The 57,671-nt window shown below is 62.5% G+C and carries 48 protein-coding genes, 9 pseudogenes and 1 riboswitch; of the genes and pseudogenes, 34 read left to right on the top strand and 23 right to left on the bottom strand.

Features of this window, described 5'->3' with window-relative positions; genetic code table 11:
• Positions 1-232: 232 nt before the first annotated feature.
• The 4 genes from nagA to RCH22_RS20480 all read right to left on the bottom strand — a co-directional run bounded on the left by nagA (position 233) and on the right by RCH22_RS20480 (position 4,366).
• Positions 233-1,444 carry an N-acetylglucosamine-6-phosphate deacetylase gene (nagA, locus tag RCH22_RS20465; RefSeq protein WP_327015591.1) on the bottom strand — a complete coding sequence of 404 codons (1,212 nt, stop codon included), beginning with the start codon at positions 1,442-1,444 and terminating at the stop codon, positions 233-235.
• Positions 1,445-1,450: 6 nt separating this feature from the next.
• On the bottom strand, positions 1,451-2,236 hold the full coding sequence (locus RCH22_RS20470; RefSeq protein ID WP_327015592.1) for a glucosamine-6-phosphate deaminase: 786 nt from the start codon (positions 2,234-2,236) through the stop codon (positions 1,451-1,453).
• Between the two features lie 100 nt (positions 2,237-2,336).
• On the bottom strand, positions 2,337-3,581 hold the full coding sequence (locus tag RCH22_RS20475; RefSeq protein WP_327015593.1) for a PTS transporter subunit EIIC: 1,245 nt from the start codon (positions 3,579-3,581) through the stop codon (positions 2,337-2,339).
• A 35-nt stretch (positions 3,582-3,616) separates the two neighbouring features.
• A complete protein-coding gene (locus RCH22_RS20480) occupies positions 3,617-4,366 on the bottom strand; it encodes a GntR family transcriptional regulator (RefSeq protein ID WP_327015594.1) in 750 nt (249 codons plus the stop codon).
• A gap of 106 nt (positions 4,367-4,472) precedes the next feature.
• Here RCH22_RS20480 and RCH22_RS20485 point away from each other — a divergent pair, with 106 nt between their 5' ends.
• From RCH22_RS20485 to RCH22_RS20500, 4 genes are all read left to right on the top strand, one after another.
• Positions 4,473-4,778, top strand: coding sequence for a PTS glucose/sucrose transporter subunit IIB (locus tag RCH22_RS20485; protein WP_327015595.1), 306 nt, complete (start codon positions 4,473-4,475; stop codon positions 4,776-4,778).
• The gene (locus RCH22_RS20490) at positions 4,775-5,290 is read left to right on the top strand and encodes a PTS glucose transporter subunit IIA (protein ID WP_327015596.1); all 516 of its coding nucleotides are present in this window, start codon (positions 4,775-4,777) and stop codon (positions 5,288-5,290) included. Before RCH22_RS20485 ends, RCH22_RS20490 begins: the two co-directional genes overlap by 4 nt.
• Positions 5,291-6,833: 1,543 nt before the next feature.
• A complete protein-coding gene (locus RCH22_RS20495) occupies positions 6,834-7,298 on the top strand; it encodes a cupin domain-containing protein (protein ID WP_327015597.1) in 465 nt (154 codons plus the stop codon).
• 37 nt (positions 7,299-7,335) lie between these two features.
• On the top strand, positions 7,336-7,662 hold the full coding sequence (locus RCH22_RS20500) for a hypothetical protein (RefSeq protein WP_327015598.1): 327 nt from the start codon (positions 7,336-7,338) through the stop codon (positions 7,660-7,662).
• 67 nt (positions 7,663-7,729) lie between these two features.
• Here RCH22_RS20500 and RCH22_RS20505 read toward each other — a convergent pair whose 3' ends face one another.
• From RCH22_RS20505 to RCH22_RS20520, 4 genes are all read right to left on the bottom strand, one after another.
• Positions 7,730-8,062, bottom strand: coding sequence for an SdpI family protein (locus tag RCH22_RS20505; protein ID WP_134450117.1), 333 nt, complete (start codon positions 8,060-8,062; stop codon positions 7,730-7,732).
• A gap of 565 nt (positions 8,063-8,627) precedes the next feature.
• Entirely contained in the window at positions 8,628-9,044 is a 417-nt protein-coding gene (locus RCH22_RS20510; RefSeq protein WP_134564439.1) for a hypothetical protein, read from the bottom strand.
• 71 nt (positions 9,045-9,115) lie between these two features.
• Positions 9,116-9,967 carry a hypothetical protein gene (locus RCH22_RS20515; protein ID WP_327015599.1) on the bottom strand — a complete coding sequence of 284 codons (852 nt, stop codon included), beginning with the start codon at positions 9,965-9,967 and terminating at the stop codon, positions 9,116-9,118.
• 8 nt (positions 9,968-9,975) lie between these two features.
• A complete protein-coding gene (locus tag RCH22_RS20520) occupies positions 9,976-11,583 on the bottom strand; it encodes a hypothetical protein (protein ID WP_327015600.1) in 1,608 nt (535 codons plus the stop codon).
• A 471-nt stretch (positions 11,584-12,054) separates the two neighbouring features.
• On the opposite strand from RCH22_RS20520, the gene RCH22_RS20525 reads away from it, so the two are divergent.
• The 4 genes and pseudogenes from RCH22_RS20525 to RCH22_RS20540 all read left to right on the top strand — a co-directional run bounded on the left by RCH22_RS20525 (position 12,055) and on the right by RCH22_RS20540 (position 16,248).
• On the top strand, positions 12,055-13,299 hold the full coding sequence (locus RCH22_RS20525; RefSeq protein WP_327015601.1) for an IS256 family transposase: 1,245 nt from the start codon (positions 12,055-12,057) through the stop codon (positions 13,297-13,299).
• 284 nt (positions 13,300-13,583) lie between these two features.
• Complete coding sequence (locus tag RCH22_RS20530; protein WP_327015602.1) at positions 13,584-14,774, top strand: IS30 family transposase; 1,191 nt, start codon at positions 13,584-13,586, stop codon at positions 14,772-14,774.
• 27 nt (positions 14,775-14,801) lie between these two features.
• Positions 14,802-15,370: pseudogene (locus tag RCH22_RS20535) on the top strand (recombinase family protein).
• Between the two features lie 638 nt (positions 15,371-16,008).
• Entirely contained in the window at positions 16,009-16,248 is a 240-nt protein-coding gene (locus tag RCH22_RS20540) for a hypothetical protein (protein ID WP_323516293.1), read from the top strand.
• Between the two features lie 274 nt (positions 16,249-16,522).
• Here RCH22_RS20540 and RCH22_RS20545 read toward each other — a convergent pair whose 3' ends face one another.
• Complete coding sequence (locus tag RCH22_RS20545) at positions 16,523-17,890, bottom strand: Nramp family divalent metal transporter (protein WP_323516290.1); 1,368 nt, start codon at positions 17,888-17,890, stop codon at positions 16,523-16,525.
• A gap of 270 nt (positions 17,891-18,160) precedes the next feature.
• On the opposite strand from RCH22_RS20545, the gene RCH22_RS20550 reads away from it, so the two are divergent.
• On the top strand, positions 18,161-18,901 hold the full coding sequence (locus RCH22_RS20550) for a VIT family protein (RefSeq protein ID WP_323516287.1): 741 nt from the start codon (positions 18,161-18,163) through the stop codon (positions 18,899-18,901).
• A 596-nt stretch (positions 18,902-19,497) separates the two neighbouring features.
• Here the strand turns inward: RCH22_RS20550 and RCH22_RS20555 are convergent.
• Positions 19,498-20,025 (bottom strand): GGDEF domain-containing protein, encoded by a 528-nt coding sequence (locus RCH22_RS20555; protein WP_327015603.1) that lies wholly within the window; start codon positions 20,023-20,025, stop codon positions 19,498-19,500.
• Positions 20,026-20,458: 433 nt separating this feature from the next.
• Between RCH22_RS20555 and RCH22_RS20560 the strand changes: the two genes are divergently transcribed.
• From RCH22_RS20560 to RCH22_RS20585, 6 genes are all read left to right on the top strand, one after another.
• Complete coding sequence (locus tag RCH22_RS20560; RefSeq protein WP_327015604.1) at positions 20,459-21,037, top strand: cysteine hydrolase family protein; 579 nt, start codon at positions 20,459-20,461, stop codon at positions 21,035-21,037.
• Between the two features lie 111 nt (positions 21,038-21,148).
• Positions 21,149-22,123: a 1-phosphofructokinase family hexose kinase gene (locus tag RCH22_RS20565; RefSeq protein ID WP_327015605.1), complete on the top strand. Its 975-nt coding sequence runs from the start codon at positions 21,149-21,151 to the stop codon at positions 22,121-22,123.
• Between the two features lie 795 nt (positions 22,124-22,918).
• Positions 22,919-23,416: a DNA starvation/stationary phase protection protein gene (locus tag RCH22_RS20570; RefSeq protein ID WP_327015606.1), complete on the top strand. Its 498-nt coding sequence runs from the start codon at positions 22,919-22,921 to the stop codon at positions 23,414-23,416.
• Between the two features lie 428 nt (positions 23,417-23,844).
• Positions 23,845-24,159 (top strand): DUF4190 domain-containing protein, encoded by a 315-nt coding sequence (locus tag RCH22_RS20575; protein WP_327015607.1) that lies wholly within the window; start codon positions 23,845-23,847, stop codon positions 24,157-24,159.
• A gap of 238 nt (positions 24,160-24,397) precedes the next feature.
• Complete coding sequence (locus tag RCH22_RS20580) at positions 24,398-24,709, top strand: hypothetical protein (RefSeq protein ID WP_327015608.1); 312 nt, start codon at positions 24,398-24,400, stop codon at positions 24,707-24,709.
• Positions 24,710-25,022: 313 nt separating this feature from the next.
• Entirely contained in the window at positions 25,023-27,122 is a 2,100-nt protein-coding gene (locus tag RCH22_RS20585; protein WP_327015609.1) for a transglycosylase domain-containing protein, read from the top strand.
• Between the two features lie 184 nt (positions 27,123-27,306).
• On the opposite strand, the gene RCH22_RS20590 is transcribed toward RCH22_RS20585, so the two are convergent.
• Together RCH22_RS20590 and RCH22_RS20595 are read right to left on the bottom strand one after the other, a co-directional pair.
• Positions 27,307-28,296 (bottom strand): sensor domain-containing diguanylate cyclase, encoded by a 990-nt coding sequence (locus RCH22_RS20590; RefSeq protein WP_327015610.1) that lies wholly within the window; start codon positions 28,294-28,296, stop codon positions 27,307-27,309.
• Positions 28,297-28,777: 481 nt separating this feature from the next.
• A complete protein-coding gene (locus RCH22_RS20595) occupies positions 28,778-29,128 on the bottom strand; it encodes a hypothetical protein (RefSeq protein WP_327015611.1) in 351 nt (116 codons plus the stop codon).
• A 700-nt stretch (positions 29,129-29,828) separates the two neighbouring features.
• A riboswitch (cyclic di-GMP riboswitch) is annotated at positions 29,829-29,902 on the top strand.
• A 389-nt stretch (positions 29,903-30,291) separates the two neighbouring features.
• Here RCH22_RS20595 and RCH22_RS20600 point away from each other — a divergent pair.
• Positions 30,292-30,579 carry a hypothetical protein gene (locus tag RCH22_RS20600; RefSeq protein WP_327015612.1) on the top strand — a complete coding sequence of 96 codons (288 nt, stop codon included), beginning with the start codon at positions 30,292-30,294 and terminating at the stop codon, positions 30,577-30,579.
• Between the two features lie 391 nt (positions 30,580-30,970).
• Here RCH22_RS20600 and RCH22_RS20605 read toward each other — a convergent pair whose 3' ends face one another.
• Entirely contained in the window at positions 30,971-31,135 is a 165-nt protein-coding gene (locus RCH22_RS20605; protein ID WP_327015613.1) for a hypothetical protein, read from the bottom strand.
• 254 nt (positions 31,136-31,389) lie between these two features.
• Between RCH22_RS20605 and RCH22_RS20610 the strand changes: the two genes are divergently transcribed.
• Positions 31,390-31,560: a CsbD family protein gene (locus RCH22_RS20610; protein WP_327015614.1), complete on the top strand. Its 171-nt coding sequence runs from the start codon at positions 31,390-31,392 to the stop codon at positions 31,558-31,560.
• A gap of 142 nt (positions 31,561-31,702) precedes the next feature.
• Here RCH22_RS20610 and RCH22_RS20615 read toward each other — a convergent pair whose 3' ends face one another.
• Positions 31,703-32,053, bottom strand: a complete 351-nt coding sequence (locus tag RCH22_RS20615; protein ID WP_327015615.1) for a hypothetical protein — start codon at positions 32,051-32,053, stop codon at positions 31,703-31,705.
• A gap of 479 nt (positions 32,054-32,532) precedes the next feature.
• Here RCH22_RS20615 and RCH22_RS20620 point away from each other — a divergent pair, with 479 nt between their 5' ends.
• The 3 genes and pseudogenes from RCH22_RS20620 to RCH22_RS20630 all read left to right on the top strand — a co-directional run.
• Positions 32,533-32,775, top strand: coding sequence for a hypothetical protein (locus RCH22_RS20620; protein ID WP_327015616.1), 243 nt, complete (start codon positions 32,533-32,535; stop codon positions 32,773-32,775).
• 105 nt (positions 32,776-32,880) lie between these two features.
• Positions 32,881-33,012, top strand: a pseudogene (locus RCH22_RS20625) (IS982 family transposase); the annotation flags it as partial.
• A gap of 39 nt (positions 33,013-33,051) precedes the next feature.
• Positions 33,052-33,282, top strand: a pseudogene (locus tag RCH22_RS20630) (IS21 family transposase); the annotation flags it as partial.
• Between the two features lie 372 nt (positions 33,283-33,654).
• On the opposite strand, the gene RCH22_RS20635 reads toward RCH22_RS20630, so the two are convergent.
• Positions 33,655-35,712 (bottom strand): glucose PTS transporter subunit IIA, encoded by a 2,058-nt coding sequence (locus tag RCH22_RS20635; protein WP_327015617.1) that lies wholly within the window; start codon positions 35,710-35,712, stop codon positions 33,655-33,657.
• Between the two features lie 453 nt (positions 35,713-36,165).
• Between RCH22_RS20635 and RCH22_RS20640 the strand changes: the two genes are divergently transcribed.
• Positions 36,166-37,310 (top strand): IS3 family transposase gene (locus RCH22_RS20640; protein WP_327015618.1). Its coding sequence is split into 2 segments (ribosomal slippage): positions 36,166-36,445 and positions 36,445-37,310, totalling 1,146 coding nucleotides; the frame shifts between segments, so codons are not numbered across the junction.
• 725 nt (positions 37,311-38,035) lie between these two features.
• The gene (locus RCH22_RS20645; protein WP_327015619.1) at positions 38,036-38,614 is read left to right on the top strand and encodes a DUF6431 domain-containing protein; all 579 of its coding nucleotides are present in this window, start codon (positions 38,036-38,038) and stop codon (positions 38,612-38,614) included.
• Between the two features lie 923 nt (positions 38,615-39,537).
• On the opposite strand, the gene RCH22_RS20650 is transcribed toward RCH22_RS20645, so the two are convergent.
• The 5 genes and pseudogenes from RCH22_RS20650 to RCH22_RS20670 form a co-directional block, all read right to left on the bottom strand.
• Entirely contained in the window at positions 39,538-40,761 is a 1,224-nt protein-coding gene (locus RCH22_RS20650; protein ID WP_322137520.1) for an IS110 family transposase, read from the bottom strand.
• Between the two features lie 258 nt (positions 40,762-41,019).
• A pseudogene (locus tag RCH22_RS20655) lies at positions 41,020-41,277 on the bottom strand (IS3 family transposase); the annotation flags it as partial.
• A 40-nt stretch (positions 41,278-41,317) separates the two neighbouring features.
• Positions 41,318-42,234, bottom strand: a pseudogene (locus RCH22_RS20660) (IS5 family transposase).
• A 128-nt stretch (positions 42,235-42,362) separates the two neighbouring features.
• A pseudogene (locus RCH22_RS20665) lies at positions 42,363-42,671 on the bottom strand (YkvA family protein); the annotation flags it as partial.
• A gap of 190 nt (positions 42,672-42,861) precedes the next feature.
• Positions 42,862-43,146, bottom strand: a complete 285-nt coding sequence (locus RCH22_RS20670) for a MarR family transcriptional regulator (RefSeq protein ID WP_327015620.1) — start codon at positions 43,144-43,146, stop codon at positions 42,862-42,864.
• 205 nt (positions 43,147-43,351) lie between these two features.
• Between RCH22_RS20670 and RCH22_RS20675 the strand changes: the two genes are divergently transcribed.
• The 6 genes and pseudogenes from RCH22_RS20675 (at position 43,352) to RCH22_RS20700 (ending at position 48,829) form a co-directional block, all read left to right on the top strand.
• Positions 43,352-44,797 (top strand): proton-conducting transporter membrane subunit, encoded by a 1,446-nt coding sequence (locus tag RCH22_RS20675; RefSeq protein WP_327015621.1) that lies wholly within the window; start codon positions 43,352-43,354, stop codon positions 44,795-44,797.
• Entirely contained in the window at positions 44,794-47,220 is a 2,427-nt protein-coding gene (locus RCH22_RS20680) for a DUF2309 domain-containing protein (RefSeq protein WP_327015622.1), read from the top strand. The genes RCH22_RS20675 and RCH22_RS20680 overlap by 4 nt, the downstream gene beginning before the upstream one ends.
• 2 nt (positions 47,221-47,222) lie before the next feature.
• Complete coding sequence (locus RCH22_RS20685; RefSeq protein WP_198413719.1) at positions 47,223-47,540, top strand: transcriptional regulator; 318 nt, start codon at positions 47,223-47,225, stop codon at positions 47,538-47,540.
• Positions 47,537-47,881 (top strand): hypothetical protein, encoded by a 345-nt coding sequence (locus RCH22_RS20690; RefSeq protein ID WP_327015623.1) that lies wholly within the window; start codon positions 47,537-47,539, stop codon positions 47,879-47,881. Before RCH22_RS20685 ends, RCH22_RS20690 begins: the two co-directional genes overlap by 4 nt.
• Positions 47,882-47,959: 78 nt before the next feature.
• Positions 47,960-48,379 (top strand): annotated as a pseudogene (locus tag RCH22_RS21275) (DUF6671 family protein).
• A 258-nt stretch (positions 48,380-48,637) separates the two neighbouring features.
• Positions 48,638-48,829 carry a hypothetical protein gene (locus RCH22_RS20700; protein ID WP_327015625.1) on the top strand — a complete coding sequence of 64 codons (192 nt, stop codon included), beginning with the start codon at positions 48,638-48,640 and terminating at the stop codon, positions 48,827-48,829.
• 414 nt (positions 48,830-49,243) lie between these two features.
• On the opposite strand, the gene RCH22_RS20705 is transcribed toward RCH22_RS20700, so the two are convergent.
• Positions 49,244-50,059: a bacteriorhodopsin-like gene (locus RCH22_RS20705; protein WP_327015626.1), complete on the bottom strand. Its 816-nt coding sequence runs from the start codon at positions 50,057-50,059 to the stop codon at positions 49,244-49,246.
• A gap of 157 nt (positions 50,060-50,216) precedes the next feature.
• On the opposite strand from RCH22_RS20705, the gene RCH22_RS20710 reads away from it, so the two are divergent.
• Positions 50,217-50,675 carry a MarR family transcriptional regulator gene (locus tag RCH22_RS20710; protein ID WP_327015627.1) on the top strand — a complete coding sequence of 153 codons (459 nt, stop codon included), beginning with the start codon at positions 50,217-50,219 and terminating at the stop codon, positions 50,673-50,675.
• Positions 50,676-50,916: 241 nt separating this feature from the next.
• Here the strand turns inward: RCH22_RS20710 and RCH22_RS20715 are convergent.
• A pseudogene (locus tag RCH22_RS20715) lies at positions 50,917-51,414 on the bottom strand (transposase); the annotation flags it as partial.
• Between the two features lie 551 nt (positions 51,415-51,965).
• Here RCH22_RS20715 and RCH22_RS20720 point away from each other — a divergent pair.
• The 5 genes from RCH22_RS20720 to RCH22_RS20740 all read left to right on the top strand — a co-directional run bounded on the left by RCH22_RS20720 (position 51,966) and on the right by RCH22_RS20740 (position 55,816).
• On the top strand, positions 51,966-52,436 hold the full coding sequence (locus tag RCH22_RS20720) for a MarR family transcriptional regulator (RefSeq protein ID WP_322140283.1): 471 nt from the start codon (positions 51,966-51,968) through the stop codon (positions 52,434-52,436).
• A gap of 105 nt (positions 52,437-52,541) precedes the next feature.
• Entirely contained in the window at positions 52,542-54,074 is a 1,533-nt protein-coding gene (locus RCH22_RS20725) for a UbiD family decarboxylase (RefSeq protein ID WP_323508363.1), read from the top strand.
• Positions 54,075-54,656, top strand: coding sequence for a UbiX family flavin prenyltransferase (locus RCH22_RS20730; RefSeq protein ID WP_323508364.1), 582 nt, complete (start codon positions 54,075-54,077; stop codon positions 54,654-54,656).
• Entirely contained in the window at positions 54,653-55,363 is a 711-nt protein-coding gene (locus RCH22_RS20735) for a DUF554 domain-containing protein (protein ID WP_323508365.1), read from the top strand. Before RCH22_RS20730 ends, RCH22_RS20735 begins: the two co-directional genes overlap by 4 nt.
• Before the next feature lie 3 nt (positions 55,364-55,366).
• Positions 55,367-55,816, top strand: coding sequence for a pyridoxamine 5'-phosphate oxidase family protein (locus RCH22_RS20740; protein WP_322140286.1), 450 nt, complete (start codon positions 55,367-55,369; stop codon positions 55,814-55,816).
• 183 nt (positions 55,817-55,999) lie between these two features.
• On the opposite strand, the pseudogene RCH22_RS20745 reads toward RCH22_RS20740, so the two are convergent.
• Positions 56,000-57,185, bottom strand: a pseudogene (locus RCH22_RS20745) (IS256 family transposase); the annotation flags it as partial.
• Between the last annotated feature and the right edge of the window lie 486 nt (positions 57,186-57,671).

The following is a 57,671-nucleotide window of genomic DNA, read 5'->3' on the forward strand; positions in this document are numbered from 1 at the left end:
AAGTGATGCATTGTTCGCACCGTGATGTGACGAGTTGGAGAAACAAAGTGCCCCGAACGAAATGCAATTCTCCAACATGCTGTTGGAAGGTCGCTGTCTCGCCGATGGCGGCATCGAGTTGCACCTATTGATTGGCTGAGCCGGGCGATACTCGTCGCTGACCGTGGAGGCGATGCCGAATGTCAGGTTTTTGACCGTATCTAACAAATGAGGTGCCCAACGGCTTCCTGGCTCAGGCCTTACACCAGATTCCGGCCTGCATGGTGGCAGTGACGAAGAGACCGGCGTCTAGCACGATGAGGTCCGCACGGTTACCGGCCTGGAGACGACCGCGGTCGGCGAGGCCGATCATGTCGGCTGGATTCTGCGTGGCCGCGCGGACGGCGACGTGGAGGGCGACCCCAGCCGTGTGAACCGCGTAGCGCACGGCTTCGCTCAAGGTGAGCACACTCCCCGCGATAGTACCGTCAATCAGGCGGGCCTCACCGTCCGAGACGACCACATCGAGGCCACCAAGCTTATAGTCGCCTTCATCGGCACCGGCCGCGGCCATAGCGTCGGTCACGAACACGGGCCGGGACGGGCTTTCGGTAATGAAGCGCACGACCGCGGGGTGCAGGTGCACACCGTCCGCGATCAGTTCGGCGAAGACGGCCGGGTTTTCGAGCAGGGCGAGCGCCGGCCCGGGTTCCCGGTGGTGCAACGGTCGCATGGCGTTGAAGAGGTGGGTGCCGGCCGTGGCCCCGGCCGCTATAGCCTGCAGGGTAGTGGCGTAGTCGGCATCCGTGTGACCGATCGCGGCAACGGCGCCGAGGCCCACGATCTGTCTCACCGCAGCCAGGCCACCCTCGAGCTCGGGAGCGATGGTGACCATACGCACAGTACCGCGCCCGGCGCGCAGGATGCGCCCAATGCTCTCGGGGTCGGGAGTGCGGAGCAGGGCCTCGGTGTGGGCTCCACGGTGCGCCAGGGATAGCCAGGGACCTTCTAAGTGGATGCCTGCCAACAGGCCCTGCTCTACGAGCGCCGCGAGAGCTGCCACGGTGTGCTCGAATTCATCGAGCGGAGCCGTGACCAGGCTCGCCATCAGCGTGGTCGTGCCGTGAGCCCGGTGGGTCGCAGCAATCGCTGCCGCCGCGACCGCGGAGCCGGGATCGTTGAAGCTGTACCCGCCGCCGCCGTGGTTATGTGCGTCAACGAATCCCGGGGCCAGGGTACTGCCGGGAAAGCTAAAATCCGGCTTCCTGGGAGGTTCGCCCCCGCCCACCGCCACGATCCGCCCCAGGCCGATTTCCACCCAGCCTGGCGAGTACACGGCGTCGGGCGCGATCACCGTCCCCCCGACGAGAAGCATCGGGGGCGCCGTATCCGGGCCGGGCGTGCTCGGGGCGCTCCCTCGCTCGGACAGTGCCTGGTCGGTTGCGTCCGAAATGAGCGGGGTCATGACGGCTTAGATTCCCTGCCAAGCGTGCTTGTTCGCCCAGGCGTACCGGTAATAGGCGAGGTTCGCAAGTTTCGAGGCGGCGGCGGCGTCAACGACGACCGTGACGTGTGGATGCAACTGGATGACGGAGCCGGGCTTGCTCGAGGTGACGGGTCCCTCGACAGCCGCGGCGATCGCATCCGCCTTCTCCTCGCCGAAGGCCAGCAGAATGAGGTGCCGGGCACGTCGGATCGTGCCAAGGCCCTGCGTCATGCAGTGGATCGGCACGTCGTCGATGGAGTCAAAGAACCGGGCGTTGTCGACTCGGGTCTTCTCGGTCAGGGTCTTGATCCGGGTAAGCGACGCGAACGACGAGCCTGGCTCATTGAACCCGACATGCCCTGTGCGGCCGATGCCGAGAATCTGAACGTCGACCCCGCCCGCGGCGACGATGCTCGCCTCATAGTCTGTGCCCGCGGTTTCAATCGTGGCGAGGTCACCGTTGGGAACCCGAATGTTCGCTGGATCGAGCCCGAGGGGTACGACGACGTCCCGGGTGATCACGGCCCGGTAGCTCTCCGGGTGGCCTGCGGGCAGGCCGACATACTCGTCGAGGGCAAAGCCGCGCACCCGGGAGACGTCGAGCGGGTCGGCGTCGAGGGACCGCGCGAGCGCGGTATACACCGAGAGCGGCGTCGAGCCCGTCGCTAGTCCGAGGACCGCGTCGGGCTTTCGCATGATTAGGGATCGAATGGATGCCGCTACGAGCGTTCCCGCCGCGGCCTCACTGTCAATGAAAACTACTTCAGCCAATTTCCTGCTCCAGATTCTGGATTTGTCGTGCACGTGATGTTGAGGTATTTCATGCCGGGGGTCGTGAGCGGGATGGCCCACGACCCCGGCAGTTGGTGCGTTAGACCGACGTCGACGAGGCCGAATCCGGAACCGAGGCATCCGGAATCTCGTCGTCTCCGCGACCGGGGGTCTTCAGGTTCCACTTGCGGATCACGAAGCGGAACAGGAAGTAGTAGATCGCCGCGTAACCGAGCCCGATCGGGATGAGCCAGAGTGGCTTTTGGGCCAAACCGAAGTTGAGGACGTAGTCCATGGTTCCCGCGCTGAAGCTGAAGCCGTCGTGGATGCCGAGGGCGTTCACGAGGGCGAGCGAGGATCCGGTCAGCACCGCGTGGATGAGGTAGAGCGGGAACGCGACGAACATGAAGGAGAACTCGAGGGGCTCCGTGACGCCGGTGAGCATGGCGGTGAGCGCACCGGAGAGCATGATGCCGCCGACGATCTTCTTCTGGGACGGCTTGGCTTCCTGCCAGATGGCGAGGGCTCCGGCCGGCAGCGCGAACATCATGATCGGGAAGAATCCGGTCATGAAGGAGCCGGCCGTGGGGTCGCCGGCGAAGAATCGGGCGATGTCACCGTGCGCGCCGTTGAAGTCGCCGATCACGAACCACATCACCGAGTTGAGGATGTGGTGCAGGCCGACGGGGATGAGTAGCCGGTTGGTGGTGCCGTAGAGGAAGCCACCCCAGATGTTGTTCGAGCTCACGAACTCGCCGAATCCGGTGAGGCCGTTGGCGAATGCCGGGTAGACGAAGCTCAACAAAACACCGAGCGCGAGGGCAACGACTGCGGTGATGATCGGGACGAACCGGCGCCCACCAAAGAAGGCGAGATAGCTAGGCAACGAAATTCGGTGGTATTTCTGCCACAGAAGCGCAGCAACGATGCCCATCAGTACCCCGCCGAGCACGCTGTAGTTGACGAGGACCTGCTTGGCGCCTTCGGCGGGCAGCCCGAGCACGAGCGGAGACATCGCCTCACCGACAGCTTTGAAGACCAGGTAGCCGACGACAGCGGCGAGGGCGGTCGAGCCATCCGACTTCTTAGCGAAGCCGATCGCGACACCGATCGCGAACAGCAGCGGGAGGGCGTCGAAGAGGGCACCGCCGGCCGAGGCGATAACAGACCCCCCGACCTTAAAGCCAGGAATGGCCCCGAGCAGATCGGGTTGGCCCAGCCGGAGGAGCAGGCCCGCGGCGGGTAGTGCGGCGATCGGCAACATCAGACTGCGGCCTACGCGTTGGAGCTGGCCGAGTCCTGGGAACTTGCGTCCCGTCCCGGCAGCTGCTGTGGTGCTGGACATAGATTGTCTCCTGGTGGTGGGTTTCGGTGGGTGGCTCAGGGCTGATGTTGCAGGTTGAGTGTCATGTGGATCTGGTAGCGGTCGCCTCGATACCACGACGTGATGTGTTCCACAGCTGCCGAACTCGCGGACGAGGTACGGCGGAAGACGATCAGGGGCGCGCCAACGGCGATCCCCAGGATTTCGGCGATGCCCGGGTCTGCGGTCTCAGCCCAGACCGCCTGCTCAGCATTGTCGATGCGCAGCCCGTACTCGGTGGCGAGCGTCGCGTAGAGCGACCGGGTTAGGTCCTGACGGTCGAGGTCGGGAAGCAGTGCGGTGGGGTAGTAGCCGCGTTCAAGGGCCATCGGAATGCCGCCGGCGAGCCGGAGGCGTTCGATCTGCTGGACCTGGGCGCCGGAGCCGAGGCCAAGCGCCGCCCGCACGTCGAGAGGTGCCTCGATCTGCGCGGACGAGCGTACGATTGTTGCGGGGACAAGGCCGCGTCGGCGCATGTCTTCCGTGAAGGAGGCCAGGTGCAGGTCGCTCTGCACACGCTTACCGCCGACGAAGGTTCCCTTCCCCTGCACGCGGTAGAGCAGGCCTTCCTCGACGAGCTGCCGGATCGCCTCCCGGACCGTCGAACGGCTGACCCCATACCTGGTCATGAGCTTCCGCTCGGGGGGAATCGCGGCGTGCGGGGCGAGAGTGTTCTCGACCATCTCCTGCAGAATCGAGCGCAACTGGGCCTGCTTGGAGACGGGACCCTCAGTAAGGACGGGCCTCTCGGCTTGGTTCGTCGTCATTGCGCTGCCTTCTGATCGTGGGTGATCCCCATCATAAGACCACTTCCACTTTGTGGTCCCTGCTGGTACGATCCAATAGTTCGATGATGAAGCCGCGGCACACTGTTTGTCAATACCCACTGCCGTCCAGGTCCTCGGAGAACGAAGGAAATCCGGACCAACATCAGCAGGAGAAAAAATGAGCAGCAAAGCAGAGCAAATTCTGGCCGGTCTCGGCGGCGCCAAAAATTTGGTCGAAATCGAGGCGTGCATCACCCGCCTGCGCACCGAAGTTGCCGATCCCTCGATCGTGGACGAGGTGGCCCTCAAGGCCGCCGGCGCGCACGGAGTCTTCCGATCCGGCACAATCGTGCAGGTCGTCGTCGGCCCCGAGGCGGACAACCTCGCCGAAGACATCGAAGACCTGCTGTGAGGCACAGTTCCGCTGCCGACGTCGGGTCCTCACCTGCTCTCGCGCACTCACCCCTCGTGGTGCTCGCACCCGTGCCGGGCCGTGCAGTCGGCCTTGAGCACGTACCCGACCCAACCTTCGCCCAGGCGATCGTGGGCCCCGGCGCCGCGATCGACCCGTCTCACGGCATTATCGATGCAATCGCCCCGATCAGCGGAAAGTTACTCAAGGTATTCCCGCACGCGTATGTGATCCTCTCCCCGGAGGGAGTCGGCATACTCGTGCACCTCGGCATCGACACCGTGGAGCTCCATGGCGAGGGATTCACCCTGCGCGCGAAGCAGGGTGACCAGGTTTCGGCCGGCGACGTCATTGTTACCTACGACGTGCCCGCCATCCAGGCGAGCGGACGCAGCCCAATCGTGCCAGTGATCGTCCTCGAGCAGAAGGCCGGGAATATCACCCTGACCGAGGCGGTCGCCAGCGGCGCCCTGCTCGCAGCGGGCGACGCATTCCTCACTGTCGCCCGCTGACGGGCGCGGCATCTCCAGCAATACTCAATTGCAGCGCCCCGGGCTGAGTGCTATCACGCACTCACCCGGCCGTGGATACTGGAGCCACTTAAGCCATGCGGCAGATGACGACCAGCGAATGGGACGGCGCATCACCCCGCACGTGCCGATGATCGGCAAAAAGGAATAGCGTCACAGAAGACATTTATCGACAAGAAGCGAAGCTCTTCGGCCTCTCCGCAACCACCGTGCGGCACCGGGTGTGGCTAGCCGTGATGAGCGTCGCAAATGCCAAGTAGCCCTCAAGGCCGTAGGCTTCAACATCCTCGGCTGTGGGCCGATTAACTCTGAGCTCCCTGCCGGAACGGTCGCGAAGACGAACTCCTCACGTTACGCAAGCGCCGGCCGAGGCTTGTCAAGCCCCGGGTTTAATGGCGGATCGATTAGTCCCGTTCTCGTGTGAATATTCGTCTCTGAGGGGTCCAAGTGTGGTGCGGGTCAGGGCCGCTGCTCAAACCACGGATCGTGTCGTTCAGAGCCAGTGTTGGCGTGGATGAGAGCCACCTGAAAAGCTCCTTCTACCATGTGAGGGCCACGTGCTGGAAGGAGTACCGGTAATGGTACGGAAGATCAAGGCGAAACTCGTCTTGCAGTTACGCAACCAGGGTCTGTCGGGCAGGGCAATGCGTCCGCGCAGGGCATTGCCCGCAACAGCGTCCAGGCGGTGGTTGGCCTAGTACCAAGGCGAGGGCTGGCGGAGACGCGACATGGAGTCATCGTGGCATGATTCAGCCTCGAGCGCAGCGAATGCCTCGTGCATTAAGTATTCGCCCGAGCAGATCTGTTGTGAATGGCAATGATTACTGCCGGCGGTACGAACACAAAACTGAATAGGAGAATGGCGACTGACCCCCAGCTGACAAAGAAGAAGGCCGCCCCGATTCCGAGGAGGAGCACAGCAGGCAGCATAAGGAGCACGCTGGCCAGCGGGCGTCGGTAACCTTGGCGGTTTCTCCAGAGCGGTATTTGCCGCTCGCCTGCGGCCCGAGCCGCGAGGATCCCCGACCACGTCGATACCGCAAGACCCGCGCCGACAAATAGGACGCCGAGAACGATGGTCAATCTAGCCTCCGATCGATGCCCAGCCATCTGCGCTCATGTTCCCGAGACTTTACGCGGATCAGTTGGGTCATGGGGTAGCTGTCCATTAGCAGACAGCGCATCCGGTTGAGGGACATCATCGAAGGTCGCGTAAACCGCGGCCGCCAACGACTGCAAATGGAATCGCTGCGGCAAAAGAAACCACTCCGACCAAGCGGAAGACTAGCTCTCCTGCGAACAAACCGAGAGCTAATCCCGAAAGCCACAGGACGACCGCGATCGCAAGAAAGAGTCCGGATCGTCGGCGTTTGCTCAGACAGTGGACGTTAGCGCTTCACGGCGTCCTGCCCAGAGACTGCCCGCAAGCCGGACGGACAGAGCGACAAATCCGCGAGCATGGTCTCAGGAGGATCGAACCGCGGGGAGCCTTATGATCCGATCCGGGCAAAGCTACGATGAAACCATGACCATCGAAGACACCGGTCCCCGTCCTCAAGCATTCGATCTGGAGACCGAGACCCTCAAGAACCCGAACTACCGCACCGTGGCTTGGAGTGGCACCTACCTGCAGGTCACCCTCATGTCGATCCCGGTCAACGGGGTCATCGGACTAGAAAAGCACCCTGACACCGACCAGTTCATTCGACTCGACCGCGGCCGTGGCCGCGCCCAGATGGGACCAAGCAAGAACGAACTGACCTTCGACCAAGAGGTAACCGACGGGTGGTGCGTCATCGTTCCGGCCGGCAGCTGGCACAACGTGACGAACATCGGCGACGAGCCCATGCAGGTCTATACCGTCTACGCACCGCAACACCACAAGCCGGGCAAAGTTCACCAGACCAAGGCGATCGCCGACGCCGACACCGACGATGCACCCGCCGACTGGTCCGTTCAACCAGAACTCGTCGCTGACCAACACGCCTGAACGGAGCCGCCCGACCAGGACCCCCGCCATCGTCGCGTTGACGGCAGCTACGCCCGCCAGCACCTCCACCGAGCAGCGTAAGTGCGATTACTGCCGGCGGCGTGCGCATTGGGGGGCAAGGATCGCGCACGGCCGCACCGGCGAACTCTCTCACACCGCCGATGCGATCGCCCACCATGCCGGGTTCGACGGTGACGGCGAACTCGCGATCGTCACGGGTGCCGAACTCGCGATGATGACCGATACCACAGCCCTCGGACACGCCCCGCTCGGCCTCACCGTATTCAACCGGGTGGCCCGGACGACAACGTCCGAATCTGTAACCTGGGTGAAGGATAGCGGCCGCGCCGATGCTGTTCGATAGGGGAACCCCTTGCGCACGGGCGGACCTCGTCCAGTAGCTTGATCTGTTGGGCTGCCCAAAGCTAGATTCAGCTCGTTGCGGCTCCCGCCCCGCGCCAGGCGGCCACGACGGACCACCCGAGGAATAGAAACAAGAACACGATGGGAGCAGTCGTGGCCTCCGGTATGAACTGGGCTGTCCCTGCAGCGATCGCGACCAGAACGAAGCCAATCCATGACGGCACCCGAGCGGCCCTATGGCCTGCTACCCACGCAGCATCACTGGCCATCGTGGGCGGAATCCTGAGCCCAACGAAACCATTGCGGCGAATCTTTCCCGACGCGGCAAGCTGCGTCACAACGACAACGAGGAGCATTGCGGCAGCAATGATGTAGGCGGCGAAATTCGTTTCGTAAGTCATGCTTCAGGGTATCGACACCGCACAACATCAGCCGGTGTCGCGTAGCTGGGAATCGACTTCGCACGCAAATACCGGCTGCTTGACGGCGATGAGTCCCAGTCCGTTTTCGACAGGCCCGCGAAAGGACCGCTTAAGTCGGCCCAGCAAGTCTCGCCTCACGATGCCGCTCGAGCGCGACACTGGCGTCCGGGCCCCGGCCCGGGCCTCCGAGAGGTCGCGCCGTCAGAGGTGCACATGGCCGCAAGCCGAACCTCCTACGGGACGGGATTTTGAGTGCTTGCCAGCGGGGTCAGGGCCACTCTGGCTAGAATGTGGTGGACGCATACGTGTTCCGGGGGATGCGCCTATCGGGGTGCCTCGTCAGGTTCGATTTCCTGAATCCTCCACCAAGAGCCACTCTTCGCTGCGAAACAGAACGGCTGTATCACCGCCCTGGCAGCGGAACCCCTTGCGGACGCTTCCGCGGCGGTGTGATTCGAATCTCGTCCTTCCCACCGCGGCGGTACTTCTTCTCTACCCCGACGCGGGATCTCAACTTGCTTTTTCAGACCGCGAATCGAACGGACTACCGCAGCGAGTTCAGTTGAGTTTCGTACTTCGTTGTTTCGCCCTCAGTCCATACGACGACGACATAGGTGAGGTAGGGCTTCGTCTTGTCCCATTGCATAAAGTAAGAGGGCAGTCCCGAAGCGGTCTCGGAGCGATGATCGTCCCTGGGCTGTGTCCAGCCATTCGCTGCCAGTGCGTGCGAGTAGAAGGCGATGACCTCGCGTTGCGTGTGCGTTGTTGTCCCGGATATTCCGGTGACGGCTACGTCGCCTCCATCGAGCCCGAATTGAACCCGTCCGGGAACATTATTGGTGCGGACATCGGTGCTGCCCGGGTAGGTCAACGCGGCTTCGGGTTGTTTGGCCAGACTGTCGATGGATTGCCCGGGCACGCAGCCAGTCAGCAGCAGCAAACACATGCTGGCTGCGGTCACCACACTCAGAAACCGAGACGTTCTTCGCACCGTTCTCCCTGCCTGCCGCGTCGCGTTGGTCAATTGGGATACTAGGGCACGGTCGGGTCAGGCGCGTTGCTGTCAGAGTTCGCGGGCGCGTTGTCTGGTTGCATCGTCATGTAACGCCACTGGCCCCCGGTGTAGATGAGGCGGAGGTGGGCTGTGACTTCACCGGGAACACCGTTCTTGACGTAGTCGAAGGTTATCGGGGTGAGCGCGAAGTCCGCCCCGGCACTAGTTGTGACGTACGTCGTGGCACCCGTGGGAGTCAAACCCGTGACGCTACCGCCGCCGGTAGCACCGATGGTGGCGACGAACTGTTCCCGGGTGAGCCCATTTCGAAGACTCGGGTCTCCCAGATCGTAGAGCGCACCCAGGTCTGTTGCTTTGAGCGCTGTAATGACCGCGGTCAGGGTGGGGCCGGCGTTGTGCGGGGCGGGCGCAGCTTCCAGGGTGAAGTGCTTGCCATTGATCCACACTTCCACGTTCGCGGTGCGCGCCGTCGGGTCGTCATGACCGATGACTTTGATCGTTGCCGTGCCCGATGCCCCGCTCGGGACGGGTTGGGCGATGTCGCTGCTCAGCACAGCCGAGGCATACTGGGTGCCGACACCATCGAAGCGGAACTGCTCGTCATGGGCGCTGTGTGGGTCCAGGGTCGCCGGCTTCGCGGGGACGACGAGTCCCACGCCCGGTGCGCTGAAGTAGAACTGGCCCACTCCAGCAGCCGCGGAGTCCAGATCGATGCGCAGGTATGCGCCGCTGGCTTGGTCGCGGAAGCCAACGCTGGGATCGCTGAAGTTCACGGCCGCTTCCGCGTGCCCAGGAAGGTAGGCGACGACCAGTGCTGCCAGGCCGATGACGGCGAGGCCAGCCAAGCCGAAACGAGTGCGTTTTCTCATGATGGTCCTCACGGTTTGCAGTTGTAGGGGGTGCCGTTGGCACGGCCGTTGAGGAGAAGCACCAACTCGTCATCCGCACTGATCAAAGCATTGGTCTGGCAGTCCTTGACAAGGGTCTGGCCCATGGCAAATCTGACGTTCAGGTGCTGCTCGGGGGCATCGAACATGGCCTGACCCAGGGCGATGGATTCACTGGGCGGAAACACGGGATCCCAGGTGTAGCGATGCAGTTGAGCGAATTCCCAGTTCTGTGGTCCTCGAGGTCCATTGAGAAATTTCTGGCCGCCCTCAGCTGACGTGTCGGTTGGTTCGTCTGTGCCGCGGAGCACGACATCGTCGCCCAGTGAGGTGTTGTCGCCGTAATTGAAGCAACCGAAGAGACCAAATACCGGGCATATAGGGACGACGATTCGAAGGTCACCGTAAGTGTTGAAGAAGGGAATAGGAGGTAGATGAGAGGAGTGAGAATTGACCCATCGAAACCATGCGCTGCCGTCCTGCAATTCCTGGCTGGCCGGACGGTTCAGTGGCAGGTGAATCAAATCGCTGAGGGCCACGATGCCCGAGCTCAAAGGCGGGACTGGGAAGAAACCGCAGAACGAGCAAGCAGTGACCTGCCCGATGTTCGCCAGGTAGGACCCCTGCTGAACACCATGGATGAAGGACACGCTATCGATCATCGTCTCTGCGACGCGGTCGTTGACGGTTTGAGAGTAGGCCAGCATTCCGCGGATGATACTGCCACCCATGCTGTATCCGACGAGAATCACGGGCTGGTTGCCACCGTCATGATATTCCTGCTGGATTTGTTCATCCAGTTTGATCGCATTGATCCCAATGTCACTGGAACCATCACAATTGGGGTTCCCCGTTGCATCGCTGATGGATATTGGCATGCCCTGCGCATTCGCCGCCTTCGTGACCACGTCAGTGGGCAGCCCTTCACGACAATCGGGTATCCCACGGGCCGGAGCTGCTGGCGCAAGGTCCTCGTAGTAAACAAAGCCGACGTACTTAGTGTTTGTAACGCGGTCGAAGATCGACTTGAAATCCGTCGTTTTTTTCCCTGTGGACTCTTCGTTGATGCCGTGCACGTAGATCAGGGTGTGTTGTGCGGTGTTCCCTTTCAGTGGGCCTGTGCGTGCGGTCAGTTGTGCGTACTGCAGGGGGCCTTCAAGCGAGAAGTAGGCGGTGGCTCCTGGCTGAAGAGCGGGGGTGAAATCAGCCTCGGCCGAGTCGGGCAGGGTCGGACTGGTCACCAGCGAAGTACCGGGACCTTCATAACCAGTGGGTCCGTAGCTGCAGCCGCCATACGCGCAGAGTCCGTCGCCATCGAATCCCGCCAGGCCAGAGCCTGGTCCCGTGACCGTTACAGCGGCCACTGGCACGGTTGAGTTGTTCACGATGCCCACCAACGTGTCGTCCGCGCCATCGTATGTCCCCACAGAGGTATCTGCGGCGACCGAGACCGAACCATCCTGGTTCACCTGCAACTCAATCCCGCAACTCGATGCATAGTTCACGGCTGGGCACTCAGTGAACGGTGGGCCCCCGGCCGCATGCGCGGCCGCCATAGGCACCATCATCGCGGCAACGATCAGAGCCGTCGCGGACATGTATGCAGGCAAAGACCAACGCATATTTCCCCCAGAAAGACGATGGTGCGGACGTGATCTTCAGACAGTGCTACCGCAGGCGAGAGCGACCATTCCGATGGAATTCCGGCCCCCGGCTACTTTTTAGCAGGGAGGTTGGAATGCAAACCAGCCCCCAAACGGGCTGCTGATGCAGATCAACACTTCTCACCGATCTCCGGAAGAAGGAGGCATTTCCCGGTCGTTGTCCAAGATCCGTCCCAAATGGGTCCGCCCGCAAGCGGGACCGCCTACGGACACTCCCCCGCGACGACTGGGCTCCGCATCGCTCTTGGGCGGGAGGCGCCCGTAAGACCCGCCCGTTGAGGATTCGGTTACGTCCCTGTGAGTGGTGTGGTTTCCCGCTCTTGAGCGTTGCTTCGTCAACGTGAAGAGCCACCGTGGGATGGTCAGTGAGTACCGACTAAAGCAACTCACAAAGGACACCACACGATGGCTCTAGACCAGTCTGCCCTGCTCGACCTGTTGGGAGAACTCAAACTCACCGATGTCACCGACCGAATCCGCGTCGCGACCGAAACGCTTTACCAAGAACTCATCAACGCGGAGGCGTCCGCGTTCATCGGTGCCGCCCCGTTCGAGCGCTCTGGCGATCGCACCACCCACCGCAACGGCACCCGATCCAGGACACTGTCGACCACCGCTGGCGATCTCGACCTGAAGATCCCCAAGCTCCGCGCCGGGTCGTTCTTCCCTGCCCTGCTGGAGCGCCGCCGCCGGGTCGACCAGGCGTTGTTCGCGGTCGTGATGGAGGCCTACGTCCACGGCGTCTCAACCCGAAAAGTCGACGACCTGGTCAAAGCGCTCGGCGCGGACACCGGGATCTCCAAGTCGGAAGTGTCGCGAATCTGCGCGGGCCTGGACGCTGAGGTGGCCGAGTTCCGCGACCGCACCCTGGCCGCGCAGGACTTCCCCTACGTGTTCCTCGACGCGACCTACTGCAAGGCCCGCGTCGGCCACCGGATCGTGTCCCAGGCCATCGTCGTCGCGGTCGGCGTTGCCGCCGACGGACGCCGTGAAGTCCTGGGCTTCGACGTGGGCGACAGCGAGAACGAGGGCTTCTGGACGGCGTTCCTGCGGTCGCTCAAGTCCCGCGGCCTCGACGGGGTCAAGCTGGTCATGTCTGACGCTCACACGGGCCTGAAGAAGGCCATCGGGACCGTGTTCCAGGGCGCCGGCTGGCAGAGATGCCGGGTGCATTTCATGCGCAACGTGCTCGCGGTGATCCCGAAAGGATCGCAGGACATGGTCGCCTCGATCATCCGCACTATCTTCGCCCAGCCCGACCGCGAGCACATCGAGAAGCAATTCCTCGAGGTCACCACGATGCTCGCCCGGTCGCACCCGAAGGTCGCCGCGATGCTCGTCGACGCGCAACCCGATCTGCTTGCCTTCTCCGCTTTCCCGCGGCGGCACTGGCGCCAGATCTGGTCCACGAACCCGCTCGAACGGGTGAACAAGGAGATCAAACGCCGCACCGACGTCGTCGGCGTCTTCCCCAACGCCGCAGCCCTGCTGCGCCTAGCCGGGTCTGTCCTGATCGAGCAGCACGACGAGTGGGAAGCCGGCGAACGCCGCTACTTCTCCGAGTCATCGATGCTCGAGCTGGCCACCATGAACAACCCCATCGAGGGCATCGACGAGGCGGTGATCCTCCCAGAACTCGCCGCCGCCTAAGCTAGAACAACTGACCCGCACGGTGTTGAGAAACTCCACCACTCAGCGGGACGTGACCGAGGATTCGCGCTCAGGTGCCTCGAACGCGACAACGTTTCGACCGTTCCGGCCGTCTCGTATCCCTAGGGATATAAGACGTCTCACGACTCCCGTTTCTCGCCTTTGCAGATCGCCGGAATCTCGCGGCGCGGCGATTCTCGTAGCTACGTCGCATAACCTACTGGTTGGATGACGGCGAGTTCAGGTGGTGAGAGCAACACCCTGAGTTCCGTGGGGTGTTGTCGATGGCTCGACCGTTGTCGCCTTTGAGCGTTCGTTTAACGTTTTGGGAGGGGGTGGACGCGGGGCTATCGGTCGCCGTCGCGGCGCAGGCTGCGGGAGTGTCGCGGCCTACTGGGTATCGGTGGTTAAGCGAGCATCAGAAGGTGCTGCCATCACCGGTTCAGGATTTCAGTGTTGCCCGTGTCGGGCTTTTATCGTTGCGAGAGCGAGAAGAGATCGGGTTCCAGCTCGCCCGGGGTCACGGGGTGCGCCGCATCGCAGCGGCACTGGGCCGGGCGCCGTCAACGATCAGCCGGGAAGTGACCAGAAACCAGGTCGCCGGCCGCTACGTGCCTTCGCTTGCGCAGGAGCAGACCTGGGCACGGGCTCGGCGGCCAAGAGCCCGGAGGCTGGACGGGTTAGCGTTACGGAAACAAGTCGCCACGATGCTCACCGATCGGTTCAGCCCGGAACAGGTCGCGGGCCGACTGAAAGTCAAGCATCCGGAGAATCCGGAGATGCAGGTGTCACACGAGACGATCTACCAGGCCCTGTACGTGCAGGGCCGCGGATCGTTGCGCTTGGAAGTTGTCACCGCGTTGCGGTCAGGGCGTGCCACACGGCGCCCGCAGCGCCCGGAGGGTCCGCGGCCGCAGAGGTTCCAAGAGATGGTGATGATCTCCGACCGCCCGCCGGAGATCGAGGACCGCGCAGTTCCCGGGCATTGGGAGGGCGACCTGATCATCGGCTCGACCTCGTCGAAGTCCGCAATCGGAACCCTCGTCGAACGGACTACGGGATACGTGATGCTGCTGCATTTGCCCGGGGATCACACCGCTCGCACCGTGGCCGACGCGATGATCGTGGCAATGAACACCCTCCCCGAACAGCTGCGCCGTTCGACCACCTGGGATCAGGGAGCGGAGATGTCTCGACACCAAGAAATCACCATGGCGACCGGGATGCCGATCTACTTTTGCGATCCGCACTCGCCCTGGCAGCGTGGCAGCAACGAGAACACCAACGGGCTCTTGCGCGAGTACTTTCCGAAAGGCACAGACCTGTCCTTCCACGGGCCCGGGATCCTCGAGAACGTTGCCGCGGAACTCAACCGCCGGCCCCGCAAACGCCACGGCTACCGAACGCCCGCAGAAGTCCTCGCCACGCTAATCTCGAACCCAACCAATCAAACCGGTGTTGCAGACACCACTTGAATCCGCCGACGGTACTCACCGTTAGTTCTGAGACACCCCAGGAGCAGACTAACGAAGCTGATCGGCTACGCGCGCGTATCGACGCGCCAGCAATCCACCGACCGGCAACAGGCCGACATTCTGGATGCAGGTGTCCGGCGCGACGACCCCTACGTCGACCACGGCATCTCGGGCGCTCGAGCATCACGGCCACACTTCGACCTCGCGCTCGACAAGCTCCAAGACGGCAACACTCTTGTCATCACGACTCTGGACCGCCCGGGACGATCGACGCAGAACATGCTCGCCTTCGCCGAAGAGCGCCCCGGCCGCGGCGCCGGCCTCCGCGTACTGAACTTGGGCGGCGGCAACGTCGACACATCGACACCGATGGGGTCCATGCTGTTCACGATCATGGCGGTCGCTCGCGGATCATCACCGACAGCCAGGTCCGCAACGCCCGCCGACTCATAGAAGGTGGAGAGCCACCAGCTCAGGTCGCGCTCGACCTCGGAATGTCCCGAGCTACCTTCTACGGCCGAGTGCGCGCCTTGGGACTACTGCCAGATCAATCTGATGGCCAGATTCTGACACGCGACGCCGCCAAATTTAGCTGATCGCAGGGCGACAATGAATTACACCCAGCGGGACGTGCCACCTGGTGTAAGGCGAAACCGTAGGACGGGCCACATCCAGGCACGGTTCAGTCAGAGTAGTCTGCAAAGCTCGCCAACGCCCTATCGAAGCTGCAATAAGTACGCCATTCCGGAAAACGTCCGGGACGGATCACACTGAATGCTTCACCACACTGGCAAACGAAGCCCCAGAATGCCGCAGGGCTCTGCTCTTCGAACGAACGCCCACTGACCCGCCATTCGGTGGCCGAGACCTGTACAACTTTCAGATCCTCGAATCCGCCGGATTCCACACTGTGTTGCATAATGCGTCCTCCACGCTGAGTCCACTAATACGCTCTAAGTATCCGCCCAGCCGCCGCGAAACGCGAGCTATCGTCATGGCTCCCGAACCAATCCGAGCCCACGGGCCTCTGCATATTCCTCCGCCGCGAGACAATGACATCAGCGTCGTCCGATCTCACGTCCCCTGAACTGTCTTCCGGGATGGTGCCGGTCAAATCAGCCGAAGTACGGGCGCCGGCGTGATTCGCAAGCCGCTCGTCACGCCAGAGGACACTCAGCGCGTGCTGTTCACCGTTCTCGCCCGGTAGAACACTTCCGCCATCTCGGAAATCGGCGTGCAACTGTCCTTCGCGGCAGAATCTGCGTTCATCGCCGCGGCCCTTGCCTGCATACTCGTGACCCTGCCACTGAATCGCCGTCTTCGCGAAAGCGTCAGCCGGGACCTCGGACGATTGAGAAAGATGGGCAAGGTAATGCTGCGCGGCAAGCAACTAGAGCTCGATCACGACGAGCCGGTCGCTGCGGCCAAATACGCGGTGCTGATTTCGATAGTCATTCCCTTCCAACTCGCTTAGATCACGCTGCCCTATGTCGGCCTAAGAATCCAGCAGGCACAGTCCCTCGTGTCGGGAACCCGATCGGAGTTTTCGATCGGGCGCGAAGAAACGACGGCCAGACGAGGGTTCCGTTTCGGATGGGATCTGCGCCTGTGACCATTCCGGCGTAAAGTGCCACCGCTTTATGCCCGCGTGCGCATCAACGTATCCGCCCGCTCGTCGAGGAGGGTGTGCAGGCCGGTTCCTGCTACCAAAGCCATTGGGTCCAAGCTTCAGCTGTCGCTTCGGCTGGTTAGTTTCCGTTGAGGGTGTACCAGATGCCGTATGCGCCCGCGACGCACATGATTGCGGTGGCGGTCCAGCCCATGGTTGCGGCGAGCTTACCGTTTCGGTATTTACCCATGATGGTGGCGTCGCGGGAGATGAGCATCATCACGATCAGGAACGGGCCGGCGGCGATGCCGTTCACGATCGCGGAGAGCACCAGAAGTCCGATCGGGTCGGTAGAGACGATAGCGAGGATGGTGCCGGCGATGATACCAACGCCGAGGAGGGCGTAGAACAGGGGTGCTCTCCGGGGGGACCGGTCAAGACCCCAGTTCTTGTTCAAAAGCCCTGCCATCCCCGCAGCACCGGATGCGGCGAGCACGGGCACCGCGAGTACCCCAGATCCGATGAAACCCAGAGCGAAGAGGATACCGGCGTAATTGCCGGCAATTGGTTCGAGTGCTTGGGCTGCCTCGGCAGCGCTGGTGACGGGGGTGTTGTGTGCGCCGAGGGTGGCTGCGGAGGAGGCAATGATGGCGAACATGATCAGCACACTAAACGCCATCCCGGTGAACACGTCCACTCGTCCATTGCGTAGCCGTCGGACCGCTTCCGGCCTTGGCCTCTCGTCCAGGGCCGGCGCGTGATCGCCGCCACGTTTTTCGGCGCGGAGTTCCTCGATGCGTTGCGCGGACTGCCAGAAGAACATGTACGGGGAGATGGTGGTACCCAGGACCCCGACGATCAAACCGAAGTACGCCGGGGAGAACTGGACCTGCCCGCCGATGAGGCCACGGGCAACGTCGGCCCAATCTACGTTGGAAACGAAGAGAACACCGACGTAGACCAGAAGAACCATGCACAACCATTTGAAGATCCGGCCGATCATCGCGAAGGACCCCGCCGTCACTGCCACAACAATGGCGATACCGGCGATCGCGGACCACACAAACGCGGGTCCCGCGTGCAGCAAGTTCATGCCTTGACCGATCGCGTTCAGGTCCGCGGCCAGGTTCAGACAATTCGCAATGATCAGCAAGGCCAAAAGAATCCCGATCGCAACCCGGAATCCGCGGCTAAAGCGTCGACGGATCAGCGCGCCAAGGCTCTGCCCGGTGGCTAGGGCCATCCGGTCACAGATCTCCTGCACAGCCATCATCAACGGAAGCGTCAAAGGGACCGTCCACAACATGCTGTTGCCATACGTGGCGCCGGCCTGAGAATACGTCGCGATCCCTGACGGGTCATCATCGGCGGCACCCGTAACCAAACCCGGACCAAGGAGACCGAAAAAACGCGAAACCGGGTTTCTCTTTCCGTTTCCCTGACCGGTCCGTTCCGAGGCAATGTCCGCGCCCGGCGGGACACTTTCAGGCAATTCCTCGACCGTCATAGCGTTCCTCACGTCAGCGATTAAATCCGAGCAGCGCCGAGGTGGCCAAGGCATGCCATGGTTACAGTACCTTGCCGGTGAGTCCGGCCACCTTCGTCGGTGTGCATTTCGGAATGCAGACGCGCTGCGGCAGTGTCGCTGTCCGGTCAGCGGGACCGCGGAGGAGATGCAATCGACTGACGGCCCCGATGATTGCGGCCAAGACAACCGTGGCCAAAGCCTGGAGCGCGACGATGCGTTCCGCGAAGTGAGATGTGGTTTACTCGGCTTATGTCGGATCCGGGCAAGCGGGAGCCTCTAGAGTCGCATTCTGATGAGCCTCATCGGGGTGGGGGCCTGTCGACCCGGCTGAACTGGTTGCGCGCGGGAGTGCTGGGGGCCAATGACGGTATCGTGTCAGTGGCGGCGATTGTGGTTGGGGTAGCTGGTGCAACCCACGTGGTGGGACCTATTCTGACTGCTGGAGTTGCGGCGCTCATGGGCGGCGCGGTTTCAATGGCTTTGGGCGAATATGTGTCTGTGAGCAGCCAGCGTGACAGTGAACGGGCGTTGATTGCGACGGAGAAACGCGAACTCGCTGAAACGCCGGAGCAAGAACTGGAAGAACTCGCAGGCATGCACCAAGCGCGGGGCTTGTCCCCTGAAACTGCGCGACAAGTGGCGGGAGAGTTGACCGAACATGATGCCTTGGCGGCGCATCTCGCGATTGAGCTAAACATCGACGAGAACGATGTTGCAAGCCCGTGGAACGCCGCATTGGCGTCGGCTGTCTCGTTCATTTGTGGTGGGATCATTCCCCTGGCAGCGATCTTGCTCCCACCTGACGCATGGAGGGTGCCGGTCACATTCCTGGCCGTGCTCCTCGTTCTCGCCATTTCAGGGGCACTTGCAGGTCATCTGGGAGGCAGCTCACGAGGACGGGCCACGTTCAGGATGGTCCTAGGCGGCGCGCTGGCACTGCTGTCCACGTTCGCAATCGGCTTGCTCTTGGGCTCCTCGGGTACCACATAGCCGCCCACCCCTCAAACGTCGCCGCGCTCAGACGTGGCAAGGACCGGGCCGGACCGGACGCACTAAACACCCTCCTGCGGACGACGCGGAACTCTCGCCGCACGACCTCATCCGTGACCGCGGGGAGGACGGGACTCACGACATTTCCGTTGCACATCCCGGCCAGCAAAATTGCGTGGCTCAAAATCGGAGATGCTTTCCACTGTTTTCGGAACGAGCACGGGATACCGGGCTACGATTTTCGTCATGGACGCAAGAGCGGGACGGTTCACGAAGAAAGCCTGGTTCGGGCCCAAGAAATACGTTGGTTGGGGATGGCGGATACTCAGCTGGAAAGGAGCCGTCGCGTCTGCAGCCTTCGTGGCCCTGATTGTGGTCTCCGGGGTTGCTTTCAGAGGCTCTGTGGCAGGGGTGCTCATCGTCGTTGGGTTGATCGGCGCATTCTTGGTCGTCGCTTGGCTAACCGGCACTCCGCCAGGCGCCCCATCATCTGATCAGTCCTCGACGCCCGCGCCACCCACCAACGGCTAAGCCATAGCCCCCTGGTGGGACGGCTCAACGATGAGGCGTTTGCGGCTCTGTCCGCTGGCGGGTGCCTATACCCACATGGAGCCAGGAACCTTCTTCGCCATGTACATAGCGGTGTCGGCGTCATCGAGCAATGCCGCTGGCTCTGTTGTGGCAGAATCCGTCACGGCGAATCCAATGCTCACGTGCACAGGCATAAACCAGCCCTGGACGTCCCATGGCTTGGTGGTAGCGGCCACGACCCGAGCCGCCAACTGTTCGGCATCACCGACGCCACCGAAGTTCTCGCAGAGGATCACGAACTCATCCCCACCGAAGCGCGCGACCGTATCGGTGGGGCGCAATACGCTGGCCAGTCTCCTCCCCAGCTCGATAAGGATATCGTCGCCCCCACCGTGCCCGAGAGTGTCGTTGATGATCTTGAAGTCGTCGATGTCGAGGTACATCACGCAGACCATTCCGCCGTTGCGCTCAAGTCTGACAAACGTGCGCGTTTCCACGCTGCGTTTTCCCCGCCCGCCGGGACGTCTGACTACCCCTACGACCGTGTCCCGGTGAACATCTAACCCGGCACAATAGTAAACGACCTCATCCATCGCCACCCTCCATTAAGCACCACCATCACAGGTGTTTGCCGGAGGAGGGTCGTCAGTCAAGGACTCTGAAGTTCGCGCTCAAGGCAGCACGACCGGGTGCCCACAACCCTCCACGCCACACTGTTTTCCGAGCTCACGGGCACCAAGGCCCATCGACGTCCAGCCCGGCAAACACGCCACCAAAATCCATCCCGAAGACGGTCAATACAAGAGGTGACCACCTCCCGATTCTCATCCGCCCAGGTGCGGCCGCGCAGCAGCCCCATGCTTACTATTTTCGATCGGCGTTAACAATCGAGCGTGTTCGTGCATCCGAGTGTACAAAACGGCAGGCCGACGCCGGCGCGTCGACCTGGTTCTCGTCGATCAATTCCTGCCCGTAACGATAAGAGTCATGTGGGAAGATGGCACAAAAAAACGAAGCGGAGCAAATGTGAGCACTGGAATTGTGGTCATTGACATTCAGAACGACTACTTCCCCGGAGGCGCATATCCCCTCACCGGGAGTGAGTCCGCCGCGGTCATCGCCCGGGGCGTCCTCGACACGGCCCGTGCCATCGGAACCCCCGTCATGCACTTCCAGCACCTCGCTACCGAACCGGATGCAACGTTCTTCGTCCCCGGGACCGCGGGCGCCGAGATCTACCCGCTCGTGGCGCCGGTGGCGACCGAACACCACTTGACCAAGGGCTCCCCGAACGCCTTCATCGGCACCGGACTCGAACAGCTGCTCCGGGACGAGGACATCGAACACCTCGTCATCATGGGCATGATGAGCAGCATGTGCATCGACGCGACCACCAGAGCCGCCCTCGACCTCGGGTTAGTCGTCACCGTCGTGCACGACGCGTGCGCCGCACCCGACTTCGAGTTCGAAGGCACCGAGGTTCCGGGGGCATCCGTCCAGGCCGCCTTCATGGCCGCGCTCCGCGATGCGGGGGCCGAGGTGCTCGCCGCCGCCGACCTCGACCTGGACTTCGACTTCGACTTCGATCACATCCCGGCACATTAACGGCATCCTGCCCGGCCGAGTTTGCAGCGCGGCACTACTCCAAGGGGAAGCCCACCGCACGCGAGGCGAAACTTCAGTGGTAACAAAGCATCGATTCGTAAACTGAGGAACATGGACGTTCCCAGCCTTCCGCAGACACCGCCGATTCTGACCCTGACCGTCAATCCTGCCCTGGATGTGAGCACCTCGACCCCCCATGTGACCGGTGAACACAAGCTGCGCTGCAGCGCCACCCGCATCGACCCGGGCGGCGGCGGCATCAACGTGGCCCGGGTCATCCGGCGGCTGGGCGGAACGGCCCTGTCGCTGTATGCGGCCGGCGGCCCCACCGGGGACGCCTTCCGCCAGCTCATCGCCGCGGAGGGACTCCCGACGGTGATGATGCCGATCCACAACAGCACCCGTCAGAGTTTCACAGTCGACGAAACGGACTCGGGAAAGCAGTTCCGTTTTGTCCTGCAGGGGCCCGAGGTCACGGAGGCAGAGTGGACGGCGTGCCTCGACACGCTCGCCGCGACGATGCCCGCCGGCGGTTACCTCGTCGCGAGCGGAAGCCTCCCACCGGGCGTCCCTGACGACTTCTACGCCCGCGTCGCCAGACTCGCCAGAGACGCCGGGGCCCGGTGCATCGTGGATGCCTCCGGTCCGGCCCTGAGCGCTGCCCTCGCCGAAGGGGTCTTCCTGGTCAAGCCAAGCCTGCGCGAACTCAAGGCCCACGCGGGTGTGACGCTCGATACGCCCGAGAGCCAGGCGGATGCCGCGTCGCAGCTTGTCGCCGAGGGTGCTGCAGAGTACGTGGCGCTCACCCTCGGCGCGGCCGGTGCGATCCTCGCATCGGCGAGTGGGGTCATCCGCTCTGACGTGCCGCGGGTGACCGTGATCAGTACCGTCGGCGCCGGCGACAGTTTCCTCGGCGCCTTCGTGTTGCGCCTCGCGCAGGGCAGATCGGTCGAGGACGCCTTCCGGTCGGGAGTCGCCGCTGGGAGCGCGACGGCGTCGACCCCCGCGACCGAGCTGTGCCACCGGGACGATGTCGAACGTCTCGAGACCGAACTCGCCGCGGCGCTCAGTGTCCCGCGCCGGTAGTTCGTTCATGAGTAGTGCGAGGGATTCGAGGACCTGGTCGGCGGTTCTGATCCAGAAATAGGGTGTGAGGGCTCGTTCCAGCCAGTGCCCGGGCTCGGTGGTCTCGTTCGAGGGTCTGGATGTCCTTGTGAACGCTACGTAACAAGCGTGGCCAGGCATGCTCTCGCGACGAGACAATACGCACCACGATTTTCGATCCAGTCACCGGAGTGCGGTCGGGACGGGCCGTGTCTACCCACCGAAAAGAGTGAAACACGATGCCGTAGACGCCCGCTACGCACATGATGCTCGTCACGGTCCGGCCGAGGATAGTGACGATTTTGCCGTTGCGGCATTTGACCATAACTTTGCGATCGCGCCAGAGGATCGTTGCTCGTACAGGGGTAGGCAGCCATGGTCCTGCTCACGAGGGCGCCGACACTGGCGAATGAGCCCGTACCGGGGTCACAGTAGCGGGCTAGGAATATATGAGGCCTATCACCGCATCAACGCACGGGGCCCTACCCGAGTGGCGTGGCCGAGCCGCTGTTCTGGAAGTCGAGGACGAGCGCGGTAGTGGTGAAGGTGCGGTTACCGGCGACGGTGCGGTCACTTAACAAATGTTCCAGACGCAACCACGGTCTCCGGGGACACCCTCGACGCGGCCCGTTCGGCACCACCGTCCTGCATTTCCAGCACCTCACCACCGAAGCGGATCGCACGCGCACGCTGCTATGGTGCTGACTAAACAGTAAGTGGGGCGCCAGGTGACCGTTCGGGCCATACTCGTTCCCGCTGGTGACGAAGGGAATTGCAATGAAGGCATCCGCGAAACTTGGCAGCAACTTGCAGTCGATTCTCGTTGACATGATCGAACTCCACCTCCAGGGTAAGCAGGCGCACTGGAGCGTGGTGGGTAAAAACTTCCGTGATCTGCATTTGCAGCTCGACGAAATCATCGACGACGCGCGCCTCTTCTCGGATGAGTTGGCCGAGCGAATGCGAGCCCTCGACGCCCTACCGGACGGTCGCTCTGGAACGGTCACGAAGACCACCCACCTGCCCAAGTTCCCCGAGGGCGAGGTTGACACCACCGAAACCGTGGGCCTGATCACCGTGCTACTAAAGACGACCGTTGACCACATCCGCGCCGTGCACGACGAAGTCGACAAGGAAGACCCGACCAGCGCCGACATCCTCCACGGCTTCATCGAAAAGCTCGAGCAGTACGCCTGGATGGTAAGCGCAGAGAACCGCACACCCCGCAAACCCACCACCAAAAACTCCACCCGCCCAGTGGGCAAAGCGTCGTGAGCTGCGACGGATTTCTCGGTCGGTAGTTCCTCATTTCAAGAGGGCCCACTGGCCGAGGACTCCGCAGACCTTTCACACCATGCTGACTGCTTCAACAGGCGCGATATGGCTTCGTGCCTGTAGTCGATGCGAAAGTTGGGTCACCCGCAGCGTCGAGCCCCTTATGCCCCTAGGAACGTAAGTCTGTAACAATTAGACGGCGGTGGATGTGACTATTTTGTCGAATTTCCCGCACTTTTCTTGCGTCATACTGGTCAACTACGTTGATTATCGTTTCGTTGGTCAAGAAAACTGCATTGAATCTGCCCACTGACCCGCGCTCCTAACGGGAGTTCGAGAGCCAAATAACCGGTGCAATCCAAGATGGCAGTAGGTTCGATGGCGGGGAGGATGCCTAGGTCGTCGTTCTTTCCAACAGAGGATCGACCATGACAGATTCACCGCCGCCCGTTCCTCGTGACAGCTACAACAGCCCTACATTCGTACCGAAAATTCCACCGGCATGGGAAAACGTTGAGGCATCGCGTCGGCCATTTAGCAAGATGGCCATTTGGGGTTTTGTACTCGCATGCATTGGATTAATCGTTTTTGGCTTTGTCGGTGCGCTGGCGGCCACACTGTCCGGTCGAGCGCTCCGGACCATACGACAGACGGGTGCCCGCGGTCGGGGCCTAGCGATCGCGGGTATGTGTATTGGCCTCATCGATTTTGTCTTCTACGTGATGGGCCGCTTCTACCTCTGATGAACACGGTTCCGTTCCCAATTGCGCATGCGCATGCGGTTCAAGTTTCGGACGCTCCATCCTTCGGCCACATCCCAGGATGTGGTGTGGTTTCTGCCGCGAAAGTGAGGCACGACGGGGCCGGTGGCGACTGCTCTGGCCGTAGGCCTCAGCCGGCATCGCGTGTAGATCGACCGGTCACAACCAATATCCCGTCACCTGCCGCGAACTGTCCCACCGGAATACTACGGTGACGCCGGTGTCCGAGGCATCCGATCAGCAGACGCTAGTGCTCAGCATGGCTTCGGGAAGTCAAGCCGCGTTCGGCCTGATCTACGACCACTTAAATGTTCCGACGTTTGCGATCTGCAATCACCACCTGAAAACCCCGGCCGCGGTCGACGAGGCCATGCACGGCCTATGGCTATACGTCTGGCAAAACGCGGCGATGTTGTCGAGGCTCGACGGCTCGCCTTGGTCGATCCTCATCAGGACAGCGGAGCACCACGCCGAGTATCACGCTCAGACAGAGTGCGTGGCCCGAGAACCTGCCCGCCGGTACCGGCGCTGAGCTGGGCGAAAAGACGAGATACGTGGCCCGCAAAGCAGCTTGGAACCACTAACCCCTTCGAGTCGATGGAACTCACGGCAGTCCCCATTAATGATCTAGGTTTATCGAGGAAGGTTCCCAGCTCATCGCATGGGCGGTCAGGAACGTGTGTGAAAACCTTGGGGGGATGTGCGTTGTATGCACTTAACAGGCTGGGGAGTCGCTCGTGGCGACGCCAGAGATGTCTAAGCCGCGGGAACAACCATCGAAGACATCCGCGGAACGGTGCCTCGGGTCGCTCGGCAGGTTCGGCGGGTTCCTCGGCTTTATCGCAATGAGCGCCGTGGCCGGTGCCCTCGTTGCTGCCGCGGTCACTCCCGCTCTCGCTTTGTCGGGCATGGCTGCCACGAACACGATCAACGTCTTCGAGAACCTGCCGGACTACCTGAAGATCGACCAGCTCTCGCAGAAGAGCAATATCTACGCGACCACGAGCACCGGTGCCCCCTATCTCCTGGCCTCGTTCTACGACCAGAACCGCGTCGAGGTCGCCTCGGACGCGATCAACCAGTTCGTCAAGGACGCCGCGACCTCCGGTGAAGACCCCCGGTTCTACGACCACGGCGGCATCGACCTGCAGGGCACCGTCGGCGGCCTAGTCTCGACCCTTGGGGGCGGCGGCACCCGCGGTGGGTCCTCGATCACCCAGCAGTACGTCAAGAACGTCCTGGTGCAGAAGTGCGAAGTGCTCACGGATGCGCAGAAGAAGTCGGACTGTTATGACGCGGCCACGGCGACCACTCCCGACCGCAAGCTCAAGGAGATGCGCCTCGCGATCGGCGTGGAGAAGAAGTACGCGAAGGACGACATCCTCCGCCAGTACCTGAACATCACCGGCTTCGGCGGCACCGTCTACGGCATCGAGTCCGCGGCGGAGTACTACTTCGGCTCGACCGCGGCGACGCTGACGCTGCCGCAGGCGGCGAGCCTCGTCGCGATCGTGAACAACCCAGTCAAGTTCCAGCTCGACCAGCCCGACAGCGCGACCAACGGTGCAGCGAACGGCTACGCCGCGAACAAGGACCGCCGCGACTACGTACTGGACCAGATGCTCAAGTACGGCAAGATCAACCAGGCCGACCACGATGCCGCGGTCGCCTCGGCCATCGAGCCCAGCATCCACGAGCCCTCGACCGGCTGCCAGACCGCCGGCGGCAGCGCCTTCTTCTGCGACCTTGTCGTGAGCACCCTGCAGAACGACCCGGTCTTCGGCACCGATGACACGACCAGGATGGCCAACTTCCGTCGCGGCGGGTTCAACGTGTACACGACCCTGGACCTGGACATGCAGCAGGCGGCCGAGGCCACGATGAAGGCCAACGTTCCCGACACCTTCCCCGGCTGGGACGTCGGTGGCGTGATCGTCAGCGTCGGTGTCGGCACCGGAAAGGTGCTCGCCATGGCGCAGAACAAGGACTACAGCCAGGACCCGGCCGTCCAGGCCACCGGAGCGAACTACACCGGCATCAACTACAACACCAACGTCGACCAGGGCGGTTCGCACGGGTTCCAACCCGGCTCGATGTACAAGGTGTTCACCCTCGCCGAGTGGTTGACCGAGGGCCATTCCCTCAATGAGCGGGTCGACTCCCGTATCAAGTCGAACTGGGGCACTTTCCGGGACAGCTGCGCCACCGGCGGAACCGTGAGCTTCCCCGGCTACAACCCGAAGAACGACTCGTCGTCCGAGACCGGCGCCAACTACAGCGCCCTGCAGTCCACGATCGGGTCGATCAACACGGGCTTCATCGGCATGGCGAAGAAACTCGACCTGTGTGCCATCCGTAAGACGGCCGAGGCCTTCGACGTGACCCGCGCCGACGGCGGCCCGCTCGAGCAGGGTGCCTCAGCGGTGCTCGGCACCAACGAGGTTGCACCGCTGAGCATGGCGGTCGCCTTCGCAGGCATCGCTAACCAGGGCACCACCTGCAGCCCGATCGTGATCGACCACATCACCGGCTCCGACGGAACCACGCTCCCTGCGCCGACAAGCGACTGCCACCAGTCGGTCGACCCCAACGTCGCGGCCGGCATGACGACCGCCATGCAACAGGTCATGACCAGCGGAACCGCAATCGCCTCCAATTCGGCCACGAGCCCGAAGGTCCCGATGATCGGTAAGACCGGTACCACAGACGGCAACAAGGACACCTGGATGGGCGGCGCGAGCAGCAAGGTCGCGACCATCGTCGGCGTGATGAGCGTCACCGGGCACGACACCGACCAGCGGACCACCTACTTCGACGACCTGCGCGCTCCGGGCGCATCTCGCGCAACCGTACAGGCGGCCACAGCCCGGCACCGGATGTGGCCAGCCGTGATGAGCGTCGCTAACGCTAAGTACGGCGGAGATGCTTTGGTCTCGTCCCGCTGAGGAGTGGACCGAGTAGTGGACCTGCTCGACACCGTGCAGGTCAGTGCTTCCGATCAGACCGCAGCGAGTTCGGGTATGGGTCCCACCCCTTGCGCCCGCCAGCGTCATGGCTGGTGAGGATCACGGCCACACCCTACGTCAGGGTGAGTTGAGGCCATAGTAGTTCTGTTCGCCGACTGGGTGCCTATACCGACATGGAGCCAGGAACCTTCTTCGCCAAGTACATAGCGGTGTCAGCGTCACCAAGCAATGCCGATGGCTCTGTTGTGGCAGAATCCGTCACGGCGAATCCAATGCTCACGTGCACAGGCATAAACCAGCCCTGGACATCCCATGGCTCGGCGGTAGCGGCCACGACCCGAGCCGCCAACTGTTCGGCATCGCCGACGCCACCGAAGTTTTCGCAGAGGATCACGAACTCATCCCCACCAAAGCGCGCCACCGTATCGGTGGGGCGCAACACGCTGGACAGTCTCCTCCCCAGCTCGATAAGGATGTCGTCGCCCCCACCGTGCCCGAGAGTGTCGTTGATGATCTTGAAGTCGTCGATGTCGAGGTACATCACGCAGACCATTCCGCCGTTGCGCTCAAGTCTGGCCAGCGCCCCCGCGAGGCGGTCCCCGTAAAGGGCACGGTTGGGCAACCCGGTCAGCGCGTCCGTGCGGGCCGAGCGGCGCAGTGCGAGCACAGACCCAGCCAGTTTCCCCTGGTGACGAAGAATGTCCAGGACGTCAGCGGAGAACACCCGCGCATGGTGGTCGAAGATGGCCACGCTACCCAAAACCACGCCGTTATCGATAAGCGGGACGCCCGCGTATGAACCGATGACGCCGCTAAGTACCATCGGGTTCTGGCAGTAGATGGGATGGGCAGCGGCATCGGAGACCGTCATGGCCCGACCCGTGTCAACTACCTCCGCACAAAAGGACAGTGCGTCCGGTACTGACGTGCATTCTGCCCCGAGACCAACCTCCGCCGCGTAGGTTTGCCGGTCCGCACTGACGATGTTCACGACGACCATCGGTACCGCGCAAGCCAGGCGCAAGGTGGCAACCACCGCATCCAGATCAGGGTCAGCCAAGGACCCGTGCAGGTCTGCGTCGGCGACAGCCTTGAGCCGGCGCGGATCACGCACCCCTGTGATCACACCATCGAATCGGTCCGAGTCATCCATGGGCGATTTCACTGACACTGTCACGGCGAAATCCTCCGGCTCACCGAGGCTCCCCCGGACACTCCTGGTCGATCTTCACGAACCCTAATTCTACGACACCGGATGACCCGGGCCAGCTCTGGGTACACCTGGCCCCAGCCCGGCAGCAGGAAGACGCCCTCCCGCACCCCGCGGACGGGAAACAACGCCAGGTACACCTCGCCATCAGGCATCTCAGCCACGTCATCCCAACCGAGTTGGGATCAAGGTCATCTACACAACCGGACATCAAGCACGTTCACCCCTCAGCTCGCAGGTACGCGTAGACCGATTCGCGGCTGATGTTGACGCCAACCGAAAATAGGGCCCCAACCTCTCTAGCGAGAGCAACTTTCAACACCTATCAAAACCGAGGCCCCGTTCCACGCGAACCAAACCGTCCTCATCAACTGGAGAACGGGACCAGTTTCGGGCCTCACTTTCGGGCTGCGGATGTGTGGCACTACCAGAAATCAGGCGAGTCCGGGTCGCTCCATCCGTAATCTGGGATAGCAATCGTTTCTGAAAATCCTGTCTGTTCTGCGGACGCGGCCTGGCCCAGACGCTCAAGGTGCGTGACGGTATCCGCAGCATCGGGTTCAGGCCACAAAGATTCCTCCGGGACGGCAATGAGAGCATGTGCCGGTCCGAGGAGCAACGTTGCCGTCACGACAGCACCATTGACCAATACCACCGGGATGAGCCCGACCACGGACCTATTTTTTCTATTGAGCACAACCAAAAGACTCACAAGCGCGTCGGCGATTCGATCTGCCGTGAGGAACGAGGCGCCGCTGAACGAAATTCGTCTCATACCCACACCTTGAACTCATATCAATCATTAGAAAAGTGGGTTGACATGTTCGAAGTAACCGAAACGCGCCAAGCCCCCCAACGTATCAGGGTGAGTTGAGGCCACTGGCCCAGCGCTCGTCCGCTGTTTGACGGAAGGCGAGAATCAGGCCCCGATGATGTCCGCCCTTCTTTGATCGTCGTGCGTGACGATCGTCCGATGAGTGAGAAAAGCGGTCCCGGCCCGCGCGCGGCTGGTCCGAGCGCCCGGCGGTCATTCACTCCGGCGAAAAGCTTGACCGCCTGCTCCCGCAGATACGCGCCGCCCCCGTTTCGAGTCATCGCGTCCTCATACGTGGCTAGATGGTCGAGCTGGAACCTACGCGACGCAAACGCGGCGGTGCATTCCTGCGGGCGTCCCTGTTTGTTCGTGTCCGCCACCTCGACGCCGCCGCTTCCCGGTCGCCGGGCGACCTCGCCGGCAGCGCTTCACCAGCAAAACGATCAGCGCGATCCTGCTGCGTCTCGCGCGCAGCACTAGTCTTCAGATCAGTCCCGATCTCCCGCCGGCACTTCCCCACCTCACGAAGACCGCACTGAAGCCGATGACCTCGAGGACACGGGCAAGGACACACCCCTTTAGGGGGCCACTCGCCTCAAACCCGGGGTGCTACGTTCAAATCAGGTGGCTTTCAGCTGCCGGCGAGACGGGCGTGAACGTCAATCGCACAAGGCACACCCGCCGTGAGACGGGGTCGCAAAGGCACGGGACCCTCGGGCCAGCCGGCCTACCGAATGGTTAGGACCTACACGAAATGAGCTTCCCCTTCCTCCGATCCGCCAAACCCACCGCCCCAGAGACGCACGAAAAGCCCCAACCCGCCCTTCCAGAAGACTCGACGAAACCCAAAACCAGAATTCTCTGGTTCGGTGCCGCCCCGGCAGTCGCCCGGCCGATCAACACAAACACAAAGAAAGCTCCAAAACCCAACCTGTGACACCTAAACCGTCGCACTGAACGGGGGCCGGCCGCCCACGAGGCCACTTCGACCCAAACCCAAGAACGACCTCTGGCATTGGAACCCTCGACTTCTGGCCGTTGTAAACGGGCACCCGAATCGGCTGTCCAGAAAACGATCAGACGGGCGCACTATCGTCACGGGCAGATTGAGGAGAGGAAGCATCATGATCGCCGGCCGATTGCAGACCCGCACCTCTGAGGACATCGAGGTCCGAGCTTTGTCTGGGTGTCAGTGGAGAGTCATCGACCGCCGCATCGCCAGAAACAATGCTCTCAGCCTGGTTGGCTTCATCAACAAGAACCACGGCCACTATGAGGTGATGGAATTCCTCGACCCGGTTGAGCGCACTGTCTTCCCGAGTCTGGAGGGAGCGATATCGTCTTTCGTGAACTCACCATCCACCATCATTGACCGCAGCCTGTCAGAGAAAACAACCAGAACACTCATCTAGTTGGATGTTGCCGGCGTCCCGGACTGCACTCGCCACCGATCTTTGGTCGAAGCCCATGATTCACCGGTGCCCGGCTTCTGCGCGGCATTCCGACTGCGCAAATCCGGCACCCCTAATACAGAAGATGCTTCTGGCTTTGCGTATTGTGCAGTCCCGACCTGGAGACCATGGCTTGATCGGGCCGGCCGAACCGCAACAGCTTGTCGCGCCAGCGACGAGGACTGCAACCTGCCCGGTGCTGGCCCGAATAGGTCGACCCATCGCCTAGGCATGAGGGTGGCTCCTGGAAGTTCACACGAGCATGCGCTCAGATGACGTTCACGAGCATCGCGGTCACTTCATCAGGCGGCTCATGAAAAACGGCCCTGACGGGCAATGGGTGTAGCTGGTGCTAGACGCTACGTCGTCCGGAGATGGAGCGGACGAGAAAGAGAATCACGGCGATGATCGCCAAAACGATGCCCACCCAAAGAAGGAACTGGAGAGACTGAACAAAGCCGCCCGTGATCAGCAAGACCACGGCGACTACGGCGATGACAATAAGAAGGAGATTCATGATGCCGTGCCTTTCATCTCACGAATGCGTCGTGATGACCCGATAATATCACCGCCGTTACTGCCTCGCGTTCCCGTCCGGTACAGAACACGATCGATCGCCGCCGGCCGACCCGGATATCTACGAAGTGACGTGACAGTCCGAGTCGTTAATTCAGGGTGCGGCGTGAAACCTGCCCGCGCTCACCCGTGTCTCGTTCGTGGGACGGGTTTACTATTACGAAAAAGCTCGATTGAACCGGAAGGAAACCGATCATGAGTGGTACGGACAAAATCAAGAACGCGACCGAGAAAGTCGTGGGCACAGGCAAGGAAGCTGTTGGGAAGGTAACCGACAATCCCAAGCTCGAAGCAGAGGGCAAAGCCGATCACACTAAGGGCAGTCTCAAGCAGGCCGGTGAGAACGTCAAAGACGCCCTGAAGTAAAGCCGAAGCTCTTCAGGGCCGGTCCCGATACCCGCAACCAGCAACAGCCCGTATCGGGGCACCGGCTACCGATCAAGGCCACCTGCAGAGCCCCGGGGTTTATGGGAGGTTTTGATCCCCTGAAACGAACATTTCGTACTTCTCAGTGAAGAAATGACTGCGCGCTGAGTGGCCCTCGGGTGAACTCGCCAACACGATTGGGATCAAACTTGTCCGCGCCCTCTCGTTCTGTCGTCTCGTTGTCTGGCACGTCGCCGGTGATGCAACTATGCAAGGCGAGGCCCACTGCCGTTGTTTTCGCATCGATGCGCAAGAGCCCAGCAGGGTAGCCCTGGACTTCGCCGTTGCTACTGGCCGCGTACATTGCGACATCGGCTTGATGGACAAGTTCATTGATGCGGATTCTGGGCGTGATGGTTGCAACCCCGACGCTGGCACCGACCTCTGCGATGCGTCCGCCAACGAGCACGGGTGGTGTCAGCGAGTTAATCAAGCATCAACGATGCCGGAAATCAGAATTCGGGCCTATTGGCGCTGATAAGCAGCTGCATCCGGGCCAACTATCAACACCCAGAGTTTTGCCTTGTTTCTCTGTCGGGCCGGAGCCCACGACCCTGCACACTTTCGCTAATCTCCTTCAGCGCTTTTCGGGTCGCGGCAGCGCACCCTATAGACGGGTGGATACCGCAGGAACGCAAACGTGCTCACAGTTTCCCTTGGTGGATTACCCCAACTGGAATCAGGATCGTCACAGTCCTCGGCCTCATCATCACGCTCATCCCCGCCGCAGCGAGCGAGCGATAGCGGCACCGTGGTGCTTCCCGGTTCGCTCTGCGCAGGTTCGGCCCATTCGGAGTTTTCTTGCGGTGCCTGTGCAAAAATGTCGGTGTGTCCTGGTCTGTCTGCAGCGAGCCGACGACCGTGGCGGGGCAACCCGAACGGCAAGACCGGACCGATACAGACGGGAAGACAATGAACGAGAAGTCCACCTACCGCGCCATCTTCTATGGTGCCAACCCGATCGCGTCCGGCACGGAACGAGAACTGGCCTTCGTCGACGGCGACTACCAACAGACAGTCACCCTCGAGGTGGATGAGGAAGACGCCATTGTCCGCCGGGTATTCAAGCTGGGGCATGTGACCGAAGAGCCGATCGCATACCAGTACGTAGAAGACGTGCACGATGCTGCGGCCGAACCGGACGTTCCCAACTAGATGAGTGAGTCCTATTTGATGGGCTTCGCGTTTTCGGGAAAGTCGGATCGGAATAGTCCCGCGTGGCCGCTTTTAATCGCAGGCGGAGGGTGTTAAACCCTGTGTGTGAAAACTGACCTCAACACCCTCCTGACCACACTTTACGTGCATCTCGACGATCGGATCATGCCCGCGCTGGGCTTTTCCCGAGACAGTCATCCCGGGCGCAAACCCGCCCTCAACGACGTCGAGCTCCTTCCACCATGTGAGCGCCACATGGTGGAAGGAGTACCGGTAATGGTACGGAAGATCAAAGCGAAGCTGATATTGCAGCTGCGCAATCCGGGCCTGTCGCGACGAGCGATCGAGTCCGCTCAGGGGGTATCTCGGCACAGTATCCAAGCGGTGCTCGATGCGGCAGAGCAACTGGGGCTTGGCTGGGATGACCTCGCGACGCTGCCCGAGGCCGAGGTGTATGCGGTCTTGTTCCCCGGCCGCAGTGTCCGCGAGAGTGTCTTCGCGCAGCCGGCCCGCACAGAGCCCGCCCACTATGCAGACGCTCAGCTTCACCGGGCCGGACGACCGAAGCCCCAGGAAGGTGGACGCTCTCCCGAACCACCAACAGCCAAGATCGCGTGGCCCCGCGCGTGCGGGTGAGCACCACTGCGCCGATCACCACCGCGATGATCACAGTCCAATGGATGCCGTGTATGTCGCGGTCGATACGTCCGCCCTTTTCGCACTTTCCGCACCGACGTTGGCCGCCACGAACGCGTGTAGGCGAACCTTGAGGGGCCGGCTGCGGGACTGCGGCCTACCCGGGCTACGAAGGAACGGCTCAGGTTGGGCAGAGATTCTCTGCCCAACCTGAGCCGTGACGTGCCGCTGCCGTGTAGAGACTTACTTGACGGCAACCTTGATGAGTGGGCTTCCGACCTCAACATGGCCAGACGCTGCCTGGTCAATCGAACCGAACTTTTTGGCGTTGGTAACGAGTACCGGGGTCACCAGCGAGTAGCCCGCCGCTTCGATCAGCATGCGGTCGAAGGTCACCAGCGGGGTGCCTGTTTCGACCCGGTCGCCCGCGGCGACCTTGACGTCAAAGCCCTTGCCGGCCAGGTTCACGGTGTCGATGCCCACGTGGATGAGCAGTTCGACGCCGCTGTCCAGCAGCAAGCCGAAGGCGTGACCGGTCGGCTGGGCGACGAGGACCTTGCCCGCAGCGGGCGCATAGACGGTATCCCCTGTCGGATCCACTCCGACGCCGGGCCCGACGATCCCCTTACTGAACACGGGGTCAGGAACCTCGTCGAGCGGAACGACGATACCGGCGACGGGCGAACCGATCGTGGCCAGGAGGGTGGCCAGTGCGGTCGCCGAGCCCGTTCTGGCACCAGTTGCGGCACCGGTTCCGGAGACTACCGCGGTAGCGAGGACCGGCGCTGCGATGTGCGAACCGGCTGTGGCCTTCTTGCTCTCCGCGGCTTCGTCGGCGTCGACCTGGGCGGCAACTTCCGCCTTCTGCTCCGGCGTCTGGTAGCCGGAGAGGATCACGAGGATCATCGCGGTGAAGAAGGCTGCAGCGATGGCGATCGTGTACAGCGGGATGTTGTTGAAGGCGGGGATGGTCAACAGCGAGGTGAAGACGAAAGCGCTGGTCTTGACGCCGCCGCCGAGCCCGATGATGACGCCACCGACGAGGCAACCGATGAGCATGCGCGGGTAGATGCGCTTGAAGCGGAGATGGATTCCGTAGAGAGACGGTTCGGAAATACCGCCGAGGAGACCGGCAGCGAGAGCGCCCGTCGCGGTCTGCTTCATCAAGCGGTCCTTCTCGCGAATGGCGAGGAAGAGCACACCGGCGGTCGCACCGAAGCACGCGAAGTTCCAGGCGCCCATCGGGCCCTGGATGAAGTCAAACCCGAGGGACTGGATGTTGAGCAGCATGATCGCGTTCAGCGGCCAGTGCAGGCCGAGCGGAACCATGAACGGGTAGGCCAGCGGGATGACGACCGCGAAGATGAACGGCGAGAAATCGTTGATCGACTTGAGGAAGTTACCGAGTCCGGCTCCGCCGTACACACCGATCGGGCCGATCAGGAAGGCGGTCAGCGGGATCATGATGAGCATGCTGATGAACGGCACGAAGATCAGCTGGACGCTGGACGGGATGATCTTCTTCAGGAGCACGGTCAGGGCGGCGAGCACTCCGGCCATCAGCAGCGGCGGGAACACCTGCGAGCTGTAGTCGAATACGGTCAGCGGCAGTCCGAAGATCTGCACGACGGATGCGTGGCCGCCGAAGACGGACGCCGCACCATCGGTCTTGCCCAGGGCTGTGAAGCCGGGGAGCATGACGACGGCCATGATTCCGAAGCCGACCCAGGGGTCGGCGCCCATCCGCTTGGAGGCGTTGTATGCGACCATCAGCGGCAGGAAGACGAAGACGCCCTGCCACATCAGGTTCACGAACTGCCAGGACGGATCAAGGGTCACGCCGGGCGCGTTCCAGGCCGGGATGACACCGAGGGTCGCCATCAAGGCCATGAATGTGATGAACAGCGACGCGCCCAGCAGCGCACCGAGGATCGGCCGGAACGAGTCCGACAGAACCTCGAAGAACGTGTCGAGCCCGGCGAACTTTCCGCGCGGACCCTTCGCCTTCCCCGCGGCCTTCATGTCAGCGATGGAGTCGCCGGCACTAATCTTCTTCATTTCGGGTAGCGCCCAAATCTCGTTGTATACGGTCTCAACCGCACCGCCGATAACGACCTGGTATCGGTCGCCGGTTTGGGGAACGGCGCCCAGAACCACCGGGATGGCCTCGACGGCCGCCTGGTCGATTCCGGATGCGTCCTTGAGCTGGAAGCGAAGCCGGGTGGCGCAGTGGGTGAGGCCCACGATGTTCCCGGCACCTCCAATACTTTGAACAATGTCTGCAGCAGGTTTTGACGCCACCTTGATCTCCTTACGATATGGATGCGGAACGTGCCGAGTTCCACTTGCCTGCAGCTCAACGTGAACTCCGTAGTCCGGCCAAGAAGATCGTGTCAACTCCACACATCATTAGCAATGATAACGGCTTTGCACTCAACTGCACCGAACTCGGTTACCTGCTTAGGACGGACTTGACGCGCAAGAAAACGCCGACGCCCCCGACGTGGTCTACATCCTGAGCTCCCCCCGAACCAACGCCTCTTCGCGGCGTGTTTTTAACGCGATGGGACGTGGATTACCCGTCGCAGCGTGCCGCAACCGTCGTCGCCATCGCCGTCGACGTCGATGGGCAAAATTTGTTCCCAAAGCATTCCCCATGGGCCGTCATAGCGCAACGACTGCACGCTGGGGACTGCCCCCGGTTTGGTTGACTCCTGACCTGTGGAGATTCGTCTTCGCTGGAATGATGTCATCATGCCCAAGCCCTATCCACCCGAGTTCCGCCGCGATGTTGTCGCGGTAGCCCGGAAGCACGAAGCCCCGCTGAATCAGATCGCGAAGGACTTCGGGATCTCGGAGTCCTGCCTGGCGAACTGGCTTAAGAAAGCCGACGTCCAGGAAGGCGTCAAGCCCGGCGTGGCCGAGAAGGAATCCGCGGAACTGCGCGATGCCAGGAAGCGCATCCGGCTGCTCGAGCAGGAAGCTGAGGTCATGCGGCGGGCCGTGGCGTATCTGTCCCGGGACGTCAACCCAAAATGATGTACCCGCTGGTCCTCGAACTGGCCGTCGACGGTGTCCCCGTCACGGTGACCTGCCGGGTGTTGCGCTTCTCCAAACAAGCGTTCTACCAGTGGAAGCGAAACCCTATCTCCCAGCGCGACTGGGACGACGCCCACATCACCAACGCCGCCTGGGATGCCCACCGGGACGACCCTGCGTTCGGCTACCGGTTCATCGCCGACGAGCTCCACCAGGCGGGCCTCAGCGCCAGCGAGAACCGGGTCTGGCGGCTCTGCTCCCAGCAGCGGCTCTGGTCCGTGTTCGCGAAGAAACGCGGCCTCACGCGCAAGGCCGGCCCGCCCGTCCACGACGACCTCGTCGAGCGGAAATTCACCGCGACACGCCCGAACCAGCTCTGGCTCACCGACATCACCGAACACCGCACCGACGAGGGCAAGATCTACCTCTGCGCGATCAAAAACGTCTACTCGAACAAGATCGTCGGTTACTCCATCGACTCCAGGATGAAGGCGTCCCTGGCCGTCGCAGCGGCCCGGAACGCGATAGGCCAGCGCACCATCGACGGCACGATCCTGCACTCGGACCGCGGGTCCCAATTCCGGTCCAACGCCTTCATCCGGGTACTGAAGAACAACGGCATCACCGGCTCGATGGGCCGCGTCGGCGCGTGCGGCGACAACGCCGCGATGGAGTCCTTCTTCGCGCTGCTGCAGAAGAACGTCCTCGACCGGCAGCGGTGGTCAACCCGAGAAGAACTACGCCTCGCGATTGTGGTCTGGATCGAGCGGACCTACCACCGCAAGCGCCGTCAACGCCGCCTCGGCAAGCTCACCCCGATCGAGTTTGAGACAATAAACATGGCCCTCAAAGCCGCCTGAAACCACTAACCCTTTGAGTCAACTGAACTCGGGGCAGTCCCTTCCGAGAGGAGGTCAAGCAGGGCAGACTGGTCTAGAGCCACCGTGTGACGTGTCTTTCTGTGAGGAACTTTGAACGGTATGTTAAAGAGATCGCAGCGCGACAACAGCCACCGTGCAGCCTCACGCAGGGTTGGGCCCTTAGGCCCTCTCTGTGGAGGAGGTCGCGTCCAAGACCGGCCTCGTGGTCCAGACCCTCAACAACTGGCGCACTGCGACCAAAACGGGCCGCGTAGCCGCACCCTTATTTTTTAAGCTCGCCAGATAATCATCTTCTGGGCGCAGTCCATCGATGCACGCCTCGCGACCATCGAGGGGTGCAATTCTCGGACGGCTTACTCAGCATCTCAGTGCAGAACGCCGGGTAAGTCACAACTTCGACACGTACGCTTAATAAGGCACGCCGACCAAATTGTTGCGAGTCTCCTTGTTTGACGATGAGGCCGGAGTTGGGCGTCACTTTGGTTGACGATGGGCTTGTCCCCATCGGCGGCATCATCGTGACGAGCAGCGCTGGTCGGGGACGGGCGCTCGGACCGGGGTCGTCGCGCTGATCGTGGCCGGCCCGATCGCCATGGTGACGGCGGCCGCCGCATCTTCAACACGAGGTGGCCCCTTCCCCCGCCGGCTGTGGTATTCAAGAGTTGTTGACATGACCTGGTGGCAGCAGAACGGAACCAAACCCGATGATCGTCGTCTCCTCGCCGGAGCAGGCCGAGGCCCTGCTCGACGCGGGCCAGCTGGGCTGCCCCGGCTGCTCCGGGACGCTGCGCCCGCACGGGTATGGCCGCGTCCGCCGGGTGCGTAGCCTCGGCGGCGAACCGGTCACGGTGCGCCCCCGCCGCGCCCGCTGCTTCTCGTGCGCGGCCACGCACGTGCTGCTGCCCGCCGGACTGGTGTTGCGCCGGGCGGACACGACAGAGGTCATCGGCACGGCCTTGGCGGCGAAGGCCCGCGGCGACGGGCATCGTACGATCGCGGCCCAGCTGGACCGCCCGGTCTCCACGGTGCGCCGCTGGCTCCGGCGGGCACGAGAGCCACACGCCGGCTGGTTGCATCAACAGAGCGTGCAGCACGCGTACCGTGCCGATCCTGACCTCCTGAACCGCGAGCTGGTCTGGCCGACCACGCTTGGAGACGCACTGAACCTCCTCGCCGGCGCGGCACTGGCCTGCCAGAAGCGTTGGGACTGCCCGTTGCCGGCGTGGACGCTGATCGGAATGTTCACCCGCGGCCGACTCCTGCCCCCACCCCTGCGCACCTGAGAACCCGCGCCGGTGCGCTCGCGCACGCCCGAAAGTCGCCGTCATCGTGACGACCGTGACATCTCCCACGTCACCGCTGACGATCACCACGTCACCGTGCCGACGAAACCCTCAAAACTCATCGTCAAATTGGATGACGCCTCATCGTCATCCAACGTGACGGACAACAACCAAATCCCCTTGGTCGGCGTGCTTTGTTGTGTTCAGCGGCGCTTACCTCGCGGACATACTGGGGAATACCCCGATGCGGCTAGAACGGGACACACTGCAGGAACTCGTTGCCGAGCTTCACGCGCAAGGGATGAGGACAAGGGCTATCGCGCCGATTATGGGAGTGCGCGGCGACATCATGGTAAAAGACATTCGAGGTGGCGGAAATCCGCCACCTGCGCCGGGTCCGGAACCTGAGTCCTACTGGTCCCCCGAAGAGTCATTCGTCGGGACGCACAGCCTTGAGGCAATCTACGCACCACCAGTTATCGTCGACTGCCAGCATAGGCTCGTCGCACTTGGGACAGTTCGGCGTAATGAGGTAGTCCATGCCATGAGTCTGCTCCGAATTGGTGATCGGGTGTGAGAAGAGCGACCAGATGTCCAAAAAACAACTGGCTTTGGCTCTAGCGGTTGTGGGGTCATTCGGCTTCAATCGGCGTGTGAATGTCGGTGAACTCTGGGCATACGGGACGAGCGACAATCTGCTTGGTTACGTCCCGGTGAGTGGTGTGGTTTCCCGCTCTTGAGCGTTGCTTCGTCAACAGGAAGAGCCACCGTGGGATGGTCAGTGAGAACCGATCAAAGAACTCACGAAGGACACCACACGATGGCTCTAGACCAGTCTGCCCTGCTCAACCTGCTGGGAGAACTCAAACTCACCGATGTCACCGACCGCATCCGCGTCGCGGAATTTGATGCTCCTATTGTTGTCAAGCGCTGACTTTGGGTTGTTCACTGAGCCATGTGCGGTAGCGCTCAGAAAGGACTCGATCTTGGGTGGCGCCGCGTTCAATGCGCGAGATGGCTTTGGGCCAGGCGCTCAGCTCGAGTGCTACTGCGGTCTGGGTGAGGTGCAACGCGAGGCGCCGTGGACGCAGGTCGTTGGTTAGCAGGCCGGGCCGTGGGTTTTGCAGGACGCGGTATATTTCGCGGGCGACGTAGCGCTTGAGGCAGCGCATGATCTCCTTCTTGCCTTTGCCCTCGCTGGTGCGTTTGACGACGTAATCCTGGGTGCGTTGGTCCTTCGCCATGCGCACTAGAACGATGCGGTGAATCGCGGAGTTCGCGGCGCGGTCGCCACCGCGGGAGAGCCGGTGCCGTGTCGTCTTGCCCGATGACGCAGGGATCGGTGCGACGCCGGCCAATGCGGCGAATTGGGCTTCTGTGGTCAGGCGCTCGGGGTTGTCGCCGATAGTGACCAGCAGTTGGGAGGCTACGGCGGTGCCGACACCTTTGATCAGGGTCAGGGCTGGGGCGTGCTCGGCGATAATGCGGGCGAGCTCGGCGTCGCAGTCATCGATCTCGGTGGTGAGGTAGGCATGGCGGGCGGCCATGCGTTTGAGCGTGACGGCGGTCGCGACGAGGGGGTCTGTGATGTCTCCGGTCGGGCGCGAGGTGGCCATGCTTTTGGCACGGGATTCGCTGGTCTTGCCCCGATATTTGGCCCGGATACTCTCTGGGGCCGATGTCAGTACGGCGCTGATCTGCGCTAGTACCGCGGTGCGTGCCTTCATCGCGCTGGTGCGCGCGGTGCGCAGCACCCGGAGGGCTTCGACGTTACCGTCGCGGGCTTTTGGTGTAGAGGTGCCGCGCTGGGCGAGGACAGATTCGGCGGCCTGGTAGGCGTCTAGCGGATCGGACTTGCCGTGGATGCGTCGGGCTTGGCGATTGGGCCGGTTGACCTCTTTCACCTCGAAGCCCTCGTGGATCAAGACCCGGGTCAATTCAGCACCGTAGGACCCTGTTCCTTCGACGCCGACAGCGATCACCGGTCCATACCGGGTGATGTATTCGGCGATTTCCCGGTAGCCGGATCCCACGGCCAGAAACTTCTTATCGGCAAGGTGTTTGCCGTAATTGGTGATGATGGCGACGTGATGGGTGTCGGCGTGGGTGTCGATGCCGGCGATGACGCTGATGTCGTCGTTTGTCATGATGGGAATAGCTCCTCTGACGCTCGAGTAACAGGGTGGACTCGCGTTCGCCAGGTGGGCAGACAAGACGGTGATGGGACTTCTTGGTCAAGCTCCTATTAGGTCATGTCCGCCTGGCGAATGCGTTTGATGCAAGCCGCGGAACGGTGGACGGATCAAATTAAGGACAGCTTCAAGAAGCGTCAGTCAAGGTTGGAGTCACACCATTCCACGGCCTACTTCCATCATCACCGTCAAGGTGAATGGGGCCAGCGTGAGTTAGGCGGCTAGTTTCGGCTCGTCTTCTTGTGCTTGGGCGGGCTTGTTGATCCAGGCCGTGTCGGGGGTGGTGAGGATCTTGGGATCGACGCTGGTGCTGAAGCGTTCCGGGTTCCGTGCCCGGGCTTCAGCCAGGGTCGCGGACCTCTCTGCGGCTTTGCCGGCCGCGAAGCCGTAGTGGACGTCGGCGGGCGTGTTCAGGCCGATGCCGGTGTGATGGTGGGTGTGGTTGTAGCCCTCGACGAAAGTGTCCATGAAGCGGTGATCCTCCCCGAACTCGCCGCCGCCGCCGCCTAAGCTAGAACAACTGGCCCGCACGGTGTTGAGAAACTCCACCACTCAGCGGAACGTGACCCAGCACGAGGGCGCTCAGAACAGCTCCACCTCGATAAGTGAGGGCGAGTTTGTCGTAGCGGGTGGCGAGTCCGCGCCACTGCTTGAGGGTGTTGAACGAACGCTCGATGACGTTGCGGCGCTTGTAGGCTCCTTTGTCGAGGCCGACCGGACGGCCACCGTTTCGTCCGCGGCGTTTCCGGTTGCCGACCTGGTCGGAGCGTTCGGGAATAACGACTTGGATGCCTCGCTTTCGCAGCATGGCCCGGTGCGCTTTAGCCGAGTAGGCCTTGTCTGCAAGTACCCGGTCGGGTCGAGTGCGAGCCCGTCCGGGGCCGATCCGGTCGACGCTGAGCGAAGCCATGACCTCCGGGAACATGGGCGAATCGCCGCCCTGCCCGGTGCCCAAAAGCACCACGAGCGGGCGCATGTTCCCGTCGCAAAGCTGGTGAATCTTGGTGGTCACACCACCGCGGGACCGGCCAATGGCATGATCAGGAGGCTCTTCCAAAAGATTCGTGTAATTCGACAGGGCCCCCTGTGACGCGCGGAAGATTCGTCGCGTGTTGATGCCACTGTCGAGTCCACGGACACCTCCCAATCGATCTTGCCCACCGCATCAGCTTGGGCCAGCAACCGGGCCAGAATACCGTTCCAGGTGCCATCGCCGCTGAAGCGCCGATGACGTTTCCACACCGTCTGCCATGGACCGAAAACCTCGGGCAGATCCCTCCACGGAATCCCGGCCCGATACCGGTAAATGATGCCCTCCATCACCCGGCGGTGATCCTGAAACGGACGACCAGGACGACCAGACGACGACGGCATCAACGGCTCGATCCGAGCCCACTCACTGTCAGACAACACGGCAGTACGAGACATGCATCAATTCTGCCCAAAACCCTCACCAGACATTAGGAGACACGCCCTAGCCCTTCGGGCGTTCGGGGCCAGTGTCGCTCGACGGCGTCAATGCCTGCCCGGCGAGTCGCGAAACGGAGAGCGAACGCGACCACGATGGCATCATCCGCGTAGCCGAGAACCGGGATGAAATCAGGGATCAGGTCAATGGGTGACAGCAGGTAGGCCAGGAGAACGCCAAGCCAAATACGAACACCAACCGACACGGATCGATCACAGGTGAGGCGTTTCAGAAGCCGGGCGACGTCAGGGGCAAGGCGAAGGAGGTCACGAAGCAAAGCACCGCCGGGATGCCGGCGGCGCTCGATCCAGAGGAGCAGGACAAGGGCCAGCCAGAGCACGAGCAACCCCCCGAGCACGCCCAGAGCGATTTCCCACCAGGATGTCATGACTTGCATCCGCAAAATAGAGTCCCCGCCCGTCGAGCAACATCGAGCAGAAGGCTGACGTCATGCTCTGATTCTGACAGTGGACACGTCACCCTTTCGCCGCACGTTCGCCCACCTGCCCCAGATCACATGTCACGAAGGACAGGGGGGCAAGCCATACGCATCCTCGCGGAGTCAGGTCGTTAGACCCGCGGCTCTGTTACTGGCCTTGAGTGTTGGCGAAGGCAGAAAGAAGCTCCCCGATGCGGTGGTCGCGATCCAGGGGGTGCCGAAGGGGCATTGCCGTATTGAGCCGGTAGGTGTTGCGGCGACCTTCGCGTTCGCGGTCCAGGTAGCCCGCCTCCTCCAGCTCGGTGACGATGCGCTGCGCCGCTCGCTCAGTAATACCGACCTGAACGGCGACGTCGCGTAGCCGCACGTTCGGGTTGTCCGCCACGCACAGCAACACGTGGGCGTGATTGGTCAGAAACGTCCAAGTCGCCATCTTTTGATTATCTCCCACCCGACGAGCTTCTCCCTACACTCAATTCCCGACATTAAACATGTGCTATGTTTTTCCTGTTTTGTAGATCGTGTTTAGAGAGGTGCTGATGTCTGATTGGCTTGTTGTGGGTGGTGTGACCCTGACGCCGTGGATCGCGGGGCTCTGCGCCGCGCTCCTCGGCTGGGCTGGGGTGAGCGGGGACAGGGTGGCCCGCCTGTCGGCGACCGTAGTCGGGGTCGGGTTCGTCGCGACTCTCACGGTCGCTATCGCATCCGTTGCCGCGCCGCACCAGAGTGAGCAGGTGGTGTTCGGGTCCACCTCCGTGCACCTGGATGCCTTGGCGTTGATCTTGTCGATGCTGGTGCTGGGACTCAGCGCGCTGATCCAGGTCTTCGCGATCCGTTACCTACGGGGTGATCTTCGACAGGTATGGTTTGTCGTCGCAGCCAACCTGCTCACCGGTTTCACCGTGTTGATGGTCTGCGCTGGGTCGGTCGCCCTGTTCACCGTGGCCTGGATCGGAGCGGGGGCGGCCCTCGTTCTGCTCTTGGCAACCTATCGGCCGCTTGCGCAGGCCCGCGATGGGATCCGGCGCACCGGATCCAGGTTCATGATCGCTGACACTGTCTTCCTGATCCCTGTCGCCATCCTGCTGGTCACCGCCAGAGGAGATATCCCCCTGGACCAGCTTGGTGACGTCTCGAAGTCGTTGCCGTTGCCGCTTCAGCTGACGTTTGCCGCGCTGCTCGTGATCTCGGCGTTAGCTCGTTCAAGCCAGATCCCTTTCCAGGGTTGGTTGCCGTTCACGTTGGCGGCGCCCACGCCTGTGTCCGCGCTGATGCACGCCGGCGTGGTGAACGCCGGTGCCATCCTGTTGATCCGATTCGCCCCGGCGATCGCGCCACACCAGGCCGTCATGATCGGGGTGTTCGTCGCCGGTGCAGTGACCCTGGTCTACGCATCGGCGGCCCGCCTGGTCCGGCCGGATGTGAAGGGCCGGTTGGTGTTCTCAACAATGGCGCAGATGGGGTTCATGATCATGGCCTGCGGTTTGGGAGTGTTCGCGGCAGCAATCTTCCATCTGGTCGCCCACTCCCTGTTCAAATCCACCCTCTTCCTCGGGGCCGGCATGGGAGTGCGACAGCACGCCGTCGACCGAGACCTTCCACCCCGAAAGAACTACTCGCCGTTCACACTCGCTGCAGCCGTGACCCTGTCGGTGCTGGTGCCATTGGCGTCGCTGTCTGCAGCCGAATGGGTGTTCTCCCCCGCAGTGTCAACGGCCAGTACCGCTCTACTCGTGTTCGTTGCCGTGACCGCCAGCGTTGCTCTGGGCACAGCACTGAGCACCAATTTCTCGACCCGAACGTTCCTCACCGGCACGGCATCGATAGTGGTGCTGGCGTTCGGATATGTGGCTCTCCTGCAGTTATTCACAGCGGCGTTGGAACCCGCGACCACCATCAACGCAGGTCCGGCCTGGCTACTGGCCTTGCCCGCCGTCGGCCTCATCGCGGTCCAACTGCTTTCCCGCAACCCGCGCCAGTTTGCACACCTGCGTGACCTCGTTTACACCAGGACCGTGACGACCACCCTTCCCCGCCCGCCAGCTATCCCCCGCCCGTCTGTGACCACAGGAGTGTTGTCATGAATTTGATTCTTCGCGCCCAGGTGGCCACAGCCGCTCACGCCATTGTGCCGTCCTGGCCGGTGGAGTCCTTCATCGCGGTGAACCCTCTCGCAGGCCACGAACCTCGCCCATTCGAGGCCGCCGCCACCCCGGGCGTGGTCCTGACCCGATCCCGAGACGCCTACCTTGCCGACGCGGACCGCGGCCGCATCGTCGATGCCGACCTTGAAGCAGCCCTGGCCGAGCGTGTTCCCGAACTGGCCGGGAAGCTCACCATCGGCGGGAAAAGCGTGTCCGCGGTGAGCGTGGCGGTCCTGGACATGAAGAGTGCGGAGTGGAATTCCCCCGCCGCAGCCGAATCATCGGCGCCCTGGCTGGACGAGTACCTGGCCACCTGGGTTTCGTCCTACCTGAACCCGGACCCGCTCTGGGCCATGCCGCACAAGCAGCAGGGCTTCTACCAGGCGTGGCGAGCTCTGGCCCGCCGGGACCCGTCACTCCCGCGAACGGCGCGCCGGATGGTGGCCGAATTGCCCGTCGAGCCTGACGCCGCACTGGCGTGGGCGCTGGTCAGGCTCGGGGTCGCGGCGGAGGAGGTTACGGAGACGCTCCGAGCCGAGCTCCAGTACCTGCCGGGCTGGGTCGGCCACATCAAGTGGCGGGCCGAGAAGATTGGGGACATCGACCTGCTCTCCTACCTGGGTGTGAGATTGACCATCCAAGCCGTCCTCGACACAACACCTCTCCCGTCGTCACGCGAACCCCTGATAGCCGAGGAGGCCCAAACGACCCTGTGGCACCGGGCCGAGCACGTTGCCCGGTCGATCGGCAGTCGAGGAGACCGGGACGACATCGCGGCAGTGAGCCGGGTCTTGGCCACCCATCCGGTGCCCGACCACGCGCTGACGTGGCAGAAGGCCTACGAGCTGCACTACCGCGCCACCCTGATGCCGTCCCTCAGGGACACCGATCCCGTTACCCCTCGTCCCCAACTGCAACTAGTGATGTGCATTGACCCCCGGTCCGAAGGAATGCGGCGTCACATCGAGGTCCTCCCCGAAGTGGAAACGTTCGGGTTCGCCGGATTCTTCGGCGTCCCCGTGCGCTTCTCCCGGTACAGAGCCCGCGGGGCCGTGAATTCTTTGCCGGCCCTCCTGACCGCCCGCCACCACCTGACCGAACACCCGACCGACCCGGCGAAGGCTGAAGACCACATCATGCGCGGTCGCACCCGGGACGCGCTCCGTCAGTCGACCCACCGCGCCGACTCGGGCACAGTGACACCGTTCGCCTTCGCGGAGGTATCCGGATGGCTGTACGGCGCCGTCAGCGTGCTGCGCACCCTCACCCCGACATTGCAGGCCCGAATCCACCGATTCCTGACCCCATCGACGGTCACTCTGCCGAGCAACGTGTCAGTCGCCGACGCGTTCACGCTGGAGGAGCGGGCCGCGATGGCGGAAACCGCGGTGCGGATGATGGGCATCGGCCAGTTCGCCCCTCTGGTCGTGCTCGCCGGTCACGCATCCGAGTCGATGAACAACCTGTACCAGTCAGCGTTGGATTGTGGCGCCTGCGGCGGCAACCCTGGAGCGGCGAACGCCCGCGCCTCCGCCGCCATCTTCAACGCCCCCGACGTACGCGCCCTCCTGGCGGCCCGTGGAATCGACATCCCTTCCGACAGTTTCTTCATCGCGGCGGAGCACAACACCGTCACCGACGCCGTGACACTCCTGGACCGGCACCTCATTCCGCCGAGCCACGTCGATGTGGCGCGAACCTTTGACCGGGCCCAGCACACAGCAGCCGAGATGCTGGTCAGGGAACGCGCACAGGACCTGCCCGGGGCATCCCCGCACTCGCCCGCCCGGGTCCAGGGGCGCGCCCACGACTGGGCGGAAGTGTATCCAGAGCTGGGTCTTGCTGGAAACGCCGCCATGATCATCGGACCGCGTCAGATGACCCGCGGCGTCAACCTGGACCGGCGGGTGTTCCTCCACTCGTATCAGGCAGAGTTGGACCTGGAGGGTGCCGCGCTGGAAACGATCATGACCGCACCCTTGGTAGTCGCCCAGTGGATCAACCACCAGTATTACTTCTCCGCCCTCAACCCCGCCACCTTGGGCGCCGGAACCAAAACCATCCACAACGCCATCGGCACTATCGGTGTTCTCACCGGCCACACCGGCGACCTGCGCCGCGGCCTGCCGTGGCAATCCGTCGGCCTCGGCGACCAACTTTTCCACGAACCGATGCGCCTGACCGTCATCATCCAAGCGCCCCTGGACAGCATCGGCCGCATCGTCTCCCGCAACCAGGTGCTGCGTAACCTGTTCGACAACGACTGGATCACCCTCATCGCACGCAACGAACCCGCAACCCCCTGGCACCGCTACGCCCCGTACGGCTGGACGGCCGCCCCCGCCACGCTGAAAGGAAGATGACCATGAACAACTTGACTCATATGACCCGGCTTGAGGTTGTCGTGCCCGCCCGCGACGCCCCCGCAATCCGCGAACTGATCACATCCGCCGGAGCCACCGGCTACACGTCCGTGTCAGGGGTGTCCGGAATCGGACACCATGGCCAGCACTCCGGGGCTTTGCTCTTCAACGAATACGACACCCTCACCATGCTCATCACCGTCCTACCGCCCGACAACGCCGGCGAGCTGATCGACGCCGTCCAGGAACTTCTCAGCACCTCCAGTGGTGTCATGTTCGTCTCCGACACCTACGTCTCCAGGCCCGACTACTTCCAATGACCCGACCCCGCACGGCCTACATTGGACGCGCGATCACCTTCGCCACGATGCACGGCAAAGAATTGCTCGCCCACGACGCATTCCAGAACTTACTGGGTGCGACCGGCACCGCGGCGACGGGCATCGACACCGACCAATTTGGAACATTCGCCGGCGACATCCCCCGACCCCTCAGCCCGCGCGACTCAGCCCGTGCGAAAGCCCAACTCGGCATGCAGATCGCCGGAACCGGCCTCGGCCTCGCCTCCGAAGGCACCTTCACCTCCGGATTCGGACTGATCGTGGAGAACATTGAACTTCTCGTATTCATTGACAACACCCTGGGCCTGGAAATTGTCTAAGGCAGCGTCACCACCTCGCCAGTAGCCGGAGGACGACGCATCGCCAGCGCCCGCGAAGCCCTCACGTTCGCGTCAGCCATCGGCTTCCCGGGCCAAGGAGTGATCCTGCAGAGCACCCAAAACAACCACACGACCGCCCACAAAAATATCACCCAACTCGAGGTCCTCGGCGGCACCACTGAAGCTCTTCTGAAACAGCACCACTCCATCGTGATACTTCCGGACTACCGCGCCCACAAGGCACCGTCCCGCGCCGCAGCCATCCGGACGCTCTGAGAAAAAATGGCCCAGCGACTTGCAACAGAGTGTCCGCACTGCCGGGCGCCCGGGTTTGGCCACATCAACGTCGAACGCGGCGCGCCTTGCTCCTTCTACGGATCGGCAACCCAGACCATCGCAGCCGATATCCACGGCTGCGGCCGGTGCAGTTACCGAACCCGGACCCCACGAAATCACGCTCGCACAGATCCAAAATGGTGCGATTACTGTAACCCTTAAGCTGGCAGCCCAACCGATAACGTACTCCATGCCGGCGGCGATCGATAAATACTTCTTCCAAGTTCCCAGATGCATTCTTGCTGAGGCCATTACGTAGCCCGGCCGTCACCTGATAGCCACCAACAGCCGAATCCAGAATGCAGTGCACATGATCTATCCAGCTTCATCCATGCCGGTCCTGCTGTTCTGCTACGACGTCTCCGAGCTCTCGCCCAGCGTCAGGCGGCCGGCGAGGTGGGCGGCATCTGAAGCCCGGCCGTGGACACTGAGCTGGCGGGCGCCGCCGACGAGCTGCACCTCGGGTCGGTCGCGACGGCGCTCGAGCCGGGCGCGTCTAACGTGGCACGCCTGCTGGAAACCAGCCGCGCGGCGGCCACCATCACGTTTGATCTGAACATCCGGCCGGCGCTGATCCATGACTCTGTGGCCGCCCAGTCGAGGGCGGCGTAGTTTACGCGCCTCGCCGACGTCGCGAAGGTCAGCGACGAAGACCTGTTCTGGGTGCACCCCGATCGTGATCTCGCCGAGACGGTAGTGTTCTGTCTGGCCGCCGGGCCGGCCGTTGTGGTGGTCACCCAGGGCGAGGAGAGAGCGTTCGCGCTCAGCTCTCAGGACAGGTGTGTGTGCGCCTGAAGACGGTGGTCGACACCGTCATTGCCGGCGACACTTTCATGGGTGCCCTCATCGGTGGGCTGATCGACGCAGACTTGATAGGTGCAGACCGACGCGCAGCGCTGCGCCGGCTTCCGCTTAGCCTTCTCGAATAGATCCTGCAGCACAATGCTGCCGCGGCAGCACTCACGGCCTCGTGCCCCGGGGCCGCCCCGTCTACCCGCGCGCCGCAACGTGACGCCTACCTCAGGGTCAGGTGCGCGCCGGCGCCCCGTCGCGGGAGCGCTCGATGTCGGCGAACGTGGGGTCGTCGTCGAAAGACTTGATGCGCGCTACCTGGAAGATGATCAGCGCATAGACGGCCTTGGCCAGGATATCGGCGATCGAGTAGCCGACCTGTTTGTAGACCCAGGCATCAGGACCGGCGATGCTCAGCAGCGGCAACAGATAGGCGATCGGATAGACGCCCCAGCTCAGCAACAGCAAGAAGCGCAGCTGGCTCAGGATGCGTCGCACGCCCACGGGCTGCTGGTTCAGCGACTTACTCAGCTGCACGAACAAGACATAGAGAATGTAGGCGAACGGGACGGTTGACAGCAATCCGAACAGGCCACGGAGACCGTTGTCGCCACTGATCTCGCCGGGGTAGCCGAGGATGATCATGAGCGCGGCAGCCGGAACGAGCCGCACGAGAAGACCCCGCTGCACCGACCGGGCCAGCGCGAGCACGGCGATGAGCTCGACCAGCAGCAAGGGCACGGTGAGGAGCCAGTCCACGTAACGGTAGCCCTCATTGAATCCCGCCCCGGCGGCCTGAGCGTAGTCGCCTCGGCCACCCACGGCGTCGGTCACGAATGCCGCCTTGAACGAATCGAAGATGCGGAAGTAGTGGTACGCGGCGATACCGCAGACCACGATGGCGACTGTGATTGCCTGCCGGTACCGAGGCAGGATGCGCGGCAGCGCGATCAGGAGGTACACCGCCGTGAACAGTTGCGCGGCGATCACCAGCGAAAGAAAGTTGTAGACGGTGTCGTATTGACCAAGCGAGAGAATGTCGGGAATCATGAGCTACTCCATCGGGGTTTGTCAGTACCTGATATGTCTTACTGAGTAAGTTACCTAAACTTTAAACTACATTATGAGCTTGTTTGGGAAGGATTCGATAGAGTACGTTCCACCCACCGTGAGTGACACGACTCGCTCCGGGCCGACCGGAGGAGACATGGCCCAACCCGCACCACTCGCGCACACCCTCACCGGTTTTCCGGCGGCGGCTACGCTGTTTGTGAGCGCCCTCGATGCCAACCGCCAGCGCATCGCGCAAGATTCCGGTGTGAGCGCCACCGAGTTGGGTGCGCTGTTCAGGGTGGGTCGGTCGATGAGCATCCCGCCCAAGGACCTGGCCCACCACCTGGGTATGACCAACGGTGCTATCACAGCCATCGCCCGCCGGTTAGTCGACGCGAACCTGTTGCACCGGGTCGCCCATCCCGGCGACCGCCGCAGCCTTTATCTTGAACTGACCCAGCATGGGCACGACGTGATGAGCGGCATCCACCGAGATTTCTCTGAGATGCTCGCCGCCTGCACCACCAGCCTCACTGCTATGCAGCTCACCGCCTTCACCGAGGCGCTCACGTCGGTCGCAGCCCAGGTGCGCACTCGGTCCGCGCGCCCCTGACGCGCAGAACGGCTACTCGCTCTTTGTCAAAAACGGCAAGCTGAACAACGGGCACAACTAGGTCTGCCGAGCGCTTACACCGTCTCCTCTCCGGACATCCTGTCGACCGGAATACGCTGTTATTGGTCATGCCGAACTGACCAGAAATGCGGCTCTCCTGACGTAACCGTGGGTGGTTTCCGAGGTCACGTCCCGCTGAGTGGTGGAGTTTCTCAACACCGTGCGGGTCAGTTGTTCTAGCTTAGGCGGCGGCGAGTTCGGGGAGGATCACTGCCTCGTCGATGACCTCGATGGGGTTGTTCATGGTGGCCAGCTCGAGCATGGATGCTTCAGAGAAGTAGCGGCGTTCGCCGGCTTCCCACTCGTCGTGCTGCTCGGTCAGAACCGACCCGGCCAGGTACAACAGGGCGGCGGCGTTGGGGAACACGCCGACGACGTCGGTGCGGCGTTTGATCTCTTTGTTCACCCGTTCCAGCGGGTTTGTGGACCAGATCTGTCGCCAGTGTCGCCTGGAGAACGCGGCGAAAGCGAGCAGGTCGGGTTGCGCGTCGACGAGCATCGCGGTGACTTTCGGGTGGGACCGGGCGAGCATTGTGGCGACCTTACGGAACTGCTTCTCGATGTGCTCACGGTCGGGCTGGGCGAAGATGGTGCGGATGATCGAGGCGACCATGTCCTGGGACCCTTTCGGCATCACGGCCAGGACATTACGCATGAAGTGCACCCGGCAGCGCTGCCAGCCAGCGCCCGAGCGCTCGAAGGGGGCGGCGCCGATGAACGCGGTCGCTTCCGCATCGATCAATTCTTGATAGAGAGTTTCCGTCGCGACGCGGATACGGTCGGTGACATCGGTGAGTTTGAGTTCTCCCAGCAGGTTGAGCAGGGCAGACTGGTCTAGAGCCATCGTGTGGTGTCCTTCGTGAGTTCTTTGATCGGTTCTCACTGACCATCCCACGGTGGCTCTTCCTGTTGACGAAGCAACGCTCAAGAGCGGGAAACCACACCACTCACCGGGACGTGACCGCGGCCGCACCTCTATTCCTCCACGTTCCGCCCGGGGCGCGTGTCTGGTCGCCGCTGGCTCCAGTAGAAACAACTACCGCGACGAGTAGGTTTTTACAGCAAAGACGTGGGAGTGCCCTCGTCGGGAGTGCGTTTCTGCCGCGACGACGCCGGGAACTGCTGGTGTCGCGGCGCTCACAGCGGAGTCGGGCTGGGTGGTAGCCTGTCCGCATGGCTTCGCCTGAGACACAATTTAGTGCAGACGGAGACGCTCATTCCTCTCGCGCCGTGCACGAACTCGCCGCTCAGTGGGAACGGCGGGGGCATGATTCCCAGCAGGTCGAGCTCATCGCCTTGGTGAGAAGCACCGCCATGCACCTTCGTTCCGGTGCGGATGTTGTGTTGGCCGCCCATGGCTTGTCACGGGAGATTTTCGATATCCTCGCGGCGCTTTATCGCGCCGATGGTGACACGTTTGTTACGCAGGCACAGCTTGCTGGCCAGATGTTCGTGACGCAGGCGGGAATGAAGAAGCGCCTCGGGCGTTTGCATGAGATGGGGTTGGTCACGCGCAGCGTGGATCCGAAGGACGCCCGCCAGTACCAGCTTGCGCTGACTGACGATGGGCGCGCCGTGCTGGACGGGGTGCTCGACGAGTTTTTCGCTGCCGAGGCAGCGAGCTTGGGTGGGCTGGCAGAAGCTGACCAGCGCCAGCTCATCCGGTTGCTGCAGCGTCTGCTCGCTCACAAGCCGGGCTGAATCCATGAGCCGGGTGGCTTACACCGGGGGTAAAATACTTAACTAGTTAAGGATTACGCTGGTGTCTGGGCCTAGTAGGGCTCGTGAATCCGTAGGAGGATCCTCATGGCGCTTATCAACAGCGCGGAACCGACGATAGCCCAGGCGCCGCAGGGACAGGTTAACGACCTCAGGTCGGCCCTCGCCCTCATCGCCGATGATCCGAAGAACTTCATCCAGACCGATCATCCGGTCGACCCGAACGCCGAACTGGCGGGCGTGTACAAGCACGTCGGCGCTGGTGGAACGGTGATGCGGCCCACTCGTCGTGGCCCCGCGATGCAGTTCAACAAAATCACCGGCTTCGATGACGTGCGTGTTGTGGTGGGTGTGCTCGCCGATCGAAGCCGCGTCGCGACCCTGCTCGGCGCCACCCCGAAGACAGTGAACCAGGTTGTGGCCGCCGCTTTCAACGCGGCGCTCGCACCCGTCGTTGTGGGCAAGAACAATGCACCTGTGCAGGAGAAGATCTACCTCGCCTCCGACCCCGGCTTCGACATCCGTACACTGCTGCCGGCCCCGACGAACACGCCGGAAGACGCCGCACCGTACTTCTGTATGGGATTGCTGCTGGGCACCGACCCCGAAAATGGCCATTCCGACGTCACTATTCACCGTATCGCAGTGCAGGGCAAGGACGAGCTGTCGATCTTCTTCGCGCCGGGCCGCCACATCGACGCGTTCCGGCTCAAGGCCGAGGCCAAGGGCGAGGCTCTTCCGATAACCATCAACATGGGTCTCGACCCCGCCGTCTACATCGGAGCCTGTTTCGAGGCGCCGACCACACCGTTCGGTTACGACGAGTTGCAGGTCGCTGGCGGGCTGCGCCACTCGCCCGTCGAGCTGGTCAAGGCCATTACCGTGAACCAGCACTCCATCGCGCGCGCTGAGATCGTCATCGAGGGCGAGCTATTGCCGAACGTGCGTATGCGCGAGGACCTGCACTCGGACACTGGGCACGCCATGCCCGAGTTTCCCGGCTACAACGGCCCGGCCAACACCGCGCTGCCGATCTTCAAGGTCACGGCGGTGACCACCCGGATGCACCCGATCCTTGAGACTCTCGTCGGCCCGGGCGAGGAGCATACCTCGCTGGCCGGAATCCCGACCGAGGCCTCGATCCTTCGCGCGTTGGACGCGGCCCTGCCGGGCTTCGTCTCGCAGGTCTACGCACATACCGCCGGCGGCGGCAAGTTGCTCGCGGTTGTGCAGGTGAACAAGTCCAAGGCGTTCGATGACGGCCGTGCCCGCCAGGCCGCTCTGGTGGCCCTGGCCACCTACAGCGAGCTGAAGAACGTCATCCTCGTGGACGAAGACGTTGACCCGTTCGACTCCGACGACGTGCTGTGGGCGATGACCACCCGGATGCAGGGCGACCTCGACCTCATCGTGGTTCCCGGTGTGATGGGGCACGTGCTTGACCCTAGCCAGCAGCCGGACTACGACCCGCGCCTTCCCGTGAAGGGCGTGACCGCAAAGACGATCTTTGACGCGACCGCACCGTTCCACATGAAGGATGTTTTCGCCCGCGCCCAGTTCAAGGAAGTCGACCCCCGGCCATGGGCTCCGAGCCTTCACTTCCCCGAGTACGAGGACTAGGTGGCGCGCAAGCGCCTGATTGTCGGCATCACCGGTGCCAGCGGAATCGCCTATGGCGTTCGGATGCTTGACGTGCTGCGCGGACAGGACGTCGAAACCCATCTCGTGATATCACCTTCCGGGCAGATCACCCGGGAGTACGAAACGGTGCTATCCAAACACGAGTTGGAGGGCCTTGCCGATTTTGTGCACAAGCCCTCCGACATCGCAGCGTCGATCTCCTCGGGTTCTTTCGTCACTGACGGCATGGTCATAGCACCCTGCTCGATGCGCACTCTGGCCGAGATAGCCACCGGCGTCAGCGCATCGCTGGTCTCGCGGGCGGCCGACGTCATCCTCAAGGAACGTCGCCGCCTGGTGCTACTCGCGCGGGAAACCCCATTGTCACTGGTGCACCTGCGCAACATGACGGCTGTGACCGAGGCCGGCGGGATCATCTTCCCGCCGGTCCCCGCCTTTTACATCAGACCGACGTCGTCGATCGACATCGTTGACCAGACCGTAGGTCGGGTTCTCGACCTGTTTGGCATCCACATCGATACCTTCCCCCGCTGGGGAGCCGAATCAAAGAAGGTCCAATGATAGGCGCCATTATCAACTCCGTAGCCGTGCTGGTCGGCGGCTTTGGAGGTGCGGCCCTCGGCGGTCGTATGCCCACACGACTGAAAGTCGGCCTGCCTGCAATCTTCGGTGTCGCTTCGATGGCCATGGGCGTGGTGATGATCGTCAAGGTCAATACCATCGGCGTGATGGTTATCTCGGTTCTCCTCGGCTGCGTGGTAGGGGAGCTGGCCTACGTCGAGAAGGGCATCGGCGTGGCCGCATCGGCGCTAAACCGCTTCATCGGACGGGTTGTGCCGATACCCGGCAACATCACCCATGAAGAATTCCTCGAGAAGTACGTGGCCATCGTGGTGCTCTTCTGTGCGAGCGGAACCGGAATCTTTGGCGCTCTGCACGAAAGCATGACCGGCGACCCGTCGATTCTGATCGCCAAGGCCGCGCTCGACCTTCTGACTTCTGCAATCTTTGCCACCACCTTGGGCTACGCGGTCGGAGTGGTCGCGGTGCCACAGATCGTCATCATGGTTCTGATTGAGCTCGGCGCCGTGTTCATTGAGCCCCTGATGAGCGGTGGCGCAGAGGCCAACTTCTCCGCCGTGGGTGGAGTTCTGATGCTCGCAACCGGTTTCCGAATCTGCGGCCTGAAAAATTTCCCGATCGCGAATATGCTGCCGGCGCTGATCTTCGTTATTCCGGTGACCACGCTCTGGTCTTTGGTCTTCTAAACCATGGCCGCCAGAACCACATCGCCCGCGTTCACCGCGGCGATCGACCGGTATATCGCCAGCCACCACGTGGTGTCGCTCGCCGCCAGCGCCGAAAATTCGGTGTGGGCGGCGAATGTGTTCTACTCGTTTGACCTGCCCGGGCGGAGGCTGCTGTTTGTCACGAGCCCGAACACGGCCCATGGGCGCCTGATGCTGGCCAATCCCACCGTCGCCGCGACCATTTCCACCCAAGAAAAAGACGTCACGAAGCTTCAGGGCATTCAACTGCGCGGAACGTCGACTCTGCTTGCTGGCGCGGAGGCCGACCGGGGGCGAAAACTGTTCGCCGCGATATCCCCGGTGCCTATTATTGTGAACGTCGCGCTGTGGGCACTGGCACCGACCTACTTAAAAATGGTCGACAACTCAAGGGGATTCAGTCACAAAGAAGAGTGGCCCCAGCTCGACTAGAGGGTCGCGCCGCCGCGCGTGGCCGGTTGCGTCCAATAGCGTGGTGTAACCCCGGCCCTGATGGGCGTGTTGCAGGTCAAGTCCAAATGTGTGGTGTAACGAGTTTTCCGCGTGATTCTTGGATTTCCAGGCGCTGAGGGCGCTGAGTTCGGTTGTTTGCTCCTCCTTCTCGGTCGGGATGAGGGTGAGGCGTGAGCGGCTGAGGACGTCGAGGCCGAGGTAGCGGCGGCCTTCGATCCATTCGTCGTGTTGTTCGGCCAGAACCGCTCCGACGAGCCGGATCAGGGAGCCACGATCGGGGAAGATGCCCACGACGTCGGTGCGGCGGCGGATCTCTCGATTGAGGCGTTCCTGTGGGTTGTTGGACCAGAGCTGACGCCAGATCTCCTTCGGGAACCCGGTGAACGCGAGCACGTCGGCCCGGGCTCTCTCGAGGTGAGTGGCGACCGCGGGGAGCTTCTCCTCGAGCGCGTTCAGGACCCGGTCGAACTGGGCGTGCACGGCGTCCTTGTCGGGCTGGTCGTAGACGCAAGTGGAGCAGGGTCTTCACCCACGGCCAGCTGGATTTCGGGGTCGCGGACATCAGATTCGCGGCGTAGTGGGTGCGACAGCGCTGCCAGGTGGCGCCGGGCAGGGTGGCCCCGATTGCGGCGACGAGGCCGGCATGGGCGTCGCTGGTGACGAGCTTCACCCCAGTCAGGCCGCGGGCGGTCAGGTCGCGGAAGAAACCGAGCCAGCCGGCACCGTCTTCGGCGCTGGTGACCTGCAAACCCAGGATCTCGCGGTGCCCGTCCTTGTTCACGCCCGTCGCGAGGAGCGCGTGGATGTTGGCGACACGGCCGCCCTCGCGGACCTTCAGCACCAGGGCATCGGCGGCGACGAACGTGTAGGGGCCGGCGTCGAGGGGGCGGGTGCGGAACTGCTCGACCTGCTCGTCGAGGTCCTTGGCCATGATCGACACCTGCGACTTGGAGAGACGAGTGATACCGAGGGACTCGACTAGCTTCTCCATCCGCCTGGTCGACACCCCGAGGAGGTAGCAGGTCGCCACGACGCTGGTCAGGGCGGCCTCGGCGCGGCGACGACGTTCGAGGAGCCAGTCCGGGAAGTAGGTGCCGGTGCGCAACTTCGGGATCGCGACATCGAGGGTGCCGGTGCGGGTATCGAAGTCCCGGTGCCGGTAGCCGTTGCGGGAGTTGACTCGGTCGGCGGAGATCTGGCCGTATTCGGCGCCGCAGACGGCCTCGGCCTCGGCACTCATCAGCGCGTTGATGAAGGTGGTCAGCATCTGCCGCATCAGGTCCGGCGAGGCTTGCTCGAGTTGTTCGGACAGGAAACGGGCAGGGTCAATAAAATGAGGTGCGGTCATCGCGTGTACTCCTTCGGAAAAGACTTGATCGATCTTTCCAAGAATCACGCGGTGGCCGCCTCGTGAGTGCAGGCTCTCTCCATCAGTAGCTTTCTTCTGCGTGCGAATTTCGCGAACGCCCCAGTATCAAACAACTGACGCTGAACATCATCACGACCCTGCATGCATCAACGTCTCAACACTCCATCCGAAACCGTGCGTCGGTACGCTTTCATCGCCCAAGTGTCAGCAGGTTCGTAGGACCTGCACCGTTCGAGGAGCATGTCGTTTTTGCCGCGGCCGTCGGTCCCAGACGACCTCACGGCTGACCAACGAGGGGCTTCTTTCCAACTCATCGCGACTTGACGCAGCGACGGTTGGACGCCCCTATACAGGGGTGCGCAGGGGTGCGTCAACCCTCTTGAGAGTTCTCTTTTCAGCATGTGTACTGAACCTCCCATTGTGATTTGGAGGCGTTCATGCCCGAACATGTCCTAGCTTCACGTC

The organism is Cryobacterium sp. GrIS_2_6, assembly GCF_035984545.1.
Lineage (GTDB): Bacteria > Actinomycetota > Actinomycetes > Actinomycetales > Microbacteriaceae > Cryobacterium.

Bases quoted from the DNA above. Each gene is read 5' to 3' on its own strand.
- nagA (WP_327015591.1), bottom strand. From the start codon at position 1,444: ATGACCCCGCTCATTTCGGACGCAACCGACCAGGCACTGTCCGAGCGA.
- RCH22_RS20475 (WP_327015593.1), bottom strand. From the start codon at position 3,581: ATGTCCAGCACCACAGCAGCTGCCGGGACGGGACGCAAGTTCCCAGGA.
- RCH22_RS20480 (WP_327015594.1), bottom strand. From the start codon at position 4,366: ATGACGACGAACCAAGCCGAGAGGCCCGTCCTTACTGAGGGTCCCGTC.
- RCH22_RS20495 (WP_327015597.1), top strand. From the start codon at position 6,834: ATGACCATCGAAGACACCGGTCCCCGTCCTCAAGCATTCGATCTGGAG.
- RCH22_RS20505 (WP_134450117.1), bottom strand. From the start codon at position 8,062: ATGACTTACGAAACGAATTTCGCCGCCTACATCATTGCTGCCGCAATG.
- RCH22_RS20515 (WP_327015599.1), bottom strand. From the start codon at position 9,967: ATGAGAAAACGCACTCGTTTCGGCTTGGCTGGCCTCGCCGTCATCGGC.
- RCH22_RS20520 (WP_327015600.1), bottom strand. From the start codon at position 11,583: ATGTCCGCGACGGCTCTGATCGTTGCCGCGATGATGGTGCCTATGGCG.
- RCH22_RS20525 (WP_327015601.1), top strand. From the start codon at position 12,055: ATGGCTCTAGACCAGTCTGCCCTGCTCGACCTGTTGGGAGAACTCAAA.
- RCH22_RS20530 (WP_327015602.1), top strand. From the start codon at position 13,584: ATGGCTCGACCGTTGTCGCCTTTGAGCGTTCGTTTAACGTTTTGGGAG.
- RCH22_RS20545 (WP_323516290.1), bottom strand. From the start codon at position 17,890: ATGACGGTCGAGGAATTGCCTGAAAGTGTCCCGCCGGGCGCGGACATT.
- RCH22_RS20550 (WP_323516287.1), top strand. From the start codon at position 18,161: ATGTCGGATCCGGGCAAGCGGGAGCCTCTAGAGTCGCATTCTGATGAG.
- RCH22_RS20555 (WP_327015603.1), bottom strand. From the start codon at position 20,025: ATGGATGAGGTCGTTTACTATTGTGCCGGGTTAGATGTTCACCGGGAC.
- RCH22_RS20565 (WP_327015605.1), top strand. From the start codon at position 21,149: ATGGACGTTCCCAGCCTTCCGCAGACACCGCCGATTCTGACCCTGACC.
- RCH22_RS20570 (WP_327015606.1), top strand. From the start codon at position 22,919: ATGAAGGCATCCGCGAAACTTGGCAGCAACTTGCAGTCGATTCTCGTT.
- RCH22_RS20575 (WP_327015607.1), top strand. From the start codon at position 23,845: ATGACAGATTCACCGCCGCCCGTTCCTCGTGACAGCTACAACAGCCCT.
- RCH22_RS20585 (WP_327015609.1), top strand. From the start codon at position 25,023: ATGAGCGCCGTGGCCGGTGCCCTCGTTGCTGCCGCGGTCACTCCCGCT.
- RCH22_RS20590 (WP_327015610.1), bottom strand. From the start codon at position 28,296: ATGGATGACTCGGACCGATTCGATGGTGTGATCACAGGGGTGCGTGAT.
- RCH22_RS20595 (WP_327015611.1), bottom strand. From the start codon at position 29,128: ATGAGACGAATTTCGTTCAGCGGCGCCTCGTTCCTCACGGCAGATCGA.
- RCH22_RS20600 (WP_327015612.1), top strand. From the start codon at position 30,292: ATGATCGCCGGCCGATTGCAGACCCGCACCTCTGAGGACATCGAGGTC.
- RCH22_RS20605 (WP_327015613.1), bottom strand. From the start codon at position 31,135: ATGAATCTCCTTCTTATTGTCATCGCCGTAGTCGCCGTGGTCTTGCTG.
- RCH22_RS20610 (WP_327015614.1), top strand. From the start codon at position 31,390: ATGAGTGGTACGGACAAAATCAAGAACGCGACCGAGAAAGTCGTGGGC.
- RCH22_RS20620 (WP_327015616.1), top strand. From the start codon at position 32,533: ATGAACGAGAAGTCCACCTACCGCGCCATCTTCTATGGTGCCAACCCG.
- RCH22_RS20645 (WP_327015619.1), top strand. From the start codon at position 38,036: ATGATCGTCGTCTCCTCGCCGGAGCAGGCCGAGGCCCTGCTCGACGCG.
- RCH22_RS20650 (WP_322137520.1), bottom strand. From the start codon at position 40,761: ATGACAAACGACGACATCAGCGTCATCGCCGGCATCGACACCCACGCC.
- RCH22_RS20670 (WP_327015620.1), bottom strand. From the start codon at position 43,146: ATGGCGACTTGGACGTTTCTGACCAATCACGCCCACGTGTTGCTGTGC.
- RCH22_RS20680 (WP_327015622.1), top strand. From the start codon at position 44,794: ATGAATTTGATTCTTCGCGCCCAGGTGGCCACAGCCGCTCACGCCATT.
- RCH22_RS20685 (WP_198413719.1), top strand. From the start codon at position 47,223: ATGAACAACTTGACTCATATGACCCGGCTTGAGGTTGTCGTGCCCGCC.
- RCH22_RS20690 (WP_327015623.1), top strand. From the start codon at position 47,537: ATGACCCGACCCCGCACGGCCTACATTGGACGCGCGATCACCTTCGCC.
- RCH22_RS20705 (WP_327015626.1), bottom strand. From the start codon at position 50,059: ATGATTCCCGACATTCTCTCGCTTGGTCAATACGACACCGTCTACAAC.
- RCH22_RS20710 (WP_327015627.1), top strand. From the start codon at position 50,217: ATGGCCCAACCCGCACCACTCGCGCACACCCTCACCGGTTTTCCGGCG.
- RCH22_RS20725 (WP_323508363.1), top strand. From the start codon at position 52,542: ATGGCGCTTATCAACAGCGCGGAACCGACGATAGCCCAGGCGCCGCAG.
- RCH22_RS20735 (WP_323508365.1), top strand. From the start codon at position 54,653: ATGATAGGCGCCATTATCAACTCCGTAGCCGTGCTGGTCGGCGGCTTT.
- RCH22_RS20740 (WP_322140286.1), top strand. From the start codon at position 55,367: ATGGCCGCCAGAACCACATCGCCCGCGTTCACCGCGGCGATCGACCGG.